65 protein-coding genes and 1 other RNA gene (2 of these 66 only partly in view) are annotated in these 54854 nt (G+C 54.8%); 17 read left to right on the top strand and 49 right to left on the bottom strand.

The window, feature by feature from the left end; translation table 11 throughout:
- The 18 genes in view from RBR41_RS02435 to RBR41_RS02350 are tightly spaced (at most 11 nt apart) and all read right to left on the bottom strand, a layout consistent with a single transcriptional unit that may run on beyond the window.
- Positions 1–1520, bottom strand: the 5' portion of a protein-coding gene (locus RBR41_RS02435; protein ID WP_320350725.1) for a hypothetical protein. 715 nt of this gene lie to the left of the window's left edge; 1520 of the gene's 2235 nt are visible here — the first part of the coding sequence; its start codon is at positions 1518–1520; its stop codon lies off the left edge, out of view.
- Positions 1521–1530: 10 nt separating this feature from the next.
- Complete coding sequence (locus RBR41_RS02430) at positions 1531–2178, bottom strand: hypothetical protein (protein ID WP_320350723.1); 648 nt, start codon at positions 2176–2178, stop codon at positions 1531–1533.
- Positions 2179–2182: 4 nt separating this feature from the next.
- Positions 2183–3988: a hypothetical protein gene (locus tag RBR41_RS02425; protein ID WP_320350722.1), complete on the bottom strand. Its 1806-nt coding sequence runs from the start codon at positions 3986–3988 to the stop codon at positions 2183–2185.
- Positions 3988–4605, bottom strand: a complete 618-nt coding sequence (locus RBR41_RS02420; RefSeq protein ID WP_320350720.1) for a hypothetical protein — start codon at positions 4603–4605, stop codon at positions 3988–3990. Before RBR41_RS02420 ends, RBR41_RS02425 begins: the two co-directional genes overlap by 1 nt.
- A gap of 11 nt (positions 4606–4616) precedes the next feature.
- A complete protein-coding gene (locus RBR41_RS02415; RefSeq protein ID WP_320350718.1) occupies positions 4617–4922 on the bottom strand; it encodes a hypothetical protein in 306 nt (101 codons plus the stop codon).
- A 9-nt stretch (positions 4923–4931) separates the two neighbouring features.
- A complete protein-coding gene (locus RBR41_RS02410; RefSeq protein WP_320350716.1) occupies positions 4932–5366 on the bottom strand; it encodes a hypothetical protein in 435 nt (144 codons plus the stop codon).
- A gap of 8 nt (positions 5367–5374) precedes the next feature.
- The gene (locus tag RBR41_RS02405; RefSeq protein ID WP_320350714.1) at positions 5375–6334 is read right to left on the bottom strand and encodes a major capsid protein; all 960 of its coding nucleotides are present in this window, start codon (positions 6332–6334) and stop codon (positions 5375–5377) included.
- A 3-nt stretch (positions 6335–6337) separates the two neighbouring features.
- Positions 6338–7171: a hypothetical protein gene (locus RBR41_RS02400; protein ID WP_320350712.1), complete on the bottom strand. Its 834-nt coding sequence runs from the start codon at positions 7169–7171 to the stop codon at positions 6338–6340.
- A complete protein-coding gene (locus tag RBR41_RS02395; RefSeq protein WP_320350710.1) occupies positions 7155–7391 on the bottom strand; it encodes a hypothetical protein in 237 nt (78 codons plus the stop codon). The genes RBR41_RS02400 and RBR41_RS02395 overlap by 17 nt, the downstream gene beginning before the upstream one ends.
- The gene (locus tag RBR41_RS02390) at positions 7391–9112 is read right to left on the bottom strand and encodes a portal protein (protein ID WP_320350708.1); all 1722 of its coding nucleotides are present in this window, start codon (positions 9110–9112) and stop codon (positions 7391–7393) included. Before RBR41_RS02390 ends, RBR41_RS02395 begins: the two co-directional genes overlap by 1 nt.
- On the bottom strand, positions 9113–9442 hold the full coding sequence (locus RBR41_RS02385; RefSeq protein WP_320350706.1) for a hypothetical protein: 330 nt from the start codon (positions 9440–9442) through the stop codon (positions 9113–9115).
- A 3-nt stretch (positions 9443–9445) separates the two neighbouring features.
- Positions 9446–9682: a hypothetical protein gene (locus tag RBR41_RS02380; RefSeq protein ID WP_320350705.1), complete on the bottom strand. Its 237-nt coding sequence runs from the start codon at positions 9680–9682 to the stop codon at positions 9446–9448.
- A 4-nt stretch (positions 9683–9686) separates the two neighbouring features.
- Positions 9687–10229, bottom strand: coding sequence for a hypothetical protein (locus tag RBR41_RS02375; protein WP_320350703.1), 543 nt, complete (start codon positions 10227–10229; stop codon positions 9687–9689).
- Entirely contained in the window at positions 10204–11559 is a 1356-nt protein-coding gene (locus RBR41_RS02370; RefSeq protein WP_320350702.1) for a terminase large subunit domain-containing protein, read from the bottom strand. The genes RBR41_RS02375 and RBR41_RS02370 overlap by 26 nt, the downstream gene beginning before the upstream one ends.
- Positions 11547–12038, bottom strand: coding sequence for a terminase small subunit (locus RBR41_RS02365; RefSeq protein WP_320350700.1), 492 nt, complete (start codon positions 12036–12038; stop codon positions 11547–11549). The genes RBR41_RS02370 and RBR41_RS02365 overlap by 13 nt, the downstream gene beginning before the upstream one ends.
- Entirely contained in the window at positions 12038–12235 is a 198-nt protein-coding gene (locus RBR41_RS02360; RefSeq protein ID WP_320350699.1) for a hypothetical protein, read from the bottom strand. Before RBR41_RS02360 ends, RBR41_RS02365 begins: the two co-directional genes overlap by 1 nt.
- 2 nt (positions 12236–12237) lie before the next feature.
- Positions 12238–12540 (bottom strand): hypothetical protein, encoded by a 303-nt coding sequence (locus RBR41_RS02355; protein WP_320350698.1) that lies wholly within the window; start codon positions 12538–12540, stop codon positions 12238–12240.
- 1 nt (position 12541) lies between these two features.
- Positions 12542–13090, bottom strand: a complete 549-nt coding sequence (locus RBR41_RS02350; RefSeq protein WP_320350696.1) for a lysozyme — start codon at positions 13088–13090, stop codon at positions 12542–12544.
- A gap of 137 nt (positions 13091–13227) precedes the next feature.
- Between RBR41_RS02350 and RBR41_RS02345 the strand changes: the two genes are divergently transcribed.
- Complete coding sequence (locus tag RBR41_RS02345; RefSeq protein WP_320350695.1) at positions 13228–13602, top strand: hypothetical protein; 375 nt, start codon at positions 13228–13230, stop codon at positions 13600–13602.
- A gap of 118 nt (positions 13603–13720) precedes the next feature.
- On the opposite strand, the gene RBR41_RS02340 is transcribed toward RBR41_RS02345, so the two are convergent.
- The 9 genes from RBR41_RS02340 to RBR41_RS02300 all read right to left on the bottom strand — a co-directional run bounded on the left by RBR41_RS02340 (position 13721) and on the right by RBR41_RS02300 (position 18563).
- Positions 13721–13942, bottom strand: coding sequence for a MerR family transcriptional regulator (locus tag RBR41_RS02340; RefSeq protein ID WP_320350694.1), 222 nt, complete (start codon positions 13940–13942; stop codon positions 13721–13723).
- Complete coding sequence (nrdD, locus tag RBR41_RS02335) at positions 13939–14139, bottom strand: anaerobic ribonucleoside-triphosphate reductase (protein ID WP_320350692.1); 201 nt, start codon at positions 14137–14139, stop codon at positions 13939–13941. The genes RBR41_RS02340 and nrdD overlap by 4 nt, the downstream gene beginning before the upstream one ends.
- Positions 14132–14557 carry a RusA family crossover junction endodeoxyribonuclease gene (locus tag RBR41_RS02330; protein ID WP_320350691.1) on the bottom strand — a complete coding sequence of 142 codons (426 nt, stop codon included), beginning with the start codon at positions 14555–14557 and terminating at the stop codon, positions 14132–14134. Before RBR41_RS02330 ends, nrdD begins: the two co-directional genes overlap by 8 nt.
- Entirely contained in the window at positions 14554–14775 is a 222-nt protein-coding gene (locus tag RBR41_RS02325; RefSeq protein ID WP_320350690.1) for a hypothetical protein, read from the bottom strand. Before RBR41_RS02325 ends, RBR41_RS02330 begins: the two co-directional genes overlap by 4 nt.
- 76 nt (positions 14776–14851) lie before the next feature.
- The gene (locus tag RBR41_RS02320; RefSeq protein WP_320350688.1) at positions 14852–15997 is read right to left on the bottom strand and encodes a hypothetical protein; all 1146 of its coding nucleotides are present in this window, start codon (positions 15995–15997) and stop codon (positions 14852–14854) included.
- The gene (locus RBR41_RS02315) at positions 15997–16260 is read right to left on the bottom strand and encodes a hypothetical protein (protein WP_320350686.1); all 264 of its coding nucleotides are present in this window, start codon (positions 16258–16260) and stop codon (positions 15997–15999) included. The genes RBR41_RS02320 and RBR41_RS02315 overlap by 1 nt, the downstream gene beginning before the upstream one ends.
- 578 nt (positions 16261–16838) lie before the next feature.
- Positions 16839–17816, bottom strand: a complete 978-nt coding sequence (locus tag RBR41_RS02310) for a phosphoadenosine phosphosulfate reductase family protein (protein ID WP_320350684.1) — start codon at positions 17814–17816, stop codon at positions 16839–16841.
- A complete protein-coding gene (locus tag RBR41_RS02305; protein WP_320350683.1) occupies positions 17813–18142 on the bottom strand; it encodes a hypothetical protein in 330 nt (109 codons plus the stop codon). Before RBR41_RS02305 ends, RBR41_RS02310 begins: the two co-directional genes overlap by 4 nt.
- A gap of 1 nt (position 18143) precedes the next feature.
- A complete protein-coding gene (locus tag RBR41_RS02300; RefSeq protein ID WP_320350682.1) occupies positions 18144–18563 on the bottom strand; it encodes a phage regulatory CII family protein in 420 nt (139 codons plus the stop codon).
- Between the two features lie 42 nt (positions 18564–18605).
- On the opposite strand from RBR41_RS02300, the gene RBR41_RS02295 reads away from it, so the two are divergent.
- From RBR41_RS02295 to RBR41_RS02280, 4 genes are all read left to right on the top strand, one after another.
- Entirely contained in the window at positions 18606–18848 is a 243-nt protein-coding gene (locus tag RBR41_RS02295; RefSeq protein ID WP_320350680.1) for a hypothetical protein, read from the top strand.
- A gap of 247 nt (positions 18849–19095) precedes the next feature.
- Positions 19096–19452 carry a hypothetical protein gene (locus RBR41_RS02290; protein ID WP_320350678.1) on the top strand — a complete coding sequence of 119 codons (357 nt, stop codon included), beginning with the start codon at positions 19096–19098 and terminating at the stop codon, positions 19450–19452.
- A gap of 65 nt (positions 19453–19517) precedes the next feature.
- Positions 19518–20033 (top strand): hypothetical protein, encoded by a 516-nt coding sequence (locus tag RBR41_RS02285; RefSeq protein ID WP_320350677.1) that lies wholly within the window; start codon positions 19518–19520, stop codon positions 20031–20033.
- A 243-nt stretch (positions 20034–20276) separates the two neighbouring features.
- On the top strand, positions 20277–20867 hold the full coding sequence (locus tag RBR41_RS02280; RefSeq protein WP_320350675.1) for a hypothetical protein: 591 nt from the start codon (positions 20277–20279) through the stop codon (positions 20865–20867).
- A 246-nt stretch (positions 20868–21113) separates the two neighbouring features.
- On the opposite strand, the gene RBR41_RS02275 is transcribed toward RBR41_RS02280, so the two are convergent.
- On the bottom strand, positions 21114–21353 hold the full coding sequence (locus RBR41_RS02275; RefSeq protein ID WP_320350674.1) for a hypothetical protein: 240 nt from the start codon (positions 21351–21353) through the stop codon (positions 21114–21116).
- Positions 21354–22090: 737 nt separating this feature from the next.
- Here RBR41_RS02275 and RBR41_RS02270 point away from each other — a divergent pair.
- The 9 genes from RBR41_RS02270 to RBR41_RS02230 all read left to right on the top strand — a co-directional run bounded on the left by RBR41_RS02270 (position 22091) and on the right by RBR41_RS02230 (position 29860).
- Complete coding sequence (locus RBR41_RS02270) at positions 22091–22435, top strand: hypothetical protein (RefSeq protein WP_320350672.1); 345 nt, start codon at positions 22091–22093, stop codon at positions 22433–22435.
- Positions 22436–22555: 120 nt separating this feature from the next.
- Positions 22556–22717 carry a hypothetical protein gene (locus tag RBR41_RS02265; RefSeq protein WP_320350671.1) on the top strand — a complete coding sequence of 54 codons (162 nt, stop codon included), beginning with the start codon at positions 22556–22558 and terminating at the stop codon, positions 22715–22717.
- Entirely contained in the window at positions 22714–23511 is a 798-nt protein-coding gene (locus RBR41_RS02260; RefSeq protein ID WP_320350669.1) for a RecB family exonuclease, read from the top strand. Before RBR41_RS02265 ends, RBR41_RS02260 begins: the two co-directional genes overlap by 4 nt.
- A gap of 143 nt (positions 23512–23654) precedes the next feature.
- The gene (locus RBR41_RS02255; RefSeq protein ID WP_320350667.1) at positions 23655–24686 is read left to right on the top strand and encodes a hypothetical protein; all 1032 of its coding nucleotides are present in this window, start codon (positions 23655–23657) and stop codon (positions 24684–24686) included.
- Positions 24687–25628, top strand: coding sequence for a DUF1351 domain-containing protein (locus RBR41_RS02250; protein ID WP_320350666.1), 942 nt, complete (start codon positions 24687–24689; stop codon positions 25626–25628).
- A 77-nt stretch (positions 25629–25705) separates the two neighbouring features.
- Complete coding sequence (locus tag RBR41_RS02245; protein WP_320350664.1) at positions 25706–27214, top strand: hypothetical protein; 1509 nt, start codon at positions 25706–25708, stop codon at positions 27212–27214.
- A 404-nt stretch (positions 27215–27618) separates the two neighbouring features.
- Entirely contained in the window at positions 27619–27903 is a 285-nt protein-coding gene (locus RBR41_RS02240; RefSeq protein ID WP_320350662.1) for a hypothetical protein, read from the top strand.
- Positions 27904–28018: 115 nt separating this feature from the next.
- On the top strand, positions 28019–28924 hold the full coding sequence (locus RBR41_RS02235; protein WP_320350660.1) for a phage Gp37/Gp68 family protein: 906 nt from the start codon (positions 28019–28021) through the stop codon (positions 28922–28924).
- A gap of 669 nt (positions 28925–29593) precedes the next feature.
- On the top strand, positions 29594–29860 hold the full coding sequence (locus RBR41_RS02230; protein ID WP_320350658.1) for a helix-turn-helix transcriptional regulator: 267 nt from the start codon (positions 29594–29596) through the stop codon (positions 29858–29860).
- Here the strand turns inward: RBR41_RS02230 and RBR41_RS02225 are convergent.
- The 8 genes from RBR41_RS02225 to rdgC form a co-directional block, all read right to left on the bottom strand.
- The gene (locus RBR41_RS02225; RefSeq protein WP_320350656.1) at positions 29806–31020 is read right to left on the bottom strand and encodes a tyrosine-type recombinase/integrase; all 1215 of its coding nucleotides are present in this window, start codon (positions 31018–31020) and stop codon (positions 29806–29808) included. The genes RBR41_RS02230 and RBR41_RS02225 overlap by 55 nt on opposite strands.
- A 176-nt stretch (positions 31021–31196) precedes the next feature.
- Positions 31197–31574, bottom strand: a transfer-messenger RNA (tmRNA) gene (ssrA, locus tag RBR41_RS02220).
- A 48-nt stretch (positions 31575–31622) separates the two neighbouring features.
- Positions 31623–32156: a hypothetical protein gene (locus RBR41_RS02215; protein ID WP_320350654.1), complete on the bottom strand. Its 534-nt coding sequence runs from the start codon at positions 32154–32156 to the stop codon at positions 31623–31625.
- Positions 32157–32452: 296 nt separating this feature from the next.
- Positions 32453–34051, bottom strand: a complete 1599-nt coding sequence (locus tag RBR41_RS02210; RefSeq protein ID WP_320350652.1) for a DNA repair protein RecN — start codon at positions 34049–34051, stop codon at positions 32453–32455.
- 66 nt (positions 34052–34117) lie between these two features.
- On the bottom strand, positions 34118–34954 hold the full coding sequence (locus tag RBR41_RS02205) for an ABC transporter permease (protein WP_320350651.1): 837 nt from the start codon (positions 34952–34954) through the stop codon (positions 34118–34120).
- On the bottom strand, positions 34954–35985 hold the full coding sequence (locus tag RBR41_RS02200) for an ABC transporter permease (protein ID WP_320350650.1): 1032 nt from the start codon (positions 35983–35985) through the stop codon (positions 34954–34956). Before RBR41_RS02200 ends, RBR41_RS02205 begins: the two co-directional genes overlap by 1 nt.
- Before the next feature lie 10 nt (positions 35986–35995).
- Positions 35996–36523, bottom strand: coding sequence for a hypothetical protein (locus RBR41_RS02195; RefSeq protein WP_179981615.1), 528 nt, complete (start codon positions 36521–36523; stop codon positions 35996–35998).
- 12 nt (positions 36524–36535) lie between these two features.
- Positions 36536–37159, bottom strand: coding sequence for a recombination-associated protein RdgC (gene rdgC / locus RBR41_RS02190; RefSeq protein WP_320350647.1), 624 nt, complete (start codon positions 37157–37159; stop codon positions 36536–36538).
- Between the two features lie 598 nt (positions 37160–37757).
- Here rdgC and RBR41_RS02185 point away from each other — a divergent pair.
- Together RBR41_RS02185 and RBR41_RS02180 are read left to right on the top strand one after the other, a co-directional pair.
- A complete protein-coding gene (locus RBR41_RS02185; protein ID WP_413785124.1) occupies positions 37758–38477 on the top strand; it encodes a pseudouridine synthase in 720 nt (239 codons plus the stop codon).
- Positions 38478–38487: 10 nt separating this feature from the next.
- The gene (locus RBR41_RS02180) at positions 38488–38907 is read left to right on the top strand and encodes a DUF4019 domain-containing protein (RefSeq protein WP_320350643.1); all 420 of its coding nucleotides are present in this window, start codon (positions 38488–38490) and stop codon (positions 38905–38907) included.
- 75 nt (positions 38908–38982) lie between these two features.
- On the opposite strand, the gene pgm is transcribed toward RBR41_RS02180, so the two are convergent.
- The 6 genes from pgm to efp all read right to left on the bottom strand — a co-directional run bounded on the left by pgm (position 38983) and on the right by efp (position 47918).
- Positions 38983–40626 carry a phosphoglucomutase (alpha-D-glucose-1,6-bisphosphate-dependent) gene (pgm, locus tag RBR41_RS02175; RefSeq protein WP_320350642.1) on the bottom strand — a complete coding sequence of 548 codons (1644 nt, stop codon included), beginning with the start codon at positions 40624–40626 and terminating at the stop codon, positions 38983–38985.
- A 140-nt stretch (positions 40627–40766) separates the two neighbouring features.
- Complete coding sequence (locus RBR41_RS02170; protein WP_320350640.1) at positions 40767–42197, bottom strand: DegQ family serine endoprotease; 1431 nt, start codon at positions 42195–42197, stop codon at positions 40767–40769.
- Positions 42198–42211: 14 nt separating this feature from the next.
- Entirely contained in the window at positions 42212–43681 is a 1470-nt protein-coding gene (locus RBR41_RS02165; RefSeq protein WP_320350638.1) for a 30S ribosomal protein S1, read from the bottom strand.
- 320 nt (positions 43682–44001) lie between these two features.
- Positions 44002–44670: an outer membrane lipoprotein chaperone LolA gene (lolA, locus tag RBR41_RS02160; RefSeq protein ID WP_413785123.1), complete on the bottom strand. Its 669-nt coding sequence runs from the start codon at positions 44668–44670 to the stop codon at positions 44002–44004.
- A 74-nt stretch (positions 44671–44744) separates the two neighbouring features.
- Positions 44745–47294 carry a DNA translocase FtsK gene (locus RBR41_RS02155; protein ID WP_413785120.1) on the bottom strand — a complete coding sequence of 850 codons (2550 nt, stop codon included), beginning with the start codon at positions 47292–47294 and terminating at the stop codon, positions 44745–44747.
- 66 nt (positions 47295–47360) lie between these two features.
- Positions 47361–47918: an elongation factor P gene (gene efp, locus RBR41_RS02150; RefSeq protein ID WP_291302594.1), complete on the bottom strand. Its 558-nt coding sequence runs from the start codon at positions 47916–47918 to the stop codon at positions 47361–47363.
- 188 nt (positions 47919–48106) lie between these two features.
- Between efp and yihA the strand changes: the two genes are divergently transcribed.
- Positions 48107–48706 carry a ribosome biogenesis GTP-binding protein YihA/YsxC gene (gene yihA / locus RBR41_RS02145; protein WP_320350634.1) on the top strand — a complete coding sequence of 200 codons (600 nt, stop codon included), beginning with the start codon at positions 48107–48109 and terminating at the stop codon, positions 48704–48706.
- 29 nt (positions 48707–48735) lie between these two features.
- Here yihA and RBR41_RS02140 read toward each other — a convergent pair whose 3' ends face one another.
- From RBR41_RS02140 to RBR41_RS02110, 7 genes are all read right to left on the bottom strand, one after another.
- Positions 48736–50184: a cation diffusion facilitator family transporter gene (locus RBR41_RS02140; RefSeq protein WP_320350632.1), complete on the bottom strand. Its 1449-nt coding sequence runs from the start codon at positions 50182–50184 to the stop codon at positions 48736–48738.
- Positions 50185–50235: 51 nt separating this feature from the next.
- A complete protein-coding gene (locus tag RBR41_RS02135; RefSeq protein ID WP_320350630.1) occupies positions 50236–50967 on the bottom strand; it encodes an outer membrane protein assembly factor BamD in 732 nt (243 codons plus the stop codon).
- Positions 50960–51886: a thioredoxin-disulfide reductase gene (gene trxB / locus RBR41_RS02130; protein ID WP_320350628.1), complete on the bottom strand. Its 927-nt coding sequence runs from the start codon at positions 51884–51886 to the stop codon at positions 50960–50962. Before trxB ends, RBR41_RS02135 begins: the two co-directional genes overlap by 8 nt.
- The gene (trxA, locus tag RBR41_RS02125; RefSeq protein WP_179981628.1) at positions 51883–52206 is read right to left on the bottom strand and encodes a thioredoxin; all 324 of its coding nucleotides are present in this window, start codon (positions 52204–52206) and stop codon (positions 51883–51885) included. The genes trxB and trxA overlap by 4 nt, the downstream gene beginning before the upstream one ends.
- Before the next feature lie 175 nt (positions 52207–52381).
- Positions 52382–53437 (bottom strand): tRNA (adenosine(37)-N6)-threonylcarbamoyltransferase complex transferase subunit TsaD, encoded by a 1056-nt coding sequence (gene tsaD, locus RBR41_RS02120; protein ID WP_320350627.1) that lies wholly within the window; start codon positions 53435–53437, stop codon positions 52382–52384.
- Positions 53438–53504: 67 nt separating this feature from the next.
- Complete coding sequence (gene fbp / locus RBR41_RS02115) at positions 53505–54524, bottom strand: class 1 fructose-bisphosphatase (RefSeq protein ID WP_320350625.1); 1020 nt, start codon at positions 54522–54524, stop codon at positions 53505–53507.
- An 82-nt stretch (positions 54525–54606) separates the two neighbouring features.
- Positions 54607–54854 carry the 3' portion of a hypothetical protein gene (locus RBR41_RS02110; protein WP_320350623.1) on the bottom strand. Its footprint extends 1255 nt past the window's final position, so only the last 248 of its 1503 coding nucleotides appear in the window; the start codon falls outside the window, past its right edge; its stop codon occupies positions 54607–54609.

Raw genomic sequence — 54854 nt, 5'->3', positions numbered from 1 at the left:
AGCATGTTGGAAACTTCGGCGGCTTGCTTGGCATCAATGCCGAGCCTCATCTGCCCGCTTGGCGAGGCCAGCATTTCCAACGCCTTTGCCTGGGGCATATCCGCAACAAACTTGAAAGCGGCGTCTTCTTGCTGCCTTCCGAACATTTCCTTGCCGTGCTTGAGCAGGGTCATGACTTCAGATGGTTTGAGCATACCCGTTCCGGGCTTGTAATTAGCGGTTGATTCTACCCCGACATCAGGCTTGGTGTATTGTCGCTGAGTTCCTTTACTTTGCAGCATGCTTTCAATGTCTGATGCGGAATACTTTTTCCCAACGGGCGACTCCGCCATGGACATCCCCTTCATGAGCAGGGCGAGATTCTTTTGCTCGTTCAGATCCAGGGGCTTATCCAGATCAAGCCCAGTGGCCTTGGAAACGGTTTGGAAGTACTTCACAAGATTGTTTTCATAAGCCTGGGCCCATTTGCTTATAAACTGGCGCGGAGTCGTTAAACCATCCCTGTTTTGATAAAGCCGAAGCTGCGCACCTGCTGCAAGATAACCCTCGGCATCATCATTAAACTGGCGATAATCGGCTCGTGTACCACTGTTTGCACCAGCCTGTTTTATATTCAGCGGGTTGTGAAAAGCTTCAGCAATGGTATTACCAGTAAAGGCCATCCCTTGCGGCGCATTGTTGCGCAAAAAACTATCTGCTTCATCCTTTTGACCGCTTGCAACGAGCTCAAGATAGTGCTGCTTTTTGAACTCCCTTGCCTTCTCATCCAGAACGCCAAGCGATGCCTGATAATCTGCGTCTGAAAGATATCCGCGATATTCGTTCAAAACACCGATGGCCATAGACGGGTTTGTGGCAGCGATGGCCGCAGACCCCTTGATAATAGCGCTGCCAAAAGCTTCCTTTTGTTTTCTGGAAACCGTGTCGGTATCCCATCCCAACATCCTGCCTTGGGCCGCAGTGGCTATTTTAATATTCGCCAGGGCCGCACCTAGCGTGTCCATGTCAACCCTACCGGAGGCTACGAGATCTCTTGCCGTTGATATGGTGTTTTCTGCCCGTTCAACCTGCGCATTCATGAGCTGCGTTGTTTCATGGCTGCCCACTCGGTGAGCGTAATCCAGAAACATGGCCGTCATGGGCTTTGACGCAAGCTGCAGTTGGCGTTCAGAAAGTTGCTGTTTGGCGTCTTCATCCCATATGGTCTTGAAAGTGTCTTTGCTCTCTTGGTACATACCCTTTGCGGCATCGCCTTTCCGGGTGGCAAAAAGGCCCGTATCCGGGTTGTCATAGAGGTCATCAAGCCTTTTCTTTTGCCGCATGACGAAGCCGCTTACCTGCACATCATCGTAGGTATCAGCGAACCGCTCAGAGGCCTTTTGCAGGCCAGCCATGGCTACCGCAACAGGGTCGCCAACGCTCCAGGTGGGGGCGTACGCGCCGCTGCCACCGCCAGATGGGGCGAATCCTGTTGCGTCAACGCCCCGAACATCGCCTGGGCCTTCTATTCTGAGTGCCATGTGCTACACCTCACGACTTAAGGGAAGGAAGGCTGGACATACTGAACGTGCCAAAGTCATTGCTGCTCATGCTGTTCGCGCTACTGCTGCCATAAAATTCACTACGGATTTTTTCTTCGCTCATTACACTGTCCACCGGGCTTTCAGCCTTAAGCCCATATTTAGACTCCAGTGACAGCACGCCAGCGCCAAAGCCCACAATCCCGGCCACGGCTGAACTGGTGGCCTGCCAGTCATACTGATTGGCCTTTTCGCGCAGGCCAGAGGCACGAGCACTGTTTTGCAGGCTCGTCGTGCCTGTCTTCATGGCCGCGTTATAGTAAAGCTGCTCCAAATTCTGTTGGCTCTTAGCAGCATGCGCGCTCAAGACAGCTGTGCCCGACGCGCCAGTAATGCCGTTCTTCATGGCGACAACCCGGTTCATGCTCTGCTGCTGTTCCTGCTTTTCCACCAATGTGCGGTAATCGCTCTCGTACTGCTTGCGGATGAGGTAGCCCGTGAGTTTGGTCTGTTCGTCGAGCGCATCCGCCTGCATGCGCATGGCCGCAGCGTTGTACTGGGCGTTGGCCATGGAACTGCCGGCACTTAGCCCGGTGGCGAGCCCCATCATGCCGTACTGTGCCTTCGGCGAAGCGATCATTTCTCCCATGCCGCCCATGTTTTTACCCGCCTTGCTCTATGCCAAAGGCGATAGAGGTTATGAACAATGGAAAGGGCAGGCCCTGCCGTACGCGAATCAGCCCGTCAAACGTAGTGTTGCCGGAAAGGGAAACCTCTATGGTCTTGGTCAGGCAGGGCGGAGGCTTGCCGCCAATAGCACCATCGCTGAAGGCCAGTATTTCCTGCCACTGGCCATACTCGCCGGGCCTGTTCAATGCTGGTATCGGCTGCTCATATTCGGTGCGGATGTCGCCCTTGATGGAACCCAATACCCGAAGCATCACCGACACAATGCGCTTCTTGAAATTCACGCCCTGGCCGTTCTTCAATGGATAGTTGATACGCATTGGCTGTACTTCTGCCGTGTAGCCAAGGCCAGCAGCCACGTACGCGTTCTTGCGTATTTTAATGTCCTGCACACTGCCGTTGGCATCCACCTCAAGCTCCCCAAGGTATGAGCCGTCCTGCATGACCTGCACGCTACGCCCGGCCAGATAGGGCATACCTTTGATGATGCCCGTCTCATCCGTGGTGCCGGTCAGCATGGCGTCCATAAACACGCTGTAGGTGGCGTCCTCGGCATACACATCAAAGGGCGTTTCAAGGTATTCGATGAAGGTTTCCCCATTGCGCTCAACGGCCACCCAGAACTGATCACCTTCAATGTATGGAATGATGGCGCCAGACTTGACCTTTCCTTGCGTGCGGTGCTTGTGCCAGGCAAAAATCTGCTGGTCCCGAATATAGGTGCAGCCGGAGAACGTACCGTCCGAAAGGATGCACCAGGCAATCGGTTCCGGTTCGCTCATGCTGTGCATTTCTACCACGTCGGGGCTGGTGGCTTCGGGACAAAGCAGGTTGAGGGGGGCCGCCTTGAAGCGGTAGCCAAAATCCTGATAGTCAAGGGTGTATACGTTGGTTCCGGTGCGGCTCACGAACATGGCCGAACTGCCAAGCAGAATAGCCTGCACGTCGCAGCTGCCATAGCTTGACTGACGCTTGTGTCCGGTCGTGCTTGGAGTCAGCGGGCTGTCAATGTCGGAGCCCTGAATGCGAATCTCTGAAGCATTGGTGCCCACAACCAGCTGCTCCATGTCGAGCATCCACTTGATGGGGTTCACACGTGAGCCGTTGATTCTGAGAAAGATAGCATCTTCGGCCAGAGGCTCTTTGGTCTGGTCAGACTGTGTATTAATGTTGAAGTTGGTGAAATCTGCCATCTTTGACATCCAGATGTTCAGAGGTTGTTTGGGCGTACCAGCATACACCAGTCTGTCTTCGTAAATCCTGACCAGTGAAGGATAATTTCCCGCCGCAAAGGGGAGCGGTTCCGTGCTGTTGGTGATGAATGAAAGCCCTTGATAGGCCCAACTGGTCGCGCTCAGGCGTTCAAGCCGCCAGGGCTGCATATCCGGGTGGGCAAAATAGATCACGTCAGCAGACTGCACATAGCGCAGCTTTGTTACATCCACGCCATTAAGCGCACCGACCGCCAGTTCCATGGGGGCGTTCCCGCTCATCAGCTGGCCCCCGCGCGTGAAAAAACGAATGTACCCATCGCCTATTTCGAGAACGTAACTTTGCGAGTCCGTGCCGTTGAAGTCGAACGGTATGAGCCTGCAGCCGTTTGCTTTGGCCTTGGACACAAAACGCAGGCCGGGCCGCTTGTAGATGCCGCCCGTGGGCGTGACAATGAAATTCTCCAGCACGCGACAGCCCACGCCATACTTGGAGTAATCCACGCGGCCCTCAAGCTTTGCTGTGAGTAGTCCGCCTACAAAGGAATGTACGTCAGGGTAAATCTTCATCAGAACAGCCTGGCATTTACAAAAGAGTTGGGCCTATTTACGGGCATGGTGTCCGTCTGCTCGCTGTCCGTGTGCATGGCTTCGATGCGCAGGGACATGGCACGCTTGTACATGGCCTGCTCGCCCTGAGTTGATCCGTTAATCTTGAAGTGCAGTCGGTTGGCGATCATGGCCGAAAAGTAATTTTTGAACTGAGGCGTCATTTCATGGGGCCGCACGCTGGTGCGGACATACACTATCTGTAGCCCCTGATGGTTGGATACGAGGCTTTTCCCCTGCACCATGTATTCAGCAACGGGCTGTGTGTTGCTGGCAGCATTTTCACCCCACAGTGACTGCAACTGCGTGGTTTCCACTGACAGGATGCGCCCGCAGTCTTCCGGCAACTGGTAGGCATAAGAAAACCTGATGTCCCGAGGCGTTTCTTCCAGTTGCTGGAGGCGAGCGGCCATGACCGCGAATGACCACGGGTGGCCGCTCAGCACTTCCGCAAGGGTTTCGTCATAGACGGCAGCGCACAGCTTGGCATTCTTGCTCTCTCCTTCCGGGTCAAGAATGGTGTCCTGCCCCATGTAGAGCAAAGCCTGATTGATGATGCCTGTGCGCCCCTGATCCATGACGGCCCCCACTAGCTGTTAAGGGAAAGTACGAGTTCTACCAGTTCCTTCTTTTCCATCGCGTCAGCAGGCACGCTGGCCGGGTGGAACTGGCGCAGCCACTGCACAAGGTTGTCTTCGGACATCTTGCCCACTTCTGCCTTGGTCATCTTGGCCTTGAGGTTCGGGTTATGCACGGTAGGAGAGGGGAGAGTCGCCGTGCCCTCGATGTGCTCCGGGTACTGTTCTGCGATATGCTCCGGCACCTCCTGCCCCTCCATGAAAAGCATGGATCCAGAAGCACTGATAACCGCAAAGGGTTTGATTGCTCGTGCCATTATTAACTCCTAGCCGCGCCGGGGCTGGCTGATGTACTGCGGGAAAATGTCCACACTGCCCGTGGGCGCGGCGGACCCGCTGATCTGTGCCTTGATAAAGGGATACTTGAACGTGGCTTCAGGCAGGACGAAGTCACACACCACGGCGTCAGGGCCAAAGACCTTGGCCGCTCCGGTATCGTTGGTGTAAACGGCAGTGCCCAGGGTAACAGGCGTGCCTGCTTCCGTTTTGGCTCCCAACACGGTCAGGGTGATCGTGGCAGCGCTGGCCACAGTCAGGCTGCCGGAGCCCTTGGGAGTTGCCACGCGAATGGCCGTGCCACCCTGGGCGGCGTCAAGGCGCGTGGGGTTATTGCTGGCCTGGTTGCCCACGGTGGGCGTGGTGGTGATGGCCTGCGCCTGTGCAAAGTATTCGCCGTAAGGGCGAAGGTTGACGTTATACATGCTGCCTCCTACAGGCTGATGGCGGATTCAGCGCCATCCACGAAGTTGTACGAAGTGATGATGGGCACGCCGCTCCAGGTATCCACACGGAAGTCGGGGTTCTTGTCGCTGTAGGCGGACTGGACAAACTCGGTCTTGCCGATTTCTGCCAACTGCAGCTTGACCTTGGGATGGCAGATAAGAATGGTCTTTCCCGCTTCGCCAGTACGGGCCGACAGCAGGACCTTTTCCACCATCATGCGGGTGAGCGGCGTGGGGGCGGCCAGGTTGATGTTCACAATGGCCCCGATATTGCGGTAGCTCTGCATACGCACGCCCATGTAGGTTTTCATGCGCATGCCGTAACCCAGTGCCTTGTAGTATTTGCTGTTGGTGTCGGGGTTTTCGTAGAGATTGCCGCCATTGATGGCCTGCATGTCAAGGAAGGTGTCGCGCTTGAAGCACAGGGGCGAATACAGACCGGACATGTTGACTTCGTCAAAGCGAAGAGCCAGCAGGCTGTAGTTGGTGTTGCCAGTGCCGCCCGCGCTCTGCACGCAGTCGGTTTTGCCCGCCGCGTACTGCGACAGGGCAAAGGGCAGAAAGGCGTTGTAGATATAGTTGCGCTCAACATCCATGCCCGTCTGGCGCTCAAAGGCCTGGCGGTTCTTGCCGAAATACTTGTCCGGGCCGCCTTCCAGCTTGGCGGTATCTTCGGGTACGAACATTTTCGCGCCAAAGATGTTGAGTTGGGTCTGCTTGAGTGCGTCGGCGATTTGGATTTCCTGCAGGGGCGCGTTGAGATCAACGCTGTTCATGCCGCTGCCAATCATCCTGATTTCGCTGGACACGTCCCAAAGCTGGTCAGAACTGACCACAAAGGGCATGGCCTTCACCACCGGCGCATTTTCGGTGATGTTGTCCACCTGATTGACAAAGGTCTTGGCCTTCCCGATGGAAAGCTGGTTGAGAGAATTACCGAAAGGCATAGCTTACGCTCCTTTGAACATGCCCGAGAACATGTCATCAAAAGTTTTTTCCTGGGCTCGCGGAGCCGCGCCAGTGATAAGCACGTCCTCGCGGTGCATCTTGCCAATTGCATTGAATATCTTCACAAAGCGCGGGTCATCGCCCATGACGGACAAAAGCCCGCTCACGTCCTTGTCTGTCAGCCCGGCCCCCTGTGCTGATGCCTTGAAGCCGCGCACGGCGGTGTCGTTAAACTCCTTGAAGGCAGCTTCGCCGCCACATTCCTTGACGAAATCCCGCTTCACCTGAGCGCGGTATTCGGCAATGGTGTCGTTTTCCGTACGCTTATGGTGTTCCACCTGCTCCAGGGCGAACTTGTGATGCCCTTCAAGCAGCTTCTTGGCCTGGGCCTTTGAGAGTCCGGCTTCATGGAAAAGTTCGGTGTAGTACTTGTAATCCGCGCTGGCCGTGTCGATTTTGACTTCTTCACCAAAACCGAAATCGCCATAGGCATTGGCGTCCTGCGGAACACCAGCCAGGGCGCGCATCTTCTTGTCAAATTCGGCGCGCTGGTCGTCGCTTGCATCATCCGGCAGCGGGGCAAGTCCTTGCAAAGGCTCAGTTTGCTGCTGGGATGCACCAGGCTGGGCCTGACGATCACCAGCGTTATCAGCCGCACCCTTGCCGTCAGTGCCTTCCTGACCACCCTGGGTGGCACTACCGAGCAGCGTGTCCTTGTTGTCCGCTGCGCCAGCGCCATCGCCTGCAAGGATACTCCCGCCATTATTGGAAGCCTCGTTAAGTGGTGCGGCAGCCTGTGCCGCACCCGCCTGTGTCCCGTCAGTCACTTGTGACATGTGCTCCATCCTTTTCAATTTGTTCCAGCACGATAAAGAGGTCACGCCTGGCGCCGATGCGCTGTGTCTGCGCCAGTGATTCGCATTCCATGTTGTTCATGGGGGTATCCATAAAGCAGGCGTGTCGCAGCCATTCTTTCAGGATCGCCCCGGACTCTGTGGACAGCGCAGCGCGAATGCGTGACGCCATCATGAGGTAGTCCCGCTGCTCAGTACTCACTACATGCCCCCAGCTGCTTGCTGCATGATTGACTGCACAGGGCTGCCAGCTTCAGGAGCCTTGGAAAGCCCTTCATAGCCCTGCATCATGCCCGCCATCATCTGCTGTTGCTGCATTTCTTTCTGAGCCGCCTCCTGGGCCTGTATTTTCTGCTGGCGCAGCCCCATGACTTCTTCAACCGTGCGGATGCATGATTGCGGTATGCCGCAGCTCTCAATGATGCGGCGCGTGATGGTGTCGCTGTCCACAATGTCCATGACATCGGGGTAAAGCTTGGCAATGCCGCCAAGCTCCTGCAGGCCCTGAAGCATCTGCTGCGTCCTCACGCCTTGCTGGGCGCGCACCAGGGGCGAGATGTATTCAATCTCGATGTCAGCGTTGAGCAGTTCTTTTGGGGGCTCGGGGATTGCGCCATGCTCTTTCTTCTTGATCTCAAAGACACGCTCGAACAGCCGATTGAAATTTTCCTGCTGCTGATTGATGAGGATAGGAGCCAGCAGAAAAGATTTTTCCGTGGCAAGCTGCTCAATTTCCATGGCAGTGGGCGTGCCCCGCCCCTGCTGAGTGCGGTTGTGGATCATGAGGAACAGGTCAACGAAAAAGGCGGCGTTCACGTCCTTCTGCGCCTGCTGCATCAGTTCCATGCTCAGCTTGAACTCGCCCACCAGTTGCAGCGGCTGAAAGTCCTTGACGTCTGTGGTGCCGTCCTTGCGGTAGGTGTTCAGGGCGCCGGAGGAATAATTGAGCCGTCCCACAAGGCCACGGTCCGGCAAAAGCATGGGCGGGGCCACACTGAGTTGCCCGGCCTGAAGCATGAGGCGCTTGATCTCGTTAATCATGAGCACATCGGCCAGAGCGATGGTTCCGGGGCTGATAGAATACGGGGAGCGTCCGTCAGAATAGGCGCGGGTGACGATGTAAGGCAGGCTGTCAAAGCCTCCTTCTGAAATCAGATGGTCCTCGCCCGGTTCAAAGTAATAGCTGGCATAGGGCAGCTTATTGTTGCCAATGATGTTTTCGTAGCCGGGGGCCTTCTCCATCACGGCATGGACAATGGTCACATGCTCCTGCGGGTTGGCATTCCTGTCTTCTGCCAGGGCCTGCAAGCAAGGAGAGAGGTTTTCCTTGCCAAACATTGCCAGAGCCTGCTGCAGGGTTATGCACATCTCGCGGTACACCACATTAACGCGGCCCGCGTAGTCATTGGCGATGTAAATTTCGTCTACGGGCACGTCACGGTAGTAGGTGCCCATCTGCGGACTTTCACCCACCAGCATGGCCTGCATGCCGTACAGACCGATGTGCTTGTAGCTGCTCACCTGCTGCGTGTAGAAATTCTTAGCCGTGAAGTCCTTGAGGAACAGGTTTTCAATCTGCTCCAGCCAGTTAGCCACATGGCGGTATTTCTTGAGTTCGTCCCCGCCGGACTTGTCGGCAATGCGCAGGGTGAACCACTGGTCGGACGGCGGCGACACGCCGGAGAGCATGCCCGAAGAAAACACCGTAATGGCCTGACGGCAGGTATTGTCCACGTCCCGCACGTCGCGGCGCATGGCCTGGGCCGGATTGTTGCCGAGCTGCCCGTCAAAGAGCGTCATGCGCTCGGATTCGAATACAGCCACTTTGCGCCAGATCTCGTCAAAGGGCGCGCGCTCGGATTTGAGCTGCCCGAATTGCGTATTCAGCTGCTGCACAAAATCGCTGGCGCGTTTGCCTGCCATTTAAACCGCCTTGGACGAATCTTCTGTATCGTCCGTATCATCTTTATTGCCGAGCACCTGGTTCTTGATGCCGACCTTGTCCACGTCCGCGCCCACTTCCGAGGTCATGATGTCCTTGCCGTACATCTGTTGCGTACGCAGTTCTTCTCGCTTGCGGGCCTCTTCAATGCGGGCCTTGGCCGCCTCGCTTTCCGCGTCCGCCTGTTCCTGCGTCTGGCGCAACAGATCGTAATTGGTCATGTCCATAGACGGCGACTTGGGTGTCACCGCGTAGGAAATCAGGCCCGAAGCCAGCATGGCCGCAGCCCCTATGGCGAGTTCAGTTCCCATATGTCACCCCAGCTGGTTCTGCTGTACTGCCGCGTCCTTTTCGTCGTCTGCCAGCACGTCACGCTGCCCCAGCATCTGCTTGCGCAGCTCGTCGCGCCTCTTCTGTTCAGCTTCAGCGATTGCCGTTTCCTTGGCTTCCTGCTCGGCCTTTTGCCGGGCAAGGTCCGCCTGTTGCTGCGCATACAGAGCCGCACTGTTGTCGCTCCCACCGCCTTTACCGCCACCGCCTCCACCGCCCATATGTCTATCCTCGCAAGGTCGAAAGATTACTGACTGTCAAAATGGCATCCCGATTTTTGCCAAGGCAGAAAACCGCCTTTTCCAGTCGTGCCACCTTTGAAAAACCGATGTCATACACCAGCGCCAGAGCATGGCGGTAACAGGCCGGGGTAACGCCGATGAGTTGCCTGATACCCGCCGCTTCGCCAACCCAGGCAAATAAAGCCCTGCCACCCGCCACAAACTGCTCGCGCCTGCCTGTCTTGAATGAACAGAAATGGACGAAGCGCTGAGCGCCTGTACTCGTACACATCTCAAGCCACACAATGGCAATGGGCACATGCTGCGCTGCGTCATAGAGCATGAAAAACAAAAACTTCGGCTGCTGGCAGAAGCTCAGCCATTCGGCAGGTTCCGGCGGATACTCCCGGTCATACAGCACGGTCTGCGCGTAGCCAGAGGCCACCATCAGCTCCAGGGCAAAGATCAGGCTATCGTCGTCAAGCCCGCTATCGTCGCCCGTGTACCAGCGGCAATAGAATTCAGATGAGAGACTGTGAAATCCCATCCGCATAGCCTCCACCGTTGGAAAGATCGTTGTATTCCATGAGGACATTGGCTTGCCGATCTGCATATTCCTGCCTGCCGTGTGATTCCGGCAGTACAGGCATGGCAAAGGTCAGCGCCAGAGCATCGGCCAGGTCAGGGGAGCGCCCGAGCCGGTCTTTGATGTCCTCTTTCTTTTCAAGAGATATGCGTCCCTTGGCGTCGTAGCTGTAGAGCGGTGAAGACAGTTCACCCACAAGACCGTCTACCTTTGGGGTAGCCCCGCCAGCCCTGATCCATTCCCGCAAGAGGAACCACATTTCAGAACGACGATTGTAAAACTTCGCCGCATCAAGCGCAGACCCGCCAAAAGGTATCTCGTACACGCAAGGCAAAGCCTGGCGCAGGATGTCGATAACGCCCTGGCCCTGCCCGGCGTCCACAAAGATACTGTGCGGCCGCATTTGGTGGTAAAGGCTAATGACCCTGTTCGCCACTTCCACATTGTTCAGTTTGGCCACGATAATTGGAGCAGATGCCACCAACCCGCGACGGGGGAAAATAACCGTCCTGTCACCACCAAAGCGCGCCACATCCACCCCCATTACCAAGGGCATGGACTGGTAGGCCGTGGGTAGATACGCCCGTTGGCTGGACTCTGTGGCTTCGTCAATGGTGATGAGCACGTCGTCGGATGAAGCGGAAAAGTCGCAAAGAAATTCCTGACGAAATGTGCCTTCGCTCATTTCTGCCCGTAACTGTTCAACCTCGGTGGCAGACAGTGCGTCGGTGTCCCCCACTCGAAAAACTAGGGCCGTCCATTGCCTGCTGGTGTCCTTTTGAGCCTGCACAAAAAGTTCATGGAACAGGTTAACGCCCTTGGGCGTACCGATGAACACGGCCCAACCATTACGGTCAGCCAGTTCGGGCCGGATGATTTCTTGCCAGACCTCGCGCCGCATCTGTGCCACTTCGTCCAGCACCACACCGTCAAAATAGAGGCCGCGCAGGGCGTCAGGGTTGTCTGCCCCAAAAAGTCGAATGCGTGCACCATTTGGCAGCGTCACGGACAACTCAGACTCATTGACCATCACGCCGGGAATAGGCGCGCTGTAGTGCTTGAGGTAGGCCCAGGCTATTTGTTTGGCCTGGGTGCGGAATGGAGCCACATAACCATAGGAACCACGCTCCAGAGGGCAGCGTACAGCGGCTTTGAGCAGGTGATTGACGGCCAGTACAGTCTTGCCGAAGCGGCGATGGGCAACAAGAACGGCAAAGCGGTGGGTCTCAAGCCTTTCGTGTACCTGCGGATAGCGCGGGCGATAGGGGATAGTGACCTTTAATCCTGCCATGTGATTGCAATCCCGCCGGTTATTTCATTCTTAACCTTGTCCGTGAACATGCCGAGGTGACGCCCAAGCAGTTCCAACGCCTTGACCTTGTCGTGCCGCTTGAGCTTGAGGCTGCCGCCGTCCTTGGTTGTGCTTTCGCTCACCTCAGCAACGCCTGCCGCCTGGTCGTCCGTTAATTCGGCGCTGTCTTTGAGTATGACACCGTCCGGGCCCCACTCCATGACATCACGGGCGCTGCCAAAGGCTATTTTCGCCAGTTCAGCCACCACGCGGTCCTGGGTTATCTCTGTGCGCTGCTCCCGCTTCGCCTGGGCTGTTGCAACGGCGTTGGCAACTGAAGTTTTCTGAAGTAGCTCGGCACCGATGCGGTAGGCAGTTTTTTCGCTATACCCCGCACGAATAGCGGCCTGTGTGGCATTCAAGTCCACCAGGTACTGCCGCACAAATTCGGCCTGCTTTGTGGTAAGCTTCGCTGCCATCACATATCCTTGCGCAACGCCTCAATCTGGCGCTGAAAATGTTCGCGGTGAGCCTTGCACGTCTCCTGACGCACGTACTCGCGCAGTTCGGCGCGCTGTGACTTTATCTCGCTCCAAATGAGCCGGACGCCCCAACCCACAACAGTGACGGCCAAAGGGGTGAGGATTTGCAGCACGTCCCAAATATCGACGGTCACGACTAGAACCCCACCAGAGCCTTTCCAGCCCGAGCGACACTGTCCACCACGGCATCAGCCACACTGGAAGCTTCAGGGAAAAAAGCGGAGGCGAGTATCAAAGCGACAACCAGGGCAAACGCACCAATCATGACGTAGCCCTTCATGTAGCGAGGTGCGATACGCCCGCGCTTGAATGCTTCAGCCTCCACGAGTTCGACCTGGGCGCGTATCTTTTCTGCTTCAGCATCGCCACCTACAAATTTGTCGATGAGCGCCCCTATGCCGGGCAGATATTTGACCAAACCAAGCAGCCAAATAGGCATGTCAACGCCCCTCCTTGAGTCCTTCCAGACACATTTGAGATTCAGCCGTGCGGCGCACGACAAGACCGCGTAACAAAACGCCTTTAGCAGTGGTGTAAATTTCAGAGATACGACGGCAGGCAGCGGCCCAATCGCCTGCATTGGCGTAACGAGCTACGCTTGATTTGCAGAACGCTGTGGGGCCGATATTGTACGCCATGTCGAGCATGGCCACTATTATTTTAGGATGCTGCTTCGCCAGAGACGGCACACAGCGCATGGCAGGGCGGGAGGTCTCGACAAGATGGTCGTTGAGACTGCGGGCACATTCCTCAGCACTGTAAGTAGCGCCGGGGGTAACATTGGTCGTGTCGCCGTAGCAGCGCGTCCAGATGCCTACAGGATCTTGGTAGGCTTCAGGAACGTAGCCCTCGAACTGCTCAACGGTAGTGATTGCCTGCTGGGCGGTATCCTGCGCGGTGTCGGGGCTCACGCCGTAAAACACAAGCATGGTGATCAGCGCCACACCTGCGATTACTCCGGGGGATTTTTTGTAGGGGATCTTTGCCACGGCTTACGCTCCTGTTTGGGAGAAAGCGTAGCATGGCATTTTAGACTGGACGGACTGAGGAGTATCTGGGAAGGTCTGAGGAGTATCTGGGGAGGGGTTGACAGGATTTTAATTATTCAAAAAAAGCAAGGATAATCATGAAGGTTATTTTCTTCTTAATTGGGGTCGGGATTATCGCTTTATGGTTGTGGAGTGGCGGCCTTACAGAGCTAAGTAAGGAAAATGGTAAAAATGTAGAATCAATCGAATCTCTTTTTACCGGGCTGGCTTTTTTGGGGATGATGGTCGCCATATATTTTCAAAATGAAGAGCTTAAACTTCAACGTCAAGAACTTTCAGAAACACGCGAAGAACTGAAAAGAAGCGCTGATGCAAATACTGAGTCTGCATTGCTGGCAAAAAATAATATAGAACAGCAATATTATATAGCAAAAAGCAATTTTTATACTCTAAAAACTCACTACTTGCTCAGAAATATATTGCGCAGATTAACAATATTTATAAATCAATAGAACTTGATGCTAATGATTTTACATCAAGGAATAAAAAATATCACGAAAATAAAAACAATATAGATGCAATTTTAATTAAACTTGAAGAACTAAAATTTATTGATGAAGGCTAGTGACACTATAGCATGGGGGCTTCCCTCCACGCCTGAAGCCTAGCCATCTCTGCGCTATATCGTAGCTTACGCCCGTCGCCTTCAACAGCGATGGGCGCGCCTTTTTTGATCCACACCTTTACGGTCTTCTCGCCCACGCCCATTTCTTCGCAGATTTCGGCCATGTTGCGCAGTATTTTCGGCACATAGCTTACCTGGGCCTGTCGTTGCTCAGTCGTCATACTCATACTTCCTCCCGGCCCAGCCCATGCTTTACGCGATCCCTTTCTTCTGCGCGCTTGGCATCGTTGAACCTGTCCAAGGTCCCCACAAGATAGCCTGTGATGCGCCGGGTCCGCTCAAATTTGACGCCGACGCCAACGAGCCTTACTGGCCGTGGCTCTGCCTCAACAACCACCGGGGCTGGATATTCGTAATCAAACATGCGGGCACTCCAGAATTTCAATCTCCCAACGTGGTTCGTCGGAGTAGTATTTCCCGGTGTGCGGCAGGTAACCCACCACAAGCTTGTCATCACCCCAGAAACGCAGCTTGGACAGGCAGTCTTTGACGTGCTTCAACAGGTTGTCCAGGTCGGGCTTTGTGGTGGGGCGCACGACGCCTTTTCTGGCCAACGTCTTGAACGTCTTTGTCTTGCTGGCTGGAATCGGCATGTACGCCTTCACACCCAGGAGCAATTGCCCCTGCATGGGCTGAGCAGGCTGATATGGGCCGAGCAGGGCCATTAGCGCCTCTTCTTCGACTACCTGGCGCTTGTCTTTGTACGTCCGAGAAAAACCATTCACCACGCCATGCCGGGCGCGCATCTGGGCCTTGGGTACGATTTTGACGGTGATTTTCACTGCATGACCCTCTCTGTCCGCTGGCGCATGCTTTCAACTGCTGCGCGGGCTTCGGGATTACCACGGAATGCGTCAAGCACCAGGCTTCCAAGCCGCGGCGTTTTATCTTCCGGTTCTTCCGGCAGCGCTGGCAAAGCGTTCCTCACAGGCCGTTCCGCATACTCACGCAACACGTCAGCAGGGCAGGGGAAGAACCGGGATTTACGCATGTGAGACATGCACGCTGCTATAAACTCTGCGTCGCTAATGTCGGTGCAAAGCTCAGCCCATGTGCCCACGAGCGCCCTAAGTTCGTCAGCGCCCAACGCCTGCTGGTAAACTACGGCCATGCGCGCCAATTCCGTTGAGATTCTCTGCTTCGTAGCCATGTTCAAGCTCCTTGTCTGCGGCTCTCACAAACGCCGCCATGCCTTCAAGATTCTGCCTGTTACGTTGCGCCTGTGTTCTGGCCACCGGCGGCCCATCCCTGGCTTGCTGTGCCGGTTCAACAAACGGCGTGTCGTTCCAGCCCTTGCCATTAAGCCACTTTGCCATGTTCGGAATTTTGCCGCGCTGCCATCGGCTGTCCTCTTGCGCGAGGGTCAGGATTGCATCTCTGACGGCGTACACATCCGGCAATGTTCCGTTGCAATGCAGCCGCATCCACTCACGCCAAGCCGCCTCTTGACCTTGCTGTACGGGGTAGACCTGCCAGCAGGACATGAATGCCCGCCACTGCGGATGGCCTTTGCTCGGGCAGTCTGTGCGTTTCGGCCCTGTGCTCTGTGATACATCTGCTGGTGGCTCCGAAAAAGGCTGGACGAGTACAGCACTTCCCGATTCTGCCGGGCTCAAGTCGTCAATGTCACCCTGAAACTGTTCCGGGGGTATTTCTGGCACGAAAGGTGCTACGTGCGCGTGCGCGCTATCCCCCCTCTCTTTGTCTTTATGCGTAAGAGCAGGAGAAGGAGCAGGAGTCGGCGTGACGTGGGACGAACGCGCCACGGTCGTCTGACGGTCGTCAGGCGGTCGTTGAACGGTCGTCAGTCGGTCATATTCTTCCTTGCTGATGGCGTTGATACCCACAGCTTTCAGCTTGTCGTAAGCTTCGCGGTTTGCGGTGGCCAGGCGTGAAAACCTTGCCTTGTCTGAACGCTCATCAGCCTCACTGGCCCATGAGTTGTGATCCTTCCAATCATGTAGAGCGTAGCTCCCGGCAACTTCATCAATCCAGACGCCCAGGCAATAATCAAAGAAGGCTTTCTCTTCTCCCTGCCAGTCCGCAGCCATTTCAATGTCTTCCCAATCCAGGCTGGAAAGATTGCCGTCTGGGCGGTTTTGCGCAGCCCATGACCACAGGATTTGCAGTGCGCGAATCCCTTCAAGCCCAAGGCGTTTTGCCGTCTTGCGCGTCTTTGGGTGCTGCCAGAAGCCCACAGAGAGGCGAATGTCAGTATTCATTAATCTCTCCCGGCGGTTAACGCACGCCGCCACTGGCTGAATGTCTGTATTCCGCTAAAGAGTTCTTTCACCCTGGGCGGGCAGTCTGATTCAAGACAGAATTTGCGGTCGAATGATTTTTTTTCCATCAATTCCGGCTCGGCCTTGTCGGGATACTGCACAAGCCACCCGTCGGAGTTTTTGGCGCAATAGACGACGGCATACGGGCGACAGAGGGTTATTGCTCGGATGACATTGCGAGGATTTAATTTTGTGATGTCCATGGACTTTCTCCATTATTGATTTGCATCAAAAAAAGCCCGAGCGAAGCCCAATGGAGTGGCGCTTCTGGCATTTTTGGTTGCCTGAGATCTGCCGCCATACTGAGTATGCATTTTGCTGCCTTCTGTTGGCGAAACGCTCAAAATTTTGCCAAGTATGAGCGGCAGGGGCGGTGTGAACTGGCCCCACAGGCATGTGCGCTTTGTGTACGGATCTCCGTAGTCGCATGGGTTGAATCGCATAAGTGGCTTGCCAAGGTACCGAACAAGCTTGCCGACAGGATTTTCTAGCGCCCACCAATGTAGTGTGCCCCTGTGCGCCCATGCCAGCCTGATGCAGGCATCGACTACAGATAGCGCTTCGACCATGTCTGCATCCGTCCGCTGCCAACGAGCGCCGGATGAAGCGAAGCAGGTGCAGGGGGGGGCTGCGAGAATGCCATGTACGGGCGAGGTGTCCTTCTGAAGTAGCCGGATATCACCGCCATGCTGCAGATCAACACGTACGACGTCATACCCAGATTCGACGTATGGACGAGACCAGTTTCCCGTATAATCGCAGAGTGAAATGATGCGACGGGTCATTCGCACAACCCCCCTGCGTAAATGCAAACGTCAGAAATGCTTTGGTCGGCATACACAAGCAGGTCATATTGCTTGCCGCCATGCCTGGTGCGCGACCATCGAACAACCTCATCAATCTGGGTCGGGCCAGACGCCCCAGGGGTAGTGTCTTGATGAAAAAAGGTTGAAACCTGCAATCGGGATACGGCTCTGACTTCATTTTCCCACTGGCGAATTTTTTCAATTGCCCAAGGGAACAATTTCGCTACAAGCCGGATGTCTTTTTTGGATGAATTGATACAAGGGAGGCAGCCTACTCGTTCAAATCCCATGCCATAGAGAGGATTGAGCTTAAGCCCATGGTGTTTATGCTTGGCGATGACATCGGCAAGAGTCCACCCCATTAGTGGGCGATAAATCGTCATGCCTTCAGTATCTGGTGACGGTTCCCACATCGGATAACAAGCACGCTTTGCGGATTCCTCAGCGCGTATTCCCTGCCAACTCCAAACATGGAATCCTGAGTCTATCAGCGGCTGTTGAACCAATGAAAGATTTGAAAGCCTCTTTAATGATTGAGAGCAAAATGCAGAATTTCTCGCAGGGAAAAAACCCTTTGAGCAACAAAGATCCAGAAATGGAATGCCGGTGGGTTTTAAGCCATGAGCGAGGACCTGGTCTACTCGCGCTGGTGACCATGGGTTCTTTGTGCGGCTCACAGCTTTACCGGATTCTAAAAATCGTTTTTTCCTTTCAAGCTGTGCCGTAAAATCAGCCTTGATGATCTGGACTTTTGGCCCGCCTGTGCGCTCATGTAACCTGGACACATATTCCAGCGTTTCAGGGTGTTCGTTGCCGGTGTCCGCGCAAAGAGCGATAAAGTCACCCTCGGTTCGTTCCAAGGCTTCAAGATAAGTGGCCCCTGAATCCTTGCCGCCGCTAACGGAAACAACGTGCTTCACGTTTTCTCTGCCTACAATCAGGGGGATGTTCATTGGTCCCCCCTGGGCAAGCTTCTTTCAATGCCGCATGACGGCGCGGGAATGGGCACATACAACGCCTCGATGCCACGGCCTATTGGCTGCGGTGCTGGAACAGGCAGTGCCCGCAGCACTTCAAATCGCGCTGCGGCTTCCGCTGCGCCCCTGGCTCGTTCTTCCCTGCCCACGGCATCAAAGCTCAAAGCCTGAGCGGCGGCTATGCCGTCGGCCAAAGCATCTTGCAGCGTCTTGCCCTTGGGCAGCCGTGAGTGATGGCCTTCCAGCAAGTGCAGCATGACGCGCGCCGCCTGCAGGTATTTTTTTCGGGTGCGGGTGTCCATGCTATTCTCCCTCCTTTCGCTTAGCGTCTGTTTCCATGAGTTCGCGTATGGCCGCATTTAGCTTGTAGACGCGCTTTATGGGATCCTCTTCGGCGTGGCATTCAGTGATTGCGATGTAATCTTGCAGTTTCTCAGCATCGAGCGTTGGCGCGTCCGGCGTTGCCTTAAGAGGCAAAAGTGCAAAGCCGTGTCGGGCCGCCATCAGTTCAAGTGGCCGCATGTCGCCGCTCAAACTCAGCATGTCGTCGGCTTCCCACAGATTCAAAAAGTGCCTGCGCTCTGCATGATTGTAAGGCTGCACCTTGTTGGAAAGGGTAGAGACCTTAATGTCCAGCTTCCCGGCCATAAGCTCCTGCCCGTAGTCCAGCGACATGCTCAGGAAGGCTCGCATTACGTCAGACTGTGAAATTTCCTTGCCCATAATATCGTTACCCACTGAATTGCATGAATGTAATCTGTTCTCATGGTAAAGACCGCCACTTTAATCTTCCGCGCCAGCATCACGCCAAAGCACAACCATCTGCTTGTGACCGTAGTTACGCCTCTGCTTCCCGAGCCCCTGTACCGCAGCTACCCCAAGGAAATGGGCGAGGTCGCAGCAGTGGAGCGGGCAGTGGGACACGCCGCGGCGCTGCTCACTGCGCTACTTCCTGAGCAGCCGGTGCGGGTGACGTGGCAGGGGGTGCTTGAAGTTCTTGAGCTTTAAGCAAAATGAGGTTTGCCGTGCGCGCAGGCACGTTTGCCCGGCCATTGCGCATGGCGCGGTAATGGTCCCTGCTGAACCCAAGTTCTGATGCAGCCATTGAGTGGGATCCATAAAATTGTGCAAGAGTTGTAAATGCATCCTGGATATTCATTTTCTACCTCTGGCGGCATGATAAGAGATTATAGCCTATCAATCAACGGGCAAATTGGCCAATTGATAATCTCTTACCCTGCTGTACGGTAACTTCATGAACGGATTTCAATTTGAACGCGCTCTCGTGGAGCTAATAAGCGAAATTTCCTTGAAAAAAGGAATTAAGGCTAAACCTTTGGCGGAAAAAGCTTGGACGCAACGAAAAGATGCGGGAACGAAGTGGCGGAAAATTCGAAATGGGGATCCGCCTCAAGAGCTTTCTGTTCGAGATGCTTACGATTTGGCGTGTGCTATGGGGGTGTCCATTACGGATCTCTGTGGAGCCGTACAGAGCAAGGCACTTGAAACAACTTTTGAATGCGCAAAAAATGTCGCGTCCGAAAAAAAGATGCAGATCCCACACTCGGCGGAAATCGGATCTGAGGAAAATGGCTCTGCCTACAAAAATTGAGCAGTGAGCTGGAGGCTGTGGCCTGGGTGCTGGTGGGGTATTAAGATAGAATTGGAGGTGTGCGCATGCCAGACTCTCAACGATTTGATTATAAAAAAGCTTGGCTTGACCTTCACCAAGAAAATGTAATGGCAATATCAAAAGCCGCTTACAATATTAGACTTGCTCATTTTTCTGCTATTATCGACTATTCAAAAATCGCTATAAATGGTGCCTTTTTACTGAACGGAATGGCCGGTATTGCAATATTTTCACACTTGGAAAAACTCGGCAGCACTGGAATTGGATCTCTTATGGGATGTGCATGGGGTGCTATATTGGCAGTATTGTGTGGAGGGGTTTCATATCTTGCTCAGCGCGCCTACTCCGCAGCTTTTGACCGAAACGTAAACGAAGAAATTTCTTTTTATTTTAATAGTATCCAGCGTGTTATGAAAGAAGACATGTCCCTAACGGACAAGCCTAAAATAAAATCTGCCATACTAGGAAATGCGCTAAGTTGTTCCGCTTGTTTGTTCTGGTGTGCATCGGTAGGGTGTTTTTTGAGGGCTATATACTGTTCATTTCCAGCGCTACAATGAGAATTAGCGCTTATAATTAAATATCAATGAAGGGGTTTTAAATCTTTCATTTTTTCTTTTTTCCTCTTCTATTCCAAGATATATTGAAACGAAAATAAAAAGCACCATCCCCAAAAAGAACAATATGACCTCTAATTTTTGATACCACTCACACATTTCTGTCCCTCTTTCCTCGCCCCCCTGGGGGCTTTTTTGTTTTCTTACGCTATAGACTTTGTTATCTTGTGGGCAATCGGAGGAACCATGACTCAAACAGCAGTGACTTCTGAACCGACACCCGAAGCACAAAAAATTGCATTCAATACAAAATATAGCACAACCCTTGATGCTGTCTTGCGCTCAGCATTGGATGATTACAATCAAACAACCTACACAATAAAGCGGTTTCAGCATTCAACAATAAAATCATACCTATGGATAGCAACTGTTGTTTTTGCAGCAGAACTTGCATTTTTTGCAGACATCGCGTCAACAAAACAGCTTATTGCGTTTATCGACCTCACGGTTGATGTGCAGAGTAAAGTTTTTAAATTTTTCTCCTGCCTGTCACTAATTCTATCTCTGGTCGTTTTTCTTCTTGGCGTAGATACCATGAGAGGCAGAGGTAAGGGTGTGGGGCCAACAGTTTTCCCTTGGACTAAGATTGGAGATCTTGCCTTTGATGATTGTGATGAGTTCTATACGGATAGCTGCCGGATAACCCTTATCAGGGATATTCAAGAAGCCATCACTCAGCACGTAGCAGAATCCAACTCCATAGGTGTAAAATTACGATGCATGTCATGGGGCGTGCTCGCTTCAGTGGGCACAGCTTTGGTTACACTGCTCTGCTAACATTAAAAAAGGAGGCGCTTCATGGGTGACGGATCTAAACCTTCACGCCCGGCCCAGCCTCGCCCCCAACCGCAGCCGACACCAACGGCCAGTGGTGGGAGCGGGGGGACACGTATAACCAACAACAGGAATCCGCCGACCAACCCTAAACCCCCGGCGCCTCCGCAGCGTAAGGGATAGCCACTCGACAATCTGTTTCCGCCCCTCACCGAGGGGCTTTTTTTGCGCCCGCTGAACTGCGGGTGGTCACATCAGCAAGCTATCAACAATGTCCTTTTTAATTCTCAACTCTTCATCTGTCAGAGGGCGCCGCTCGGCTTGCTTGCCCCCAGGCCGCCCTGAAACGGCAAATATGGCCGATGCCTGCTCCGGCGGAATGTTGTGCATCAACACCGCGCTCACGAATGCCTGATAGTCTTTGAGTTTATCCGCCATGTTGGGGTCGCCTTGCGAGAACGCTGCGTAGTCTTTTTCTTTCTCGGTCATGTCTTTTCCTTGGGGGATATGTTTCTGGCTGTTGGGTTTCCTTATGGTTTTAATATGTCCATAGGTAAGAGATTAGCACTTATTTTTTTCTTGCATAGTAAGCTAAAATCTCTTACTTTGATTTCACCGACGCACTGCCAGCGGCGAACACAGCCCCCGGGCGAAAGTAGCCACAAGTGGAAGAGCAGAGGGAAGGCCACAAGTACCGGGTGCAGGACAGCCGCAAGCCCACGGGAGCGGGAAGGCAAACGAAGCGCAGGGAAGGCTGAGGAAGAGCAGGGGAACTGGCCCGGTGCAGAAGGGGTAGGGGCGAAAAGACGGTGGCGTGCAAGCGTCGGCCTCCCGAAAGGGCGCAAGGTAGCTGTTGACCGACCATTACAGCGAAACTTTAAGGAATTTCTTTTGACCGCTGGCGACCAGATTGCTGACATCGGCAAAATGGTCGTTGGCGGAACTGGAGAGATTACGGCAGGTGCGGCCCTGGCGAACGAGGCAAAGACGTACATACTGGCGCTTTGTGGGAGATAACGCAGCAAAACCAGTTGGAAAAACGACACACCGCCCGGCGCGAATCCGGGGCCTGCCTTCAACTTGCAGCGCTCCACGTCTTTGCTGTTTCTCTGTGGTTGCGCGGAGCCGGGTGCATTGTGTGTCCGGCTTTTACAACTCCCGACATCAGTCGGTTTACATACACGGCCGGGGGTAATTCCCCGGCCTCAACTTTTACGGGGGCCGCCATGAGCGAAGAGCTTTACACGCCTGAAGAGGATGAACTTGAAATCCTCGCCTCAGAAAGAACCTGCGGCAATTGTCGCTTCTGGGATCGCTCCGAAGCCATGGTGGTTCCCGTTTATGACCGCAACTGCATCCGGCGCGGTGAGCTTGCCGTGTGCCCCTGCAAACGCGGCGCGGTTGAAGCTGATGCGGGCGTGTCCGTCACACTGATGGCCTCAGATGGCCGCTGCGACAATCACGCTGACGCATTCGAGCCGTGTTCAGATTTCCTTGACGAGTTGGCGAATCCGCCGTGCTGCAAAACTTACGGAGTCCACCCTGGCGTGGATTTTCCGGCAAGCCTGTAGGGGAGGGGAGTATGCTTGATATTCAACTTGCATATCTGGGCGATTGGCTGCGCGCCGTGGCCCTGGCTGGCCTTGTCCCTTTGGCGGTGGCCGTGTGCAGCAAACTGATAGGTGGCTGACATGTGGCATGAACTCAATCCCCTGAAAAACTGGCGCGGCTGGGCATTGGCTCTGGCCATGCTCCTACTTTTCGCAATCGTCGGCAGCCTCGACGGCCCAGAAGAACACGCGGCCTATGCTGAGGCGGCCAGGAAGATACAGATGGCGCATATAAAACAATGAGCATGATAAATATCCGCGCATCGTCCTTGGCTGAGCTTTTTGACTGTCCGGCACGATGGGAAGCTAAATATGTCAAAGGGATGCGGTTGCCAGCGTCGGACGCCGCGCGTCTTGGCACCGCCGTGCATGCGGGTGCTGCACTTTTTGACCAGCGAATCATTGAAGGCAACCCCCTCACGCCCGATGAAGCCGCTGGCGCCGTTGTGGATGCCATACATCATCCCAACGAAGACGTTGATTGGGGGGAGTCGTCGCCACGAGAGGCTGAGAGCATAGCGTTGCCACTGCACAGAATGTACTGCGAGCAAATATCCCCACAACAGGCATATGTCGCCGTTGAAGCAACCTGCGACGATCTCCCCATAGAAGACGTTGGCTTGATTCTCACTGGTACCTTGGACCGCATATACGAAGCGCACGACGGATGCTTGGGCATAGCCGATATCAAAACGGGCAAGAGCGCGGTTGCTGCTGATGGCACGGTTAATACCAAGGGGCATGCCGCCCAGATGGGCGTGTATGAGCTTATGGCGTCCAGGGCAACAGGATTGCCAATTGATGCCCCTGCAAAAATTATGGGCCTGCAGGTCGCAAAAACGGATAAGGGCCGCAGGGCCGGGGTAGGGGAGATATCCGGTGCCCGCTCACTGCTTGTTGGTGGTGATGAAGGTCCAGGGCTTCTCACCATCGCATCAAATATGCTGCACAGCGGTCTGTTTTACGGAAATCCCAAGTCGCAAATCTGCGGAGAAAAATACTGCCCGGCTTTCCATGTCTGCCGGTGGAAGAGGTAACTACCATGACTCAGGCTGCAACCGTATCCCAGGCGCCGCGCCCCGGCGGCAATACGACAAGCCTCGCGGAATTGAAGGCATCAACTCGCAGCCTCCCGGGTGAAACCCAGATTGGCTTTTTTACGGCTGGCGGGCTTGACCTCATGCAAAGGGCGGCACATCTGCTTTCCAACTCGACATTGGTGCCGAAACAATACCAATCCACATGGGTCAAGCGCGATAAATACGGCAACCAAGAAGGGCCGACAACCCAAAATCCTAACGCCATTTCCAACTGTGTGCTGGCCTTGAATATGTCGCAGCGCCTTGGTGCCGACCCTCTCATGATCATGCAGAATCTGTACATCGTCGAAGGGCGGCCGGGCTGGTCGTCACAGTTTATCACGGCGGCAATCAACGCATGCGGTAAGTTCAGCCCTTTGCGATTCGAAATCGAAGACCTTGGGGAACAAACCTTTGAATGGTCGGAAAAAGTATGGGAGCAAAACCCGCAGACCGGCAAAAACTTTCGCAAGGACGTGTCCCAAAAAGCCCGCCTCAAAAATATGAGGTGCGTGGCTTGGGCCATTGAAAAAGCCACCGGAGAGCGCATTTCGTCGCCCCCGGTCACTATTGAAATGGCTGTCCTTGAAGGATGGTACGGGAAGGATGGTTCAAAGTGGAAGACCATGCCGGAAGTCATGCTTCGCTACCGGGCAGCCTCATTCTTTGGCAAGCTCTACGCCCCTGAATTGCTCATGGGCATACAGACCGCCGAAGAAATTCACGACACCATTGATTTGTCTGAAATGTCGCCTGGGTCGTTCGGCTTTGATGAAGAGCCAAAGCCAATGACCATGGACGACATAAAAGCGACATTGCCGCAGGCCGCCACCAGCGAACATATCAACGTGGATACCGGCGAGGTTACGCCCAAGGAAATGGCACCGGCGCGCGAGAAAGTATCGGTGCAGGAAAAGCCCCATGTTCAAAAGGAAAAGCAGGCGGCCCCCAAGGAGCCCGCGCCGCAACCTCAGCAGCAGAACAACCTGAACCCAAACGCCCTGAACCAAAACGCCTTTCCCTGCCCGCGTACAGACGGCGAACGCATGGTGACGGAGGCCGACTGCGAAAAATGCAGCATGCGGCCGCGATGCCCTGAATGGGATAACGTTGAGTTGCCCGAGGAGGGATAAATGGCCATAGCAGATCCACGCATGAAGCTCCAGTCAAGCCCGCCCGCAGTCAGTTTCGATTTCGCAGGGCTTGTGGCCTGGGCCAGGGGCATGACCGGAAAATACGACGGGCTTGTGATCACTGATGATCAAGTACCAGAAATTCGTGAATGCATGGCTGAGCTCAACAAAGCCAAAATCAGCCTGGACAACGCCCGTAAAGAAACAGTCAAAGAGTTGAGCGAACCGCTCCGTGATTTTGAGAAGCAGATTAAAAAGGTCACGACAATCTTCGACGACACATACAAGGCTCTCAGTGAGCAGGTGCAGCACTTTGTTGAACAAGAGCGCGAAAAGAAGCGCGAGGTGGTACAGGACATCATCATTGAAGAACTGGACGCGCACAAAGTTGAAGTCCATCCCTTCCCGATCCCCATTCAAGACAAGTGGCTGAACAAGTCCACGTCGTTGAAGTCCATTCGCGAATCTGTCCAGGACATTATTTGTCAGCGCATTGAATCTGAGCGTATGCAGCACCAGGCTGAGCAGGCGAGGGTAGAGCGGGCTGCGGCAATCGAACAGGCCGTTAAAGCGGCCAACGCTGAACGCGGTATAGAACTCTCCGTAGCACAGTTCATGACGCCCAGGAATAGCGACCTTGGTACCCCTCTCGATTCAGTATGCGCTGAAATCAAGACTGCTGCGGAGCGGGAGGTGGCACGCCTGGCATCTGTCAAGGAACCTGCGCGACCTGTTACAATAATGCATCGCCAACCTCCCCCTCGTGAACCTGCGGCTGAACAGCCGTCGCCGCAACCCGCCCCCCTGCCCATTGTGGCCGCAGGCCCGGATAAAACCATGTCAATCATTATAACTTACAGCCCGGCAAACGAAGCTGCCGTGCGTAGCGCTTTGGCAACCCTTCGGGGAACATGCACCACGTTCAGCGCACGCCTCCGATAAACTTCCACCTCACACACCCCCACAAAAGCCCGCGGCGTTTCCCATGCGGCGCGGGCACCTTTTTTTAGGAGAGCAACATGGCCAGAAAGAAAGCGAAAGCGCTCCCGCGCCCCGAGCCGGAAATGTACACCATCTACGGCGACATCATACAGGAAACAGAAGACGCCATCCTGCTGGCGTGCAACGGCGATGAAGTTTGGCTGGCAAAGAGTCAAGTCGAATACGCCGGGGAGCGCGGCGATACGGATGTTGAAGTGACACTGCCAGATTGGCTGGCAGAGGACAAAGGGCTGGTGGATGGCCAGGGGTACGCAAAGGTTTTCGGAGACGGTGAGGAGCAGGCAGCCGCACCCGCAAAAGTGACGGAATTTACCCCGAAAGGTGATGGCATCCGCTGCCAAGACTGCGTGAATTACGACGAGGATGAACACAACGTCCTCGATGTGTGCAACGAATGCACCCGGTTCGGGCACACGGCGGGCATCAGTGACAATTTCGTTGCCGTCGCGTCTGGCCCTAACGCAACAGTTGAACTCACCCTGACCATTGTTGAATTCTCTGAAGACGGTGAAACGGCCACCGTTGAAGATCGCCACGGCAACACGGCCGACCTGTCCACAAGGGAGTTCACGCATGATGCCGAAGAAATCAACGTGGGCGATACGCTGTTATGCCACGTCATGGCCAGCGCCATTGAGCCCACCGACCTTTGTCCTGATGCGCCTGAGGAAGATGAGGAGGGCGACAGTGAGCCTCACGACGAGCCCCAGGACAGCAACGTCCCGCCCTCCTGCCTGCGCGGACGTGATGTGCATTGGCTCAAGCGGGACACCTGCACCAAGGCGTTTCCGCTATCCGACGAAGACAAAATTGCCCTGGGCAAGGAAATGGCCGCAGCACAGGCCAAGGTTGACGAGCTTGAAGGCGATCTTGCCGACGTGCGCAAGGAATACAAGGCAAAGATTGACGCGGAACAAAAGCGACTGAGCAAAGCCGCTGCCGAGTTCCGAAAGGGCAAAACCGAGCCGCAAGGCGTGCTGTGCGACGTGTACCAGGACTTTGATTCCGGCGAACTCGTGTTCGTCACTGCCGATGAGGTGGCAGAAGAGGTTATGCGCCGCCCCATGACCCCAGAAGAGCGCCGCCCGACGCTGTTTGACGGGCCTCCTGACTCCAAGGGCCACTCCGCGCCCTTGGGCGAAGATCCCCGCAAAAAGGGCATCACGGAGCCGACGCCGCAGACGTGGGGGCACACCTGCATCAACTGCGCCCACATCGACAACGCTGAAGACGGCGCGCAGGCCGAAGAATGCGCCAACTGTGCTCAAACCGTTGAAGGCGGCCTGGACAAATGGACGCCGCGCCGTGAGTGCCCTACCTGCAACTACAAGAGCATGGCAGTCAACATGCCCCCGTGCAACACCTGCATGCGCAACCCCGAAGCCGAAGACGGCGCCAAGGATGACAACTGGATCTCGGACGGCGTGAACACGGGAACAGTGCCAGCTGAAATTTCCGACGATGTGCCAGCCGACCAGCCGCCAGTGGCCGTGGAGCACCAAGCAACGGAATCCGCCGTTCAATGAGCGGCTACGACAATCCGAACCGCCCTGAATTCACGGGGAAGAGCAAATCGAAGAACTTTGCCCGCATCTACGCAAGTTGCAAGGGCGAACGGCTCAGTGATGGCAAACCGTCCCGCGCATGCAAAAAGTGTGGGACTGTTTCAAAAAAGAAGAAGTGTCCCATATGTGGATGTGGGATGTTTGAAAAATTGTGAGATCCCCTACATGACCGCCAGCGCTTGGAACCGTTGGCGGGACTTGTGGAGGAACTATGCAGATGCAATTAACCTTAGCGCGGGCACTGTTCAGTAAAGATCCTCTTCCACATTGCCTGTCAAAGCTTCTTAGCGACCTAGCAAGTGATTGGATAGGAGAGGTGTTGACACGATCTGTTGAAATGAGATTTTATAAAAAGGAGGTGGACAATGGAACTGGGATCTTATTTAAAATTAATGATTGTTATAAGTTTAGCGTTGTCTGCAATTTTTTTGATCCGTGCCTCACGAATAAGGATCTGGATATCAGGGGCAATTGGCGGTCCAACTTTTCCTTCACTGACATTACTTGAAAAGGTTACAACCCTTTTACATGCGCCAGAAAGACTCGCACACCAAAAATGCGTTGCCCTTTCCAGTTGGTTTAATGCAGTTGGTGCCTTTTTTGCTTTTATTGGCGCTGTAGGCACTGCCTTAGAATTCTTGATTAGTTGAGAAAAAGTTTGTCATACACCAATAAGCCGCCTCACTGGGCGGCTTTTTTATTTCTCAGCCATGACATCCTCTCATGAAGGTGGGCCGCGCATGCCGTAAACGCGGGGAGTTTCTTATGCCTACAGCAACCAATATTGAATGGGCCGACTTGACCATCAATCCCACGCGGGGTTGCTCCCACTGTTCCCCCGGCTGCGATAATTGCTATGCCGAGCGCTTTGCCGCGCGGCTTGCCCGCAATCCGCAGACGGCCCACGCCTATGCCGGGTTGGTAGATGCAAACGGCAAGTGGACGGGCAAGGTCAGTGAGCAGGATTTGTCCATTTTTGACCGGCTGCCCAAAACGCCCAAGCGCATTTTCATCGGCAGCATGACGGATCTGTTTTTCAGCGGCGTCAATGACACGCCCCGGCAGGACGTTACCCTGGTGGACGGTGGCGAAGTGGAGTTTGCACCTGACACCATGCATGTGCGTATTGCCATGCTTACTTTGCATATCCAAAAACACCACCAGCACACTTTCATGATGCTGACCAAGCGGCCTGAAAACATGGAAACAGTCATGCCGCTGATGCTGAAACGCCCGTTGCCGAACCTGTGGCTTGGCGTCACCATCTGTAACCGTCATGAACTTTGGAAATTGGACTTCTTGCGCGAAACCCCCGCCGCACTTCGCTTCGTATCTTTTGAACCGCTTCTTTCTGACCTTGGAACAGTTGATCTTTCCGGCATTGGCTGGGTTATCTGCGGCGGAGAAACCGGCCTCGGCGCACGGCCAATGAGCCCAGACTGGGTTAGGAGCCTGCGGGACCAGTGCCAAGATGTGGGGGTGCCGTTCTTCTTCAAGTCCTGGGGTGAGTGGTTTCCGTGCCTTCCAAGCTGCTGCGGCCCAAGCGGATACGCCGAACCAGTACATATATGGGATGCAAAGATTTGGAGCCATCGTACAGGCAAGAAACGCGCTGGCCGCCTGCTGGATGGCCGTGAATACAGCGAAACCCCGGAGGACCGCCATGACTGACACGATCCCATCGCCAAAGGAGCGCCCCATCCTTTTTTCAGGCCCGATGGTCCGCGCAATTTTGGAGGGCAGAAAAAGCCAGACGCGACGGGTTGTAAAACACTGGGAAGAGGACGGGGATATTGACTGTTACTGTGTGTCAACCTTCGCCGGGTATGTGCCAAAATGGCCTTCCCCACACGGCAAGCCCGGTGACCGCCTTTGGGTGCGGGAAACTTTCAGACAGTGGGATACAGATATGTGCGGATGCGGTGAGAATTGCATATGCCCACCATCAGGCACCCCCTGTTACCGGGCGACGGTGAACCCGAAAGCAGAGGCGTCTATAGATGAATGCTATACGCCCTGGCGTCCTTCCATCCACATGCCCCGTTGGGCATCGCGCATTACCTTGGAGATAATCGGCATCCGCGTTGAGCGGTTGCAGAATATAAGCATGCAAGACGCACAGGCTGAAGGCGTAAATTGCCCCGTGGAATGTGACCGTCCCTGTGTTCGCTGTGGAACGTGCGCTGATAGTAACCGCACAGTGCCCATATCGCATCAATGCAACCCGGTATCCGCATTTGCCGATCTTTGGGACTCCATCAACGGTAAGCGGCCTGGCTGCGCCTGGGCTGATAATCCTTGGGTGTGGGTAATTGAATTTAATATGAAGGAGACTGAGTTATGAATTGCGCTGAATCCATTTCGGCCATTATTGTACCTACTGCTGCCGATATAAAAAGTGACCCTGGCAGGATGCTTCGGGCCAAAGATGCCATGAAATTTCTTGGCATGTCCCGCCCGACTTTCTACCGTTATATTAAGAAAGGGATAGTCCCAAAACAGCGTTACATGGGTACAACGCCTTATTGGCGGCTTGGCGACCTGCAGCGCATTTATGACAATCTTGCAGAAGCACCGGCAGATACTGCCCTTAACCCGTCCAAATAATCTGCCCATTTCTGCATCATAGCACGGCGTTCATCCATGTATGCAGCCCGGTTATAAATGGCCCTGACTGAATCGCCGTTTTTGTGAGCTAACTGCGCCTCAATCACATCTGCGCGGAATTCTCCAAGCTCATTAAGCAGGGTAGAGGCCATGGAGCGAAATCCATGCGCCGTCATCTCTTCGCTGGTATACCCCATCCTGCGCAAAGCGCTGGTCACACCGTTTTCCGAGAGCGGCCGCCATTTACGGGGCCCCGGGAAAACATACCTGCCGTGCCCCGTCAGTGGGCGCAATCCCTCCAAGACTTCCAGGGCCTGCCGTGAAAGCGGTATTCTATGCTCACGGCGGGCCTTCATCTTTTCAGCGGGAATACGCCATTCCCGTTCCTCAAAATCTATTTCTCCCCATTCTGCATGCCGAATTTCTCCCGGACGCGCAAAGGTCAGAGCCGACAATTTGAGTGCCGCTCTTACGATTGCGCTTCCCTTGTAGTCATCAATGCCCAACATGAGCGCCCCGACCTCTTTAGGGGCAGTAATTGCGGCCAAGCTTTGCGTGGCATGAGGGACAAGTGCCCCCCTCAAGTCTCTGCACGGATCTGAGGTGACGGCGCCAATGGCGACACCATACCGAAAAACCTGAGAGCATATCCCAAGCACGCGTTGGGCAGTCTCATAAGCTTTTCGCTCTTCGATTTTTCGCAGCATTGCCAAGACATCTTGGGGCGCAATCTGAGCTATATCAGCGTCGCCAAGGGCCGGGTATGCATCAAGCTCCAAACGCCTTTGCACTGTAATAGCATGACTATCTGCCCAAACATTACCCATGTTCATGCGCCAGGCTTCGGCAACGTCTTTGAATTTTTTCTGTGTGCCTTCTGTTTGGCACCCTGGATTATGGGCAGGGGCACTTGATGGGGCATTGCCAGAAGCAATCAGCTTTCTCAAGTCATCACGTTTGTCACGCGCCTGCTTCAAACTTACCTCTGGCCAGACCCCAAGCGCGGCACGTTTTTCTTTGCCGTCAATGCGATACTTCAGCCGCCAATATTTTCCACCGCTGGGCGTAACTTCAAGGTACATCCCTAGGGTGTCATAATACCTCTGGACCTTTTCGCCTGGCTTAATTGCGCGCAGCTTAATTTCTGTCAGTGGGGGCATATGTGGGGGCACCTTTGGTAGAATTTTAAACATGCCCCCATGTGATGCCCCCAATAAACATGAGCTGTCAAGATACAGAGAGACACACAGAGAAACAGAAAAACCCTTTAAACTGGCTAAAACAAAAGGCTCACGAGTCTTTATGAGACATCGTGAGCCTTGCTGAAATTGTTTGATGGTGGAGGCGGGGGGAATCGAACCCCCGTCCGAGAACATTCCACTCGAAGCATCTACAGGTTTAGTTCAGGAATAGATTTCACCACGTTGTTGGCCCCTGAACAGGCGCAACGCAGCAATCTCGCCGGTAACCTCCTCGCGGAAAACCCCGGTGAGCTCCGGTCTCCGCCAGCCTGATAAGTGTCGCCATCCAGGGTTATCAGGCATAGCCCTGGACGACGTGACCGTTAAACGGTCTTTGCCTCGCTGTTATTAGGCAGCGTAAGCGTAGTCGTAATCGTTGTTGGCAATTACTTTTGTGCCGCTTTTTACGAGGCCAGCGGCGCCTCGACCTGCCGCTAAGGCTTCCACGTCCCCGTCGAAACCAGTGCGCCCCCATATATGGTGGAAGAGGAATATAAGACTGTTATGCCCGATTGGCAAGCTCAACGGATATAGAAATGTGAGAGCGGCCCTTTAAGGCACATATGGTATCGGCTGAACAGGGGGGCTTCCAGTGTTTCTTCCTGCGCTGCCAGTGCTTGCTGAGCCTGTGAGGCCACGGCAAGACCGTGGGAAAGCAGGGCCGCTTGAGCCATTTGCTGAAAGAGCCGCTGCAGACTGGGTTGTTGAGCGATAATGCGACACAAACCTTCCGCATCCGCATCACTGCCTTCCACGACAAGTTTACCCGCAGCAGACAGGTACAGCAGCAGCCGACTTTCAAGCTTCAGGCCAATTTGTTCAACCTGACTGCGGATCTGCGTCATAAAGGCTTCCTGCATGATCTCAAGTCGGGCTTCCAGGGCCTCAACAAGGCAGTCTCCAGAGCGCTCAAGCTCACGCAGGATTTGCAGGGTTGTTTCATCAAGGGCTGCCAGGGGGGATCCTTCATACACCCAACGGTGCTGATTGGATGAAACATTGCCGGACTGCACGTGGAGCATGCTGTTTATCTGGTTTTGGCTTTCAGGTGTCACAGGCTACCCCGCATATGCTTATGGTCATTTTTTCCGTGTAAAGTCACAGTGCCCTATATAAAGCAAGATGGGTGCCATACCGGTCAGAAAAAGCCACTGCCAAAAAGTATTCTAGAAAATATCAAGAATATCTTCAAAGTACAATTTGTCGTTGAGATATCATTAATGAAAAAGAGGGGAGGGGATAGAGCAGAGCGCCAAAAAATGAGCACTTTGGAGCAGCAAGGAACAGCGGCAAAATCTTCCGACACGTTCAGTCTTTGCGGAATCCGGGCAATTGAGGATAGAGATGCCGGTTATTGCGCCTCAAGGCTGCGGGCCACAGCCTCGCCCTGTGCGCCTCCACCGGCCATGCGGGCCAGCTCCTCATGGCGAGCCGCCTTGTCCAGTGGCAGACAGAGCGTGAAAGTGGCGTTGTCCCGTATGGTTTTACTGATCTGAAAATGCTTGCGTGCCCGGGCCGCAAGCTGCGGCCAGTGCGTTATAAGAAGCATCTGGCGACTGCTTGCCAGCGCGTACAGTTTTTCGGCCAGCTTGTTGAGGGTTAGGCCGCCAACTCCGGCGTCGACTTCGTCAAAAATAAAAATGGCGCTTTCCTCATCTTGCCGTACGCTGGCGAGAGCCAGCAAAAAGCGCGAAAGTTCGCCGCCCGAAGCTATTTTATCCAGGGGTTGCGGGGGTTGGCCAGGGTTGGGTGCCCACAGGATGCGCCCGCGCTCATCACTGATGCCTGGCCAGATTTCATGCTGTTCGAAATGGGGAATGACGCGCACCTGTTCTGAAAAACCCAGTTGCCGCAGTTCCTCTTCAAGCGCATTTGCCATGAGGGTTGCCGCGCTGCGGCGCAGGGGGAGGATTTGCGCGACTATGCCAGAAAGCTGCTCTGCAAGCGCTTCTTCTTCCCTGCCAAGGCGGGCAAGATCAAGAGCGCAAATGTCGAGAAACGACAAGTTTTCAACGATTTCTTCACGCAAGGACAATATTTGCGGCAAAGTGCGGTGCAGCTTGCGTTTGAGTTGGGCCAGAGCAAAAAGTCTCTCTTCAACCTGGTCCATATCAGGCAGGTCTTCCATGGGAGAGGGGCGGCGCAGGCGGCCGCCCAGGTGAAACAACTGCTGGCGGAGCGCGGTAACGGCATCTGCATCGCTTTGCAGACTGTCGTCATCCCTGGCCATGCGTGTGAGCACTTTTTCAAAGTGACTGAGCATGTCCAACAGACCCTCAGCATCATCACCGTGCAAAAGAGCCAGAGCCTGTTCATAATTTTCGCGCACATGCTCAAGAGAGCGGGCCTTGGCCCGGGTTTCTTCCAGCCGCTCCTCTTCATTTTCTTCTGGAGCGACCTTGTCAATTTCCTGTTGCTGCATTTCAAGCAGTTCGCGCTTTTCAGCCAGCCCGGCCTGACGCTCCAGCAGCGCCTTGCGTTGGGCCGAGGTTTCATTCAGACGGGCGAGCAGGGCGTCTCGTTCACGCAAGAGTTCCGGGTTACCAAGGCCACTTTCGAGAAGACGCGCCTGAAACGCGGGCTGTAAAAGTTTTTGCTGCGCGTGTTGGCTTGTGTGCGCCACAAGTCGGGGGCGTAAATCACGCAGACTGTCCTGAGAGCGCAGTTCGTCATTGATGTACAAGCGACTGCGGCCGCTTTCCGCCAGAATTTCGCGGCGAAAGACCATGTCTTCGCCATCAAGCGTAAAAAGGGCCTCAACCTGGGCGCGTTCTGTTCCTGCGCGCACCATATCCGCAGTGAGTCTGTCGCCAAGCAAAAAGCCAAGAGCTTTAAGAATAAAGCTCTTGCCAGCTCCGGTTTCACCGGTAAGCACGTTCATGCCCGGTTCGAACTCCAGCTGCATATCTTCGATGAGGGCGAGATTGCGGATGCGCAGGTATTCCAGCATATTATTTACGCCATCAATTATTTAAAGTTAATCTTTAACTTGAAGTTTGTGGTCTTGCGCAGTGTATCAGCGCCGCAGCCTGGGGTCAAAAATATCTCTCAGGCTTTCACCCAGCAGGTTGTAGCCAAGCACGGTTATGAGGATAGCCAGACCGGGATAGACCGACAGCCAGGAGGCGCTTTCGATCACGGCTTTTCCTTCCATAAGCATATTGCCCCAACTGGCGGTGGGAGGCTGGACGCCAAGCCCGAGAAAACTCAGGCTCGATTCGACCAGAATGGCCCCGGCAACGCCCAATGTGGCCGTAATAAGCACAGGGGCCAAGGCGTTGGGCAAAATATGACGGATAAGAATTTTGCTCGTTGGCGTGCCCGCAAGGCGTGCAGCGTCGACAAATTCGCGCTCGCGCAAGCTGAGGGTCTCGGCGCGGACAAGTCGCGTCACGCCCATCCACGAGGTGAGTCCGATGACAATCATTATATTGGTAAGGTCCGGTTCCAGAAAAGCAATGACCGCCAGGATAAGAAAAAATGAAGGAAAACACAGCATCACGTCGACAGCGCGCATGATGACTTCATCCACCCATCGCCTGAAATAGCCGCTGATAAGCCCCAAGGTGGTGCCAATGCTGATGGATATGCCCACAGCTACAAAACCGACCCAAAGCGATATGCGCCCGCCATACAGCAGGCGAGAAAAGACGTCGCGCCCAAGTCTGTCGGTTCCAAGCCAGAAAAGCGAGGAGGGCGGTTCCAGAATATGGTCAAGGTGCAGCGTGTCCGGATGGTAGGGGGCAATGGCTGGGGCAAGCAGGGCCGCCAGGGACATGCCCAAAACAATAAAAAGGCCGAGCAGCAGCATGATATGGCGGCCAAGCAGTTTTTTGAGGGCGTTGGGCAACATCAGGCATCGTCCTTTGCGTTTCTGATGCGCGGGTCAGCCAGGCCGTAGCACACGTCAGCAAGCAGGTTGCCAAACAGGGTAAGTACCGCTCCCAGAACAAGGTTGCCCATTATCATTGTATAGTCGCGGGCCATGACCGCGGCGTAAAAAAGCTGGCCAAGACCCGGCAGGGCAAAAATTGATTCAATGATGACGCTGCCGCCAATGAGGCCGGGCACGGAAAGCCCAAGGAGCGTGATGACAGGCAGCAGGGCGTTGCGCAATGCGTGACGCCTGATAATGGTTGTTTCGCTCAGGCCTTTTGCTCTGGCCGTGAGGATATAATCCTGACGCAGCACTTCAAGCATGCAGGCGCGCATGTAGCGCGACATGCTGGCAAGGCCGCCAACCGTATACACGAGGATGGGCAAAGCCAGGTGTTTGGCCAGATCGCAAAATTTCCCCCACAAGGTCAGCTGCTCATAGTTCATGGATGTCAGGCCGGAAATGGGCAGCCACTGCAGCTCGATGCCGAAAAACATCATGAGCAGCAGGGCCAGCCAAAAAGACGGCATGGCAAAACCCAAAAAAACCAGAACAGTGACAGAGCGGTCAAAGAGCGAGTTCTGGCGGCACGCCGAGGCTATGCCAACGGGAATGGCAATAAGCAGGGTAAGAAGCATTGCCGTAACGTTCATGCCCACGGTAAGGGGCAGGCGTTCCATAATCTTTGTCAGCACCGGGCGGGAATCCGCCGACATGGAGTTGCCGAAATCAAAATGCAGCAGGCGCAGCAGCCAGTCCCAGTATTGCACATAGATGGGGCGGTCGAGGCCGTACAAAACCTCAAGCCTTTGCCGGGCGGCTTCACCAGCCAGGGGATTCAGGGTGGTTTCCATATCCGTGGGCGAACCCGGAGCCAGATGTATGACCCAGAAGCTGATAAGCGTAATGCCCCATAGCACCAGAAGCATCCAGAGCGTTTTGCGCAGGATGCCAGCTGCTATGTCGGCCAGTCTGGCGCGGCGGTTATGCGAGGGCAGGGGAGGCATGGGCGGCTCTCTATTCGGTACGGGTCATCCACTGGCGCATGTCTTCCACTTCTTTCTGCCATTGCGAGGAAAGCCGCAGGCCAAGAAAACGGGCGTACAGGGCGTCGAGAAGGTTGGTGCATACTTCCATAAGGTAGAACTTTTCAAGCAGCAGGGCATCAGGATCGTCATCACTATCGCCCTTGTCGAGCTTGGGGGTTTTCAGGCTGTTAAGGCAGAAGTCTTCTGCTTTAAGTGATACCTGAAATGCCAGCTCTTCTTTTTCAAGGCGAATCAGTGCGCGGCTGACTTTTTTGCCGGTGCCAAGGCCAAAGCGCGCCTCGCGCAGGGGAGAGAGCGACCCGGAGACCGAGGCTGTTTCGCGAGCATCGCCTTCTCCGCCCTGGACAACAATTCTCTGTTCCATAGAGACGGAAAAGGGGGCTCCTTCCTTGTCAGTAAACGCGCCGGGAGCCGTATCGCTCTGATACCAGAGCCAGGTCAGAAATTCTTGACCAAGAACAATGTCGGTGGATTCTCCAAGATAGGGCATACTCATGTACTGGCTCCGCTAAGACAGGGGGGCAAATTGTGTGGCTTCAAGCTGATCGAGACGCGAAAGGCCGTCCTCATCAAGCATGGAATCCGCCAGATTGTAGGGCGTCAACTGTTCAAGCTTCAGGTCAAAGGTTTTAAGAAATTCCTCAATAAAAAGGTCAATCATCTTGCTTTGAGTTGAAGCAAACCAGACTTCATTTCTGTCGATGGACCAAAGCACGTTGAACTCACTGGGGATGGGCAAAAAGCGCATCCGCAGCCGGAGCATGACCTGCTCCTTGAGTTCCTTTTTGCGTTCACGCGAAACGAAGTTCTTTCCCTGTTCGTGCATGCGGTTCTTTTCGTCGCGCAGGGCCACGGCCAGATGCTTTTTGATAACACCGGCAGGAATGCGCCGCATATCAAGGCGCAAGGAAAAAACGATATATGCGCCTTTTTGCGGCGGCGCCGTAGCCCATTCGGTATCCAGCATGTCTTCATAGCAGACCCATCCCTGAGCCTGCATTTCAGGAATATCGTCAATATCCCGAAAAGCGTATTGCTTCAGTTTGTCGGGGATCTGTGCCCAAAGGTCATTGGGGATCGGATCAAGTATGCGAAAGCGGGTAAAGCTGCACGCACTGTTGGCAAAGCCCATGAAAACTCCTTGATTGGAAACATCCGCCGAATATATTGGTTGGCGCTGGTTTGTGTTGTACGTCAGAGCCGCCTTGTGAGCAAGTCTGCCATATGTGGCCAAAAGCATCGGTCATCATCAGATGGAGAGGGTTTGGGCTACGAGTCTGAGACCCGAAACCACGGTGTTCGGGATAGAAAGCGCTCTCGCATCTGTTTATAATAATGTCCCATAATGATAATTATGTAAACTTTAGTATAAAAATACTCCATGAAATGTGGATCAGTCCTTGACCTCTCACCCCTCTCCTTGCACCATGCCTTACAGCATTTACTGCAAGGAGAAGACGGTGGCATCTCACAATCGTTCGCAACGGCCTGATACAAAACGCCCGACATCACGCGCAACATCCGGGGCCCATAAAGATTTTTCACGAACTGCGCGTGCTGACCTGCAAAAAGGACCCGCGCCTGAGCCATCATCTCCAATGGGTGGCAAAGCCTCTTCATTGTCCAAGCCTGCCCATAACCGAGACGGTGCGGCTGGCGGAAAAGCCACTGGCAACCCTTTGCCTGCGCACAAATCTGATTCCGGCTCTGATTCCGGTACAGAAGACTCCTTGCGTTTAAACAAAGCCATTGCTGCTTCCGGACTGTGCTCACGCCGGAAAGCAGACGAATTTATCCTTGCCGGTCGTGTTGTCGTTAACGGTGTGCCCGAGGTTAACCCTGGTCGCCAGGTACAGCCGAGCGATGTTATTGCCGTTGATGGCCGATTGCTTAACGCTGCGCAAAATTTTTGCTATCTCATGCTTTACAAACCAGTACAGGTGGTTTGCACCGTCAGTGACCCGGAGGGTCGCCCTACTGTTATGGATTATCTGCCGGAAGACGTGCGTAAGCTTCGCCTCTACCCTGTCGGACGTCTTGATTACTTTTCGGAAGGATTACTGCTGCTGACCAATGATGGCCAGCTTGCCCAGCGCCTTACGCATCCCCGGCATCATCAGCCAAAAGTCTATGAAGTTCTTGTGCGCGGAGCTGTGCCAGGTGCGGCGTTGTCGGCCATGCGGCGGGGCATGGTGCTGGCTGAAGGTGAAAAACTCATGCCTGTGGAAGTGGACGCCCGCCCTGCTGCAAATGGCACTCTGATGCGCATGGTTCTGCATCAGGGGATCAACCGCCAGATTCGCCGCATGTGCCGCGACTTTGGACTGACCATTCTGCGTCTGAAACGCGTTGCGCAGGGGCCACTGGAACTGGGGCGGCTTGCCCCGGGGGCGGCACGGCACCTGAGCACGGTGGAGGTCACTGCATTGAAAAAAAGTGTTGCAATATAAGGAGGCTGAAATGCGGAAGCTTGTTTTGTGCTCTTTGATTGCTTTTGCCCTATGCGTCAACACTTCGGCCGCGTTCGGCGCAAGCGCGCCTGACAAGGCAATGGAAGCGGCAAACTCCTGGCTTGCCCTGGCCGACAAAGGCGACGCCCTGGCGACGTGGAATCAGGCTGCCGCAGCATTCAAAGCCGGCATCGAGCTGAAGGAATGGAAAAAGACCCTGCCCAAAGCCCGGCAGCCTCTCGGCGATGTCATAACCAGAAAGGTATCGTCGTCAGAAACAACTGCGACGCTGCCCGGCGTTCCCGATGGTGAATATGCGATTTTTCGTTTTCAAACAGGCTTTGCGCAGAAAAAAGAAGCCGTGGAAGCCTTGCTGATGCAAAAGGAAAACGATGGCGTCTGGCGCACCATAGGCTACTTTATCAAGTAGCGCTCTTTGGAAAAAATCCGGCTCCTTACGGAGCCGGATTGGAAATATTCCCGCAAAGATTAGCGCTTCTTTTGTTCAGGATTTGAGCAGTCGATCCAGAAAATCAATGGCGTCCTTTTGCATGTCGTTCAAATGTTCTTCACCCTTAAAACTTTCTGTATATACCTTGCAAATGGGTTCGGTTCCAGAGGGGCGCACCGCAAACCAGCCGTCAGCGCTGGAAACCTTTACGCCGCCTATGGGCGCGTCGTTGCCAGGCGCCCTGGTAATAACCTCCGTAACCGGCGAACCACCAAGTTCTTTCATGTCCACACTTTCTGGCGTCAGCGCCTTGAGCTTGGCACGCACCTGATCATCGGCCGGAGCATCCAGGCGCTGATACACGGGGCTGCCCAGCCGCGCTGTGAGTTTTTCATACAACTCGCTGGGCGACGCCTGCTCTACTGCCATCATCTCGGCAGCCAGCAGACACATGAGAGGGCCATCCTTGTCAGTGCTCCAGGGGCTGCCGTCAAAGCACAGGAAAGATGCCCCGGCGCTTTCTTCGCATCCCAGGCCGCAACGGCCGTTCAGAAGATAGGGCACAAACCACTTGAAGCCCACGGGCACTTCCACCACAGGACGCTTTATGTCCTGCCCCACCCTGTCCAGCAGGGCGCTGGTGACAAGCGTCTTGCCAATACCGGCATCAACGGGCCAGGCATCGCGCGTACGGAACAGGTACCAGGCGGCTACAGACAAAAAATGGTTGGGGTTCATAAGTCCCTGACTGGTGACAATGCCATGGCGATCTGAATCGGGATCGCAGGCCACGGCAAGGTCAAAACGGTCGCGCATGTGCAGAAGGCCGCTCATGGCATAGGGCGAGGAACAGTCCATGCGGATTTTACCGTCTTTGTCAAAAGGCACAAAGCGGAATGTAGGGTCTACCGCCTTGTTGACCACAGTAATATCTATTCCATAGGTTTCAGCTATGGGTTCCCACATCTGCAGGCTTGCCCCGCCCAGAGGGTCCACACCAAGGCGCAACCCGGAAGCTGCAATGGCCTTCATGTTCAGGACTTTGGGCAGGTCAGCAACATAAGAGCCTATGAAGTCATATTCTTCTACCAGCGGAGAGCTGAGCGCAGCTCGCAGATGGGTCAACTGCACGCCGCGATTGCCTTTTTCAAGGTAGGCATTGGCATTTTTTTCTATCAGGTCGGTAACGTGCGTTTCAGCCGGGCCGCCGTGAGGCGGATTATATTTGAAGCCGCCGTCACGAGGGGGATTATGTGAAGGAGTGATGACGATGCCGTCGGCCAGGGCCGTGACGCGCCCGGCATTCCAGCTCAGGATGGCGTGCGAGATGGCAGGGGTCGCTGTGTACATTCCTGTGGGAGCGATGCGCACCTGCACGTCATTGGCCACCAGCACCTCAAGGGCCGAACGAAAGGCCGCCTCTGACAGGGCATGGGTATCGCCCCCCAAAAAGAGCGGCCCGTCAATGCCATTGGCCTTTCGGTAGTCGCATACGGCTTGAGTGATGGCATAAATATGTTCTTCATTAAAGGTTTGCAGCAGCGAAGAGCCGCGATGCCCGGATGTGCCAAACGACACCCGCTGGGCCGGAACAGCGGGATTGGGATATTCGGTAAAATAGGCGCTGACAAGAACAGGAATATTTTCAAGGTCTTCCGGTGTAGGAAATTCTCCGGCTCTGGCATGGACTACAGGCATGACGTACCTCCGCTGTAATTGCAAATTAGCATAGGGGATTAGGGCTTGTCACGCGCGAGGCAGGCGGAAACAGGGCGCAAAAAAGGGGTCGCCCCGCTTTGAGGCGACCCCGAAATCAAGGGTTGGCGTAATGGCCGTCCCTATTTACCGAGAGGCACAGTACGGAAGGCAACATCACCACGCCGCGAAATTTGCAGCATGATGGCTCCGCGCTTGACTCCCTCCTCGTTCACAATTTTTGACAACGCTGCAGACGTGTTCACAGGCTTCAGGTTCGCCTTGAGAATCACGTCTCCGGGGCGCAGATCAACGTCAGCGGCTGGCTTGTTGGCAGCCACATCAACGATGAGCAGGCCTTCGTTCTTGTCAATCTTCATATCGCGGCGTTCGGCGTCATTCAAGGGGCGAACCGAAATGCCGAGCAAACCTTCGCTTTGTTTGGCTTCACCCTTGCTTCCGGCTGCAGCCTGGGAAGTGGACTGGCGTTCGCCCAGGGTCACCGTAAGATCCATGGTCTTGCCGTCACGCCAGACCTTGATGACGGCCTGGCTGCCGGGAGTTTTTTCGGCAATGGCGCGCAACAGGGCTGAGGCGTCGTCAATGTCCTTGCCGTCCACGGCCACAATTACGTCGCCGTCCTTCATGCCGCCTTTGGCCGCAGGTTCATTTTCCATAACGCTGCCGATAAGGGCGCCCTTGGCGTCCTTCATGCCCAAAGCCTTGGCCGCGTTCTCTTCAACGTCCTGAATGGTCACACCGATCCAGCCGCGGCTGACTTTTTTGCCGCTCTTGATCTGGTCGATGATTTTGGCGGCCATGTTGCTGGGGATAGCAAAGCCAATGCCCTGCCCGCTGGCAATGATGGCTGTATTGATGCCTACAACCTGTCCCTGCATGTTCAGCAGCGGGCCGCCACTGTTGCCGGGATTGATGGAGGCGTCAGTCTGAAGAAAGTTGTCAAAAGGACCAGCGTGAATATTACGGTTTTTGGCAGACAGAATACCAGCAGTCACCGTGTGATCCAGACCAAAGGGGTTGCCGATGGCCAGCAGCCATTCGCCGACATTAAGGGCGTCGGAATTGCCAAAAACCAGAAAAGGCAGATCTGTTTTTCCATCAACCTTCAGCAGGGCCAAATCTGTTTCTTCATCAGCCCCAATAAGGGTGGCCGTAAAAGAATCACTTTTACCGTTTTTTTGATCCAGCGTAACGCGGATGACATCGGCATCGGCTACCACATGGTTGTTGGTGACGATATAACCGTCAGCCGACACCAAAAAACCAGAGCCAAGCGATTTTTGCTTGGATTGGGGCCTTTTGCCGTCGCGCCTGCCGCCAAACTGATCAAAAAACTTGTCAAAGCCTGGAGGCATATTGCGGAACATCTCGCCGAAAAGTTCTTCAGAGCCGCCGCCACTGGTGGTCGTTTTTTCAGTATTGATATTGACGACCGCAGGGCCGCTTTTGGCGGCCAGTTCGCTGAAGTCCGGCAGGTTTATTGCCTGGGCAAACTGGGCCGTCACCACAAAGGTAACGGCCAGCAGCCCTGCTAAACATCTTTTTATAAACATGGAAAAACTCCTAGTTACTTGTTTTGCATAGCCTTATGCAAAGCTTGTGCCAGTGTGTTTATCCCGGTGTTTTCAGTAGCTCTGCCAAGATTGGCGTGTTGTTTCCAAGCCTTGTCGTCCACTGCCGCCGTGGCTTCGGTGCCTTCAGGAGCAAGGCTGATGCGGCGTGCAGTGGTATCGATATTTTGTACTATCAGGGTGACGCTGTCGCCCTTGTCCAATTTGCTGTACTGACCGGAATTTTTGGCGTTCTTGATGACGCCTGCTGGCAAAAGACCAGTAATGCCGGGTGCGAGCGCGATGAAAAGTCCATGCGGGCTACGCCCGTCAACTGTTCCTTGCACAAGGGATCCTGCAGCAAAACGCTGAGCGGCGTCCTGCCAGGGATCACCCTCGGCTTCACGCAAACTCAGTGAAATACGGCGGGATTCGCTGTTGATGTCTTTGATTTTCACGGCGACAGTGTCGCCAACGTGAACGATCTCTTCAGGTTTTGTGACGCGTTTGGTCCACGACAATTCAGAGATGTGCGCCAGACCTTCAATTCCAGGCAGAATTTCAACAAAAACGCCAAAGGGGGCCAAGCGCACTACCCGCCCCTGCACAACGGCTCCGGACTCAAGCTTCTGGTCCACATCCTGCCAGGGATCGCCCTGGGCCTGTTTGCGTGAAAGGGAGATGCGTACCTGCCCTTTATCATTTTTACTGATGGAGAGCACTTTGGCGCGCACAATGTCACCCAGAGAGACAGCTTCGTCAGGAGCGCCCACGCGCGACCAGGAAAGCTCTGAAAGATGGATCATGCCTTCAACGGCCGAATCCAGCTCCATAAAAGCGCCAAAAGGTGCAAAGCGGGTTATTTTGCCTTCAACGGTGTCGCCAACGTTGAGTTTTTCAAGCAATACTTCAAGTTGCGCCTGCCGTTCACGGTCAAGAAGGGCCCTGTGGGAAACGACAATATTGCGCCCCCTGTTCTCAACCCTGATGACGAGGAACTGCAAGGTGCGTCCCACAAGGGAATCCGCTTCTTCAGTGGTGGCAAGACCAATCTGGCTGCCGGGACAGAATGCGGTTTTACCCATAACTTCAACAGAATAGCCGCCCTTGCAGGCGCCAGCGATGCGGCCCTCAACGGGCAAGCCCGCGTCGCGCGCTTCTTCCAGCGCAGCCACCCCGCTGCCGCTCATGGAGCGGGAAAGGCGGATTTCTTGTGATGAAACACCGATCACCCATGCTTCCACGGTGTCACCAGGGCCCGCGGTTTCCTTGCCTTCAGCGTCAAGGATTTCTTTTCGTTCCATAATGCCGTCAACCTTAATGCCCACGTCAACAAACACGCTGTCGCCTGTAATGGCGATAACGGTGCCTGTCACTTTCTGGCCAGTCTGAAGACGGTGTCCAGAAGTTTCATGGGCTGCCAGCATGGCGGCAAAATCCTCAACGCCTTCCTCCTGCATGGAGGCCGCGAACTTTTCCTCGGTCATATTTCCTGCTCCTTAAAGCTGGGCTTATTTGCTCAAGTTAAAAATTATACTTCATACGGATGCAGAAAACAACGATGTTTTGCTTGCTCCGGCACAAAATTACTCAATTATATTACATTGATAATTTTTTTCTTGTGGTTAAGGGGCGGGTTGGTCGTGATCTGCGCCCGGCCACAAGGGGACTACAGGTCAGGGGCGGAACAGGTTTCAACACTACAATTGCCTGATGTTCCCCCTATATATTAAAGGCCGCATCGCAGTCATGCGACACGGCCTTTTGCCTTGTCAGTATAGCTGGCCGAAATCTTTACAGGGCCTAGCTACTGGAACAGCTCTTTTTCTGGCACGGCGTGCTCAATGCGATCTTCAACTTCTATGCCTTTGGGGGGCGTAAAGGTAAAATCCGAAGCCTTCACATTCACATCAGGCGCAAAACGGGTGAAGCGGATTTCATTACTATTGCCATAAAAATCCAGTATGTTTGCCCTTTTGATATACCCTGTGTCGGGCTCAACCCATATAATGGCCTCAACCATTTGCGGGGCGGGCTCTTTGGGAAAAAGGCGCAGCTTGGCCAGGCCGTCTTCTTTGCCCTCGGACTTCACATCAAAATCCTTGGTCAGGGCGGCCTGCCCCGTGATTACCTGAATAATGCTCCGTGAATCCTGCACCAGAGTGAGAGGATAGCGGTACGCTATCGCTTCATCCGGCAGGTAGTTCCAGATTTCCTTGCCAGTGACCACGAGGGTTTCCTCATGGGGCTTGGCCGTCTGCCAATGGATAAGCAGCGGTTTTTTGAACAGCAGTTTACCCTGTCGTTTTTCAACAGAACCGCTTTCCTTGTGTGTGAGGGTCTGTTCAAAGTCGGCTGAAAATGAGCCGGTTTTTTCGTAGCGGGCCTGAATGGCCGCGGCCATATCAACAGCCGATGCCGGCACAGCCGGAACTATGGAAAAACTCAGGGCCAGGGCGACCACCAGTGCGCACATCTTACGCATACAACCTCCACAGCCCACCAGGGCTTTGACCACATGGCAAGAAACTGTAGTAAGAATTTTTACTGTCATTTTACGACCGCGCGGGGCTTGCTGCCGTCCGCCGGGCCGATGATGCCGTCGTGTTCCAACTGCTCCACCAGGCGCGCCGCCCGGTTGAAGCCGATCTTAAAGCGGCGCTGCACCAGGGATATGGACGCCCGGCCCTGCTCGCTCACGAAAACCTGTACCTCGCCATACAGCGGATCCTGGGCCGCATCACCACCACCGCCGTTTACGCCCCCCATGGCGGCATCCAGCCCCCATTGAGAAAAATCCACCTTATAGGACGGGCTTACATGGCGCTTCCAGTGGTTTACGACGTCCTGCACTTCCTCATCACTCAGGAAGGGGCCGTGCAGGCGTTGCAGCCGTCCACCACTGGGCTTGAACAGCATGTCACCCCGGCCAAGAAGATGTTCGGCTCCCACCTGATCAAGGATGGTGCGTGAGTCATGCTTGGAGGTCACCTGGAAGGATATGCGGCAGGGAAAGTTTGCCTTGATCAGGCCAGTGACGACATCCACGCTTGGCCTTTGCGTTGCCAGAATCAGGTGTATGCCTGCGGCGCGGGCCAGTTGCGCCAGACGTACGATGCTGGTTTCCACTTCGCGAGCGGCCGTCATCATGAGGTCAGCAAGTTCGTCAATGACAATGACCAGATAGGGCAAAGGCTCAAGGTCTGAAAAATCCGGAGGCAAGTCGTTCTTGTAAGCGGCAAGCTTTTGATTAAAGCCCGCGACGTTACGTACGCCAAGGCGCGCCATGGCCGCATAACGGCGATCCATTTCATGAACGGCCCAGTCCAGAGCGTTCTTGGCCTCGCTCATTTCCGTAACAACAGGATGCACCAAATGGGGTTCATCCGCATAAACAGCCATTTCGATGCGCTTGGGATCGATAAGCAAAAGTTGCATGTCCTGCGGCTGGGTACGGTAGAGCAAACTGACGAGAATGCCGTTAAGGCACACGCTTTTTCCAGCGCCTGTGGCTCCGGCCACAAGCAGGTGAGGCATGCGGGTCAGGTCGGCCATAAACGGCTTGCCGGCAATGTCCTTGCCAAGAATCATGGTCAGGGGGCCGCAACCGGTGCGAAAATCCTCGCAGGAGGCAAGTTCGCGAAAGTTTACGGTCTCGCGCTGCTCATTGGGGATTTCAATGCCAACGGTATCAGAGCCGGGAATAGGCGCCTGAATGCGAATGGCCACCGCCTTGAGCGCCAGCGCAAGGTCGTCTGTGAGGTTGGCTATGCGGCTCACGCGGATGCCAGGTGCCGGGCGAACTTCGAACATGGTAACAACCGGCCCGGGGGTTATGCGCACAAGTTCGCTTTGAATGTCAAAATCATTGAGGCAGGCCATGAGGGTCTGCCCTCTGGCCTGAAGGTCTTCACGGCTGAGTCCGCCCGCCTGGGGCGATGGCGGAGCCAGCAGATCAAGGCCAGGAAGCGGGATGGCAGCCTTTTTGCGAAATGGCGCAGTAATTTTGCCCACAAGTCCGGTCTTTGAGGACGGCTCCTGGGCGCGAGATGCGGCATGTCCGTCCTTGACCGCTGACGGCTCGGACGCAGCCTCGCTGTGCATGTCTTCTGTGGTGCTGCCGTAATCATCCGCAGCGGATTCGGCACGAGGCGGCTGGGCCGCCGAAGGCGTCCTGCCGGAGCGGCTTGCCCCCTGTACCAGCGGTTGGCCATTCAGATCCTGTGCGACAGCAAAAGGATCATCTTCCAGGTCTTGGCTGACGGGCGCCAACGGAACCGCCGGTTCGCGGTTGTTCTCCGCTGTTCTGGCAGAAGCCGGAGTTTTTTCGCCATCGGCGTCATAAACATCCGGCAACGAGTCCGCAGTGGGATGGATATCACCCAACTTGTCGCGCCACCGGGCCAAAAACGACCAGTCGGGCCAGGCAAATTTGAACTTTGATGCGGCAACCGCTTTTTCTTCCTGCACAGGAGTCAGGGTATGCTGCACTATTTCAGGCTGCACCTGCTGGCGGGCAGACTGCCCTGAACCCGACTTGCCGGTCTTGTTTCCGTTCTTGCCAGCGGCTTCTGCCTGAGAGGCCCCATCAGCGGCGGCCAACCTGGCTTCAAGTCGTTGGCGCAAAGCGTGAAGCAGCCGTCCGGCCAAACTGAACCAGGAGATGTTCCACGCCAGTTGCAGCCCGGCAAGAAAAATAAAAATCCAGACAATGGCTGAACCGCCAGGACTGAGGTAAAGGCTGGCATTGCGGTGCAGAGCGCTGCCGACCATGCCGCCGCCCCATACGTCACCAAAGGAAAAATCCCAGGCAGCGCCAGTGACGAGCAGGCAGATGGTCAGCAGAAAGAAGCCGCACCAGCGCCACCAGTGCAAGCCATAGGCAGGAGAAACGTAGGCCGCTCCCAGTGCGCCAAAAACCAATGGGCAAAGGAAGGCGGCCACGCCAAACACATCGTTGAGAAAGCCCGCAGTGTACGCGCCAAAAAGGCCAGCCTTGTTGTGCACTTCAACTGTTCCACTGACCACATGATTAAGGCTGGGGTCATTGGCGTCAAAGCTGAGCAGGCTGAGCAAAAGCAGCAATGCCCAGAAGAGCAAAAAAAGGCCAAAAAGTTCGCGGCTGAATTTATGGGCGTCCGTGGGGCTACCCTCCCGAACCGGTCATTATTCGCGGCCCAGGTATTCCTTGGAGCGGGTGTCCACTTTTACGCGGTCACCTTCGTTAACAAAAATGGGAACCTGAACAACAAGGCCAGTTTCGAGCTTGGCGGGTTTGGTGACATTGCTGACAGTGTCGCCCTTGGCGCCAGGCTCGGTTTCCACAACAGTCAGCACCATGCTTACTGGAATGTCTATGTCCAGCGGGCTGCCCTTGTAAAGCAGCACGCGGCATTCCTGACCGTCCTTCAAAAAGCCCTCTTTACCGTCAGTGGTTGCGAGGGACATTTGCAGCTGCTCGTATGTGGTCATATCCATAAAAATGAGTTCGTCATCCTGGCGATACAGGAACTGCATGTCGCGGGTTTCAAGATCGGGCTTGCCGACCTTTTCACCGGAACGGAAGGTGATGTCCTGCATGCGGCCAGTGAGAATGTTACGCAGCTTGGTGCGTACCATGGCGCCGCCCTTGCCGGGCTTGAAGTGCTGAAAGTCCACAATTTCGTAAGGGATGCCTTCGACTTCAATTTTAAGACCCTTGCGAAAATCCGTGGTTGAATACATAGTTACCTCCTACTTGTCGCCGCATATCGGCATAAACTGGCATTAAGGCCGGTCATTTGCCAACTGGGGCAAGAGCGGCTACCTTGTACGGAAGTGCTTTGAAGGAAATCACGATTCCGAACTGTAAATTTTTGCTGAAAATTGAGCACTTGTCAATACTCAACTCTCAAGTATCACATGAGGTTTTTATGGCTGTCAGCCTTACGCTGGAAAGCACGGCTTATACACTGGATCAGCTCACTACCCGTCCTGAAGCGCAGATAGCCCTTGCTGGCCGTTCCAATGTCGGCAAATCTTCACTTATCAATGCGTTGGCTGGCAGAAAAAAGCTGGCCAAGGTCAGTTCCACGCCCGGTAAAACCCGCTCTGTCAATTTTTACCTGGTGGAACCCTTGAATTTCTATCTTGTGGACCTGCCCGGCTATGGCTATGCCCGGGCCAGCCATAGTGAACGTGAAAAGTGGGCCAAACTGCTGGAACAGTATCTGGTTGAGTGCGCCAGTCTCAAAGCGCTTGCTCTGCTGCTCGACTGCCGCCTGACGCCCCAGCAGCTTGACCTGAATCTTGCCTCGTTTGCGCAGAGAAACCGCCTGCTCCTGGTGCCCATACTGACCAAGGCCGACAAATGCAATCAGCGTGAACGCTCGGCGCGCCAAAAGGAGTGGCAGGACATACTGGGCATCTGCCCCGTGCTGACCTCATCCAGCAGCCGTTTGGGCATTGATGCCCTATGGCGCGCACTGGCGCAGGCGGCAGGGGTTGAAGCGCCAATCATCAAGGCTCCGTAGCCTCCCCTGGCGGAAAATGCAGGAGTGCTCTACTCCGCCGCTTTTGCGCCCGGTTCCATATGAATGATGATACGTCCCAATTGCGGAATGCTCAGCCGTAATTGTTTTTCCAGGCGCATACACACTGTATGCGCCTCTTCTACATTTAATGCCGGGGCTATATCGCAATGAAAGGAGATGCAGATCCCCTGTTCCGGCACTTCGTAGACAGAAAATTTGTGCGGAGTTGTGACCAGCGGCTCCTTGGCAATGGCGATTTCAATCTCACGCCAGGCCATTTCCGCGTATGACAAAGACACAGAGGCTCCGTACGCCAGTGCGCAGGCGGCTCCTTCCGGTTCCAGGTGGCTCACCACTTCCATGCGCGGCATGGCGGCATGCAAAGCTTTTTCAAAATCCTTGACCCTGTCGTAGGCCTGAACAAAAGGCATGTCGCCGGGAAGCTCCACGTGCAGATCAATATGGCATATCTCAGACAAGCGGAGAATGTGCACGTTATGCACGGAAAGGCCATGATTCCAGGCTGTAAACTGCACCTGTGCAAAGGGATCGCAGTGTTTGTCTGCATCGGCGCTGTGCGGCTCCACATGGACGGTCACGTCCGCCCCTTCCAGCACCAGCTCCACGGCCTGCTCCGCTTCGTGTGCCAGACGGTGCCCTTCACTGACCTTTATGCCCGGCTCCACGCCGACAGTGAGGTCCACAAAGCTGGTGGGCCCACTGGAGCGCAGGCGCACATCACGGACATCGGTGATGCCCTTTACCCTGTTTACAGCCGCAATGACAGCCTGCTGCTCGCGTGTGGAGCCTGAGTCCATCAACGTGTCGACAGCCTGCATGGCCATGCGGACACTGGCGCGAAAAATTATCACCGCCACCAGCAGTGCGGCCACAGTGTCGGCCTGTACCAAAATCTTGTGCAGCGGGGCAGGCAGGCTGAGCGCAGAGGCCACCCATACCGCGAGCACCCCCACCAGCACCACTGCCGAAGATAATATATCTGTAGAAAAATGCAGGGCGTCTGCTTCAAGCGCCTGACTTTTATACTTTTGGGCCACCCGGCGCAGTATGCGCACCCTGTTCACATCAATGATGATGGAAAGCGCCATAACGCCAACACCCCATAACGATGGCGTCACAGGGCTTTCACCTGCCATCAGGCGTTGCACGCCCTCGTACACGACCCAGAAGCAGGTCAGGAATAAAAGCAGTGTTTCGGCAAGGGCAGAAAGATTTTCTATTTTGCCATGCCCATAGGGGTGACGCGCGTCGGCCGGTTTGGAGGCTATGCGTACCGCCGCCAGGGTCATGGCCGCTGCCAGAAGATCCAGCCCGCTGTGCAATGCTTCGGACAAAATACCGAGGCTGTTGGTGTGCAGACCAACAATAAGCTTGACGGAAGTAAGGGCAAAGGCGGCCCACAATGATACAAGCGCTGCGCGATTTTTTTCAGTACTGGCTTCCATGGGCACGGCCATGATGACTCCACTGGTAAAAAAAAGCCCCCGAAGGGGCTTTATTTTATTTGGTTACAACCACTTAAACCATTCTCGCCAAGAGCCTTGACGCTTTTGCCGCGTTTCTACAGCCTGCTCTTCTTTATAGTTGTGGTAGGCTGCCAGGCTTTTTTCTTTGGCATGTTCAGCCACTTCGGGCACGTCCGGGAAATCCTTTATAATGAATTCGTAGCGGTGCCAGGCAGGGCCGTACTTTTTCATGTGCCAGAAGACATCGGCGATGTAGAGTTCATGCTCCGCCATAAGCTTGCGGCAGGTAAGCATGTGTTCTTCTGCGCCCTTGGCGTACGGAGAATCAGGATACATCTGACGCAGCCTGTTGAAGTAATCGTAGGCTTCCTGAAGCTCGGTGGTCGCCCTGTCAACGGAGCGGAACTGCTTCATCAGGGACATGCCCGTCTGATACAGCACATAGGGTATGGCCTCATGCCTTGGATGCAGGGATTCAAAATCCTTGTAGCTTTCAGCGGCCAGCTCGTATTCCTCATCGAGGAAATAGGCGTCGCCCAATGACAGCTCTGCATCAATGGTATAAGGACTGAATGGATACGAATCGCGCAGTTTGTTGTACAGCTCCACGGCACGCACATAGTTTTTTTCACTCATGGCGTCGTTGGCGGCTTCAAAGATTTCTTGCGCGGTGTCTTCGGCTGGCGGAAGATAGATCATATCAATGATGCCGCAACCGGAAACCATGAGCATGCTCATGGCAAGCAAAATGGAGCGTAGCAGTTTTTTATGCATGGAGCTGTTCCAGGAAGACAAATGCCGCTTGTGCGGCGGTTGCGCCATCGCCGGCGGCAGTGATGACCTGGCGGCAAAGCTTGGAGCGAATGTCGCCAGCGGCAAAGATGCCGGGGATATTGGTGCGCATTTCCGTATCAGTCACAATAAAGCCCTGTGCATCAAGTTCAATGCCTTGCGGCAAAAAGTTTGTCACAGGCGCAAAGCCTACATAAATAAAAAGTCCGTCAACTGCTAGCTGTTTTTCCTGGCCAGTCTGAAGATTTTTAACGGTCAGGCCAGTCAGATGATCCTCGCCGTGCAACTGGGTAATGATGGAACTGCGTAAAAGGTCTACCTTGTCGGGCATGCTCTCAAGCCTGTCCTGATAAACCTTGAGCCCGCGGAAACTGTCACGCCTGTGAATGAGGTGAAGTTTACTCACTATCTTTGTAAGATACAGGCTTTCTTCCATTGCCGCATTACCGCCGCCAACCACAGCTACTGTCTGGTTGCGAAAGAAGTTGCCGTCACAAAGGGCGCAGTACGAAACGCCGCGCCCACGCAGCCTGTCTTCGCCTTCCAGGCCAAGTTGGCGGTGTTTGGCACCAGAACACACGAGCACCACTTTGCACAAGTAGTCTTCTTCAGCAGTATGCACGGCAAACTGACCCGCCGAACCGGAAATGGATTCAACCATTATGGCGGGTCGGTCTACCGTCAAACCTTCAAGATGTTCCGTAAAAAGATCGGCAAGCTCGTAGCCTTTGATGCCTTTGGGAAAGCCCGGATAGTTCTCCAGTGCCTCCGTCTGCAGCAGTTGACCACCGGAGGTCAGCCGCTCAGGCAAGAGAACGCTGCAGCCGGACCGCGCCAGATACATGGCAGCGGTAACGCCGGCAGGACCGCCGCCGATCACAACGGCATCATACGATTTCATGCCAGGGCCTTATTGTCGAGCAGGTCTTTCATGGCGGCCTTGGTTACAGCGCCAGTGATCTGTTCGATGGTTTCGCCATTCTTAAAAAGCACCAGTGTGGGGATAGCCCGTATGCCGAACTTTGTGGGGGTGGCGGGATTTTCGTCCACATTCATCTTAACGATGCGCACCTTGCCAGCATATTCGGTGGAAAGCTCATCAATAATGGGGCCAACCGCACGGCAGGGGCCGCACCAGGGTGCCCAGAAGTCAAGCAGAACCGGCAGATCGGACTTGAGGACAACACTTTCAAAGGTGGCATCAGTGACCTGTTCAGCCATTACCATACTCCTTAAGTTGCTATGTGTCGCCCCCCCATGCTGCAGGGCAGCGTGCAGGAGCGGAAAACTAGGGTTCGGGGTAAAAATTCCGAGACCTTTGTATTGACTAAGAGTAGTTTCCAACGACCTGACTGTCAAGACAATCTCATATTTCTGACGGGTCGTTGGCGGACTTTCAGCTGCGCAGCATATCATCCGGGACGATGCGCCCGCGCGGGATGGTTTCCATCTGTAAGGTGTGAAAATATCCTTCTTTTCCAATCAACCATCCAGCGTAGGCGATCATGGCCGCGTTATCGGTGCAAAGGTGTGGACTGGGAAAGAGCGCCCTGCCCCCCCTGCTTTCCATCAGATCTGCAATGCGTTGGCGCAACAACGAGTTACAGGCCACACCGCCTGCCAGAACCACAGTGTTCAGTTGCGGGTTTCTGTCCAGAGCTCTTTTTGTTTTTACGCAGAGCGTATCCACAACTGCCGCGTTAAAGGCGGCGCAGCAGTCTTTCAGCGCCTGGGGGGCTTCGTCCACCGAACAGAGGGGGCGTGGCCATGTGGCGGGTTGAAGCGTCTGCTGGATGTAGCTGCTGGCTGCCGTTTTCAGGCCGCTGAAACTGAAGTCCAGGTTGTCGTTATCAAGGTAGGGACGCGGAAAAACCACGCCGCCCGCTGTACCTTCGCACGCCAGTGCGTCCATGAGCCGCCCGCCAGGATATGCCAGGCCAAGCACTTTGCCCACCTTGTCAAAAGCCTCGCCAGCAGCGTCATCCAGCGTCCGCCCAAGAGTGACGCACTTCCAGGGTGCTTCCATGCGATAAAGATGGGTATGGCCGCCAGAAACTAGCAGCCCCAGGGCTGGGAAATCCAGCGGGTGCTCCAGCCCGACCGCAAGCAGGTGGGCATGAAGGTGATTGACGCCAAGCAGGCGCACCCCCAGACCGAGGGCAAGACCCTTGGCAAAGGCCACGCCCACCAGCAGGCTGCCGAGCAGTCCAGGCCCACGTGCCACGGCCACCAGATCAATATCTGAAGGCCTTTTTCCACTCCGGCGCATCAGGGCATCAAACAGGGAACCAATGTAGCGATAGTGTTCTCGCGAGGCCAATTCGGGCACCACGCCGCCAAACAGGGCATGCATGTCAGCCTGGGTGGCCAAAACGGAATGCAGCAGCCGCCCGTCTTCCACCAGGGCCAATGCGGTTTCATCACAGGAGCTTTCAACTCCAAGGCAAAGCATTATATGATCTCGCTTTTACAAATAAAAACCGGAGCCGCGGCAGGCGCGGCTCCGGCGTCACAACCACTTACTGGAAAGCAGCCTGGCTGGCGTGCCGGGCATAAATATTCTCCACAGCCTCCACATCCTTGGCAGAGCCTATGAACAGGGGCGTGCGCGCGTGCAGTCGGTCAGGCACCCTTTCAAGGATGCGCCCCCTGCCGTCACTGGCTTTGCCTCCGGCCTGTTCCGCAAGGAAAGCCAGAGGGGCGGCTTCACACATAAGGCGCAACTTGCCGTTGGGCTTATGAATGTTTGGCGGATACATGTAAATACCGCCATTGATGAGGGTTCGGTGAAAATCTGCGACAAGCGCACCCACATAGCGTGATGAATACGGTGTGCCGTCCGAAGTCTCACACCCGTGGAACCAGTTGACGGCTTCACGCGCGGGCGCGTCCCAGTTCTTCCAGTTGCCCTCGTTGACGGAATAGATGGAGCCCTGTTTGGGGATGCACATATTGGGGTGCGAAAGCAGAAATTCGCCCACGCCCGGGTCAAGCGTAAATCCGTGTACGCCCTGCCCCGTGCTGAGCACCAGCATGGTGGAGGGGCCATAGAGTATATACCCCGCAGCCACCTGCTTGAGGCCCGGCTGCAGCACTTCATCCAGGGTCACTTCGCCCGAATGTCCTTCCGGACGCCGCAAAATGGAAAAGATGGTGCCCACATTGATATTCACGTCAATATTGGAGGAACCATCAAGGGGGTCAAAGATGAGAATGTAATCGCCTCGCGGGAATTCAGGGCTGACGCGGATAAGCTCAGCCTCTTCCTCTGAACTCATGGCGCACAATGCGCCACAGCGTTCCATGCGGTACAGCAAGATGCGGTTGGCGATGGTGTCCAGCTTTTGCACGTTCTCGCCCTGCACGTTAACTTCTCCCGTGCCGCCGAGAATATCCAGGAGCCCTGCTTTGTTGATACGGCGGGAGATGCTTTTTCCCGAAAGAATGAGATCGTACAGCAATCCGGTAAATTGTCCGGTGGCCTGTGGAGTGCGCTTTTGGTGCAGCAGCAGATGTTCCGTGACCGTGATGTCAGCCATATGGCCTCCTGCAACAGAGAATAGTTCTGTAGACATAAAACTTGCGCCGCCCCGGGGCGGCGCAAGTTTGTATTGATATGCGTCAGTTCCGAGGCCCAAAGGGACTTGGACGCCCGCCCGGCAAAACATCCGGCGCGGCTGCGCCGCTCGGTGACTCGTCAGGCTTGGCCGAACTTTTGGCGGTGTCGGCCGGGGCCGTACTTTCTGCGGGTGCAGACGACTCCTGCTTTTGAGGCGCGGCTTTTTCAGTCGGCGCTTCCGGCTTGTCAGTCGCCGCGGCAGGCTGGCCCTCAGTGGAACCGGAGGGTGAAGCTTCAGGCTTCACGTCAG

This window comes from Desulfovibrio sp., from assembly GCF_034006445.1.
GTDB lineage: Bacteria > Desulfobacterota > Desulfovibrionia > Desulfovibrionales > Desulfovibrionaceae > Desulfovibrio.
This window is presented reverse-complemented; position numbering and strand designations above follow the sequence as displayed.

What these genes read in the sequence shown, in the direction of transcription:
- RBR41_RS02430 (WP_320350723.1), bottom strand. Translation starts at nt 2,178, where the DNA reads ATGGGCGGCATGGGAGAAATGATCGCTTCGCCGAAGGCACAGTACGGC.
- RBR41_RS02425 (WP_320350722.1), bottom strand. Translation starts at nt 3,988, where the DNA reads ATGAAGATTTACCCTGACGTACATTCCTTTGTAGGCGGACTACTCACA.
- RBR41_RS02420 (WP_320350720.1), bottom strand. Translation starts at nt 4,605, where the DNA reads ATGGATCAGGGGCGCACAGGCATCATCAATCAGGCTTTGCTCTACATG.
- RBR41_RS02415 (WP_320350718.1), bottom strand. Translation starts at nt 4,922, where the DNA reads ATGGCACGAGCAATCAAACCCTTTGCGGTTATCAGTGCTTCTGGATCC.
- RBR41_RS02410 (WP_320350716.1), bottom strand. Translation starts at nt 5,366, where the DNA reads ATGTATAACGTCAACCTTCGCCCTTACGGCGAATACTTTGCACAGGCG.
- RBR41_RS02405 (WP_320350714.1), bottom strand. Translation starts at nt 6,334, where the DNA reads ATGCCTTTCGGTAATTCTCTCAACCAGCTTTCCATCGGGAAGGCCAAG.
- RBR41_RS02400 (WP_320350712.1), bottom strand. Translation starts at nt 7,171, where the DNA reads ATGTCACAAGTGACTGACGGGACACAGGCGGGTGCGGCACAGGCTGCC.
- RBR41_RS02390 (WP_320350708.1), bottom strand. Translation starts at nt 9,112, where the DNA reads ATGGCAGGCAAACGCGCCAGCGATTTTGTGCAGCAGCTGAATACGCAA.
- RBR41_RS02385 (WP_320350706.1), bottom strand. Translation starts at nt 9,442, where the DNA reads ATGGGAACTGAACTCGCCATAGGGGCTGCGGCCATGCTGGCTTCGGGC.
- RBR41_RS02380 (WP_320350705.1), bottom strand. Translation starts at nt 9,682, where the DNA reads ATGGGCGGTGGAGGCGGTGGCGGTAAAGGCGGTGGGAGCGACAACAGT.
- RBR41_RS02375 (WP_320350703.1), bottom strand. Translation starts at nt 10,229, where the DNA reads ATGGGATTTCACAGTCTCTCATCTGAATTCTATTGCCGCTGGTACACG.
- RBR41_RS02370 (WP_320350702.1), bottom strand. Translation starts at nt 11,559, where the DNA reads ATGGCAGGATTAAAGGTCACTATCCCCTATCGCCCGCGCTATCCGCAG.
- RBR41_RS02365 (WP_320350700.1), bottom strand. Translation starts at nt 12,038, where the DNA reads ATGGCAGCGAAGCTTACCACAAAGCAGGCCGAATTTGTGCGGCAGTAC.
- RBR41_RS02355 (WP_320350698.1), bottom strand. Translation starts at nt 12,540, where the DNA reads ATGCCTATTTGGCTGCTTGGTTTGGTCAAATATCTGCCCGGCATAGGG.
- RBR41_RS02345 (WP_320350695.1), top strand. Translation starts at nt 13,228, where the DNA reads ATGAAGGTTATTTTCTTCTTAATTGGGGTCGGGATTATCGCTTTATGG.
- RBR41_RS02340 (WP_320350694.1), bottom strand. Translation starts at nt 13,942, where the DNA reads ATGAGTATGACGACTGAGCAACGACAGGCCCAGGTAAGCTATGTGCCG.
- nrdD (WP_320350692.1), bottom strand. Translation starts at nt 14,139, where the DNA reads ATGTTTGATTACGAATATCCAGCCCCGGTGGTTGTTGAGGCAGAGCCA.
- RBR41_RS02325 (WP_320350690.1), bottom strand. Translation starts at nt 14,775, where the DNA reads ATGTCTCACATGCGTAAATCCCGGTTCTTCCCCTGCCCTGCTGACGTG.
- RBR41_RS02320 (WP_320350688.1), bottom strand. Translation starts at nt 15,997, where the DNA reads ATGAATACTGACATTCGCCTCTCTGTGGGCTTCTGGCAGCACCCAAAG.
- RBR41_RS02315 (WP_320350686.1), bottom strand. Translation starts at nt 16,260, where the DNA reads ATGGACATCACAAAATTAAATCCTCGCAATGTCATCCGAGCAATAACC.
- RBR41_RS02310 (WP_320350684.1), bottom strand. Translation starts at nt 17,816, where the DNA reads ATGAACATCCCCCTGATTGTAGGCAGAGAAAACGTGAAGCACGTTGTT.
- RBR41_RS02305 (WP_320350683.1), bottom strand. Translation starts at nt 18,142, where the DNA reads ATGGACACCCGCACCCGAAAAAAATACCTGCAGGCGGCGCGCGTCATG.
- RBR41_RS02300 (WP_320350682.1), bottom strand. Translation starts at nt 18,563, where the DNA reads ATGGGCAAGGAAATTTCACAGTCTGACGTAATGCGAGCCTTCCTGAGC.
- RBR41_RS02295 (WP_320350680.1), top strand. Translation starts at nt 18,606, where the DNA reads ATGGTAAAGACCGCCACTTTAATCTTCCGCGCCAGCATCACGCCAAAG.
- RBR41_RS02290 (WP_320350678.1), top strand. Translation starts at nt 19,096, where the DNA reads ATGAACGGATTTCAATTTGAACGCGCTCTCGTGGAGCTAATAAGCGAA.
- RBR41_RS02285 (WP_320350677.1), top strand. Translation starts at nt 19,518, where the DNA reads ATGCCAGACTCTCAACGATTTGATTATAAAAAAGCTTGGCTTGACCTT.
- RBR41_RS02280 (WP_320350675.1), top strand. Translation starts at nt 20,277, where the DNA reads ATGACTCAAACAGCAGTGACTTCTGAACCGACACCCGAAGCACAAAAA.
- RBR41_RS02275 (WP_320350674.1), bottom strand. Translation starts at nt 21,353, where the DNA reads ATGACCGAGAAAGAAAAAGACTACGCAGCGTTCTCGCAAGGCGACCCC.
- RBR41_RS02270 (WP_320350672.1), top strand. Translation starts at nt 22,091, where the DNA reads ATGAGCGAAGAGCTTTACACGCCTGAAGAGGATGAACTTGAAATCCTC.
- RBR41_RS02265 (WP_320350671.1), top strand. Translation starts at nt 22,556, where the DNA reads ATGTGGCATGAACTCAATCCCCTGAAAAACTGGCGCGGCTGGGCATTG.
- RBR41_RS02260 (WP_320350669.1), top strand. Translation starts at nt 22,714, where the DNA reads ATGAGCATGATAAATATCCGCGCATCGTCCTTGGCTGAGCTTTTTGAC.
- RBR41_RS02255 (WP_320350667.1), top strand. Translation starts at nt 23,655, where the DNA reads ATGCAAAGGGCGGCACATCTGCTTTCCAACTCGACATTGGTGCCGAAA.
- RBR41_RS02250 (WP_320350666.1), top strand. Translation starts at nt 24,687, where the DNA reads ATGGCCATAGCAGATCCACGCATGAAGCTCCAGTCAAGCCCGCCCGCA.
- RBR41_RS02245 (WP_320350664.1), top strand. Translation starts at nt 25,706, where the DNA reads ATGGCCAGAAAGAAAGCGAAAGCGCTCCCGCGCCCCGAGCCGGAAATG.
- RBR41_RS02240 (WP_320350662.1), top strand. Translation starts at nt 27,619, where the DNA reads ATGGAACTGGGATCTTATTTAAAATTAATGATTGTTATAAGTTTAGCG.
- RBR41_RS02235 (WP_320350660.1), top strand. Translation starts at nt 28,019, where the DNA reads ATGCCTACAGCAACCAATATTGAATGGGCCGACTTGACCATCAATCCC.
- RBR41_RS02230 (WP_320350658.1), top strand. Translation starts at nt 29,594, where the DNA reads ATGAATTGCGCTGAATCCATTTCGGCCATTATTGTACCTACTGCTGCC.
- RBR41_RS02225 (WP_320350656.1), bottom strand. Translation starts at nt 31,020, where the DNA reads ATGCCCCCACTGACAGAAATTAAGCTGCGCGCAATTAAGCCAGGCGAA.
- RBR41_RS02210 (WP_320350652.1), bottom strand. Translation starts at nt 34,051, where the DNA reads ATGCTGGAATACCTGCGCATCCGCAATCTCGCCCTCATCGAAGATATG.
- RBR41_RS02205 (WP_320350651.1), bottom strand. Translation starts at nt 34,954, where the DNA reads ATGTTGCCCAACGCCCTCAAAAAACTGCTTGGCCGCCATATCATGCTG.
- RBR41_RS02200 (WP_320350650.1), bottom strand. Translation starts at nt 35,985, where the DNA reads ATGCCTCCCCTGCCCTCGCATAACCGCCGCGCCAGACTGGCCGACATA.
- RBR41_RS02195 (WP_179981615.1), bottom strand. Translation starts at nt 36,523, where the DNA reads ATGAGTATGCCCTATCTTGGAGAATCCACCGACATTGTTCTTGGTCAA.
- rdgC (WP_320350647.1), bottom strand. Translation starts at nt 37,159, where the DNA reads ATGGGCTTTGCCAACAGTGCGTGCAGCTTTACCCGCTTTCGCATACTT.
- RBR41_RS02180 (WP_320350643.1), top strand. Translation starts at nt 38,488, where the DNA reads ATGCGGAAGCTTGTTTTGTGCTCTTTGATTGCTTTTGCCCTATGCGTC.
- pgm (WP_320350642.1), bottom strand. Translation starts at nt 40,626, where the DNA reads ATGCCTGTAGTCCATGCCAGAGCCGGAGAATTTCCTACACCGGAAGAC.
- RBR41_RS02170 (WP_320350640.1), bottom strand. Translation starts at nt 42,197, where the DNA reads ATGTTTATAAAAAGATGTTTAGCAGGGCTGCTGGCCGTTACCTTTGTG.
- RBR41_RS02165 (WP_320350638.1), bottom strand. Translation starts at nt 43,681, where the DNA reads ATGACCGAGGAAAAGTTCGCGGCCTCCATGCAGGAGGAAGGCGTTGAG.
- lolA (WP_413785123.1), bottom strand. Translation starts at nt 44,670, where the DNA reads ATGTGCGCACTGGTGGTCGCCCTGGCCCTGAGTTTTTCCATAGTTCCG.
- efp (WP_291302594.1), bottom strand. Translation starts at nt 47,918, where the DNA reads ATGTATTCAACCACGGATTTTCGCAAGGGTCTTAAAATTGAAGTCGAA.
- yihA (WP_320350634.1), top strand. Translation starts at nt 48,107, where the DNA reads ATGGCTGTCAGCCTTACGCTGGAAAGCACGGCTTATACACTGGATCAG.
- RBR41_RS02140 (WP_320350632.1), bottom strand. Translation starts at nt 50,184, where the DNA reads ATGGCCGTGCCCATGGAAGCCAGTACTGAAAAAAATCGCGCAGCGCTT.
- RBR41_RS02135 (WP_320350630.1), bottom strand. Translation starts at nt 50,967, where the DNA reads ATGCATAAAAAACTGCTACGCTCCATTTTGCTTGCCATGAGCATGCTC.
- trxB (WP_320350628.1), bottom strand. Translation starts at nt 51,886, where the DNA reads ATGAAATCGTATGATGCCGTTGTGATCGGCGGCGGTCCTGCCGGCGTT.
- trxA (WP_179981628.1), bottom strand. Translation starts at nt 52,206, where the DNA reads ATGGCTGAACAGGTCACTGATGCCACCTTTGAAAGTGTTGTCCTCAAG.
- tsaD (WP_320350627.1), bottom strand. Translation starts at nt 53,437, where the DNA reads ATGCTTTGCCTTGGAGTTGAAAGCTCCTGTGATGAAACCGCATTGGCC.
- fbp (WP_320350625.1), bottom strand. Translation starts at nt 54,524, where the DNA reads ATGGCTGACATCACGGTCACGGAACATCTGCTGCTGCACCAAAAGCGC.